This window comes from Methylocystis sp. (assembly GCF_051062815.1).
In the GTDB taxonomy this organism is placed as follows: Bacteria; Pseudomonadota; Alphaproteobacteria; order Rhizobiales; family Beijerinckiaceae; genus Methylocystis.
Window position 1 is genome coordinate 1 of record NZ_JBPFDU010000093.1, and the last position, 55,190, is coordinate 55,190.

Genomic DNA, 55,190 nt, shown 5'->3' on the forward strand with positions numbered 1-55,190 from the left:
TCGATGATGCTGGCGACGACGCCGGCGCCGACCGTTCGGCCGCCTTCGCGGATGGCGAAGCGCAGCTTCTCCTCCATGGCGATCGGCACGATCAGCGCGACCTCCATCGTCACATTGTCGCCCGGCATCACCATCTCCACGCCCTCCGGCAATGTGACGATGCCGGTCACGTCCGTCGTGCGGAAATAGAACTGCGGACGGTAGTTGGTGAAGAACGGCGTATGACGGCCGCCCTCTTCCTTGGTGAGGATATACGCCTCAGCCTTGAACTTGGTATGCGGCTTCACCGAACCCGGCTTACACAGCACCTGGCCGCGCTCGACGTCCTCGCGCTTCGTGCCGCGCAGCAGGCAGCCGACATTGTCGCCCGCCTCGCCCTGGTCGAGCAGCTTGCGGAACATCTCGACGCCCGTCACCGTCGACTTCGTCGTCGGACGGATGCCGACGATCTCGACTTCCTCGCCCACCTTGATCACGCCGCGCTCGATGCGCCCCGTCACCACCGTGCCGCGGCCCGAAATCGAGAACACGTCCTCGACCGGCATCAGGAACGGCTGATCCTTCGGCCGCTCCGGCTGCGGGATGTAGGCGTCGACCGTCTCCATCAGCTTCAGGATCGCGTCATGGCCGATCTCGGGATTCTTGCCCTCGAGCGCGCACAGCGCCGAACCCTTGGTGATCGGAATGTCGTCGCCGGGGAACTCATATTTGCTGAGCAGCTCGCGCACTTCGAGCTCGACGAGCTCGAGAAGCTCCGGATCGTCGACCATGTCGACCTTGTTGAGGAACACGACGAGCGCCGGCACGCCGACCTGACGGGCGAGCAGAATGTGCTCGCGGGTCTGCGGCATCGGGCCGTCGGCCGCCGAGACCACCAGGATCGCGCCGTCCATCTGCGCCGCGCCGGTGATCATGTTCTTCACATAGTCGGCGTGGCCGGGGCAGTCGACATGGGCGTAATGGCGGTTCTTCGTCTCATATTCGACATGCGCCGTCGAAATCGTGATGCCGCGCGCCTTCTCTTCCGGCGCCTTGTCGATCTGGTCATAGGCCGTAAAGGTCGCCCCGCCCGTCTCCGCCAGAACCTTGGTGATCGCCGCCGTCAAAGACGTTTTGCCATGGTCGACGTGCCCAATCGTCCCAATGTTGCAGTGCGGCTTCGTGCGTGAAAACTTTTCCTTGGCCATCGCCGTGCTCCTCTTAAAGAGTTCCGTTTGCCCGTAGTGATCGAGATCAGGCGTATTTCGCCTGCACCTTCTTCGACTCCGCCTCGGGCACTTGTTCGTAGTGATCGAATTGCATCGTGTAGCTCGCGCGTCCCTGGGTGAAGGAGCGCAGCTGATTGACGTAGCCGAACATGTTGGCGAGCGGCACCATGGCGTTGATCACCACGGCGTTGGCGCGCATGTCCTGACCCTGAATCTGTCCGCGACGGGAATTCAGATCGCCGATGACAGAACCGGTATATTCCTCCGGCGTCACCACCTCGACCTTCATGATCGGCTCGAGCAGCACCGAGCCGCCCTTCTGCAGCGCTTCGCGCGTCGCGGCGCGCGAGGCGATCTCGAAGGCGAGCACCGACGAGTCGACGTCGTGGAAGGCGCCGTCGATGAGCGTCGCTTTCAGATCGACGACAGGGAAGCCGGCGAGAATGCCGGACGTCGTCACCGAGGCGATGCCCTTGTCGACGCCGGGGATATATTCCTTCGGCACCGCGCCGCCGACGATCTTGCTCTCGAACTCATTGCCCTTGCCGGCTTCATTGGGTTCGAAAATGATCTTCACGCGCGCGAACTGGCCGGTGCCGCCGGTCTGTTTCTTATGCGTATAGTCGATTTCAAGCTTGCGCCCGAGGCGCTCGCGATAGGCGACCTGCGGCGCGCCGATATTGGCGTCGACCTTATAGGTGCGCTTCAAAATGTCGACCTTAATGTCGAGATGCAGTTCGCCCATGCCCTTGAGGATGGTCTGGCCGCTTTCCTGATCGGTCGAGACGCGGAACGAGGGATCCTCCGCCGCGAGCTTCTGCAGCGCGATGCCGAGCTTCTCCTGATCGGCCTTCGACTTCGGCTCGATGGCGATCTCGATGACCGGATCCGGGAACTCCATCCGCTCCAGAATCACAGGCTTCTGCATGTCGCAGAGCGTGTCGCCGGTGCGCGTGTCCTTGAGGCCCGCGAGCGCGACGATGTCGCCCGCAAAGGCTTCCTTGATGTCTTCGCGATTATTGGCGTGCATCAGCAGCATGCGGCCGATGCGCTCTTTCTTCTCTTTCGTCGAATTGAGCACTGTCGTGCCGGAGTCGATCTTGCCCGAATAGACGCGGGCGAAGGTGATCGTGCCGACGAAGGGATCGTCCATGATCTTGAAAGCGAGCATGGAGAAGGGCTCGGAATCGAGCGGCTTGCGATCCAGCTCCTCGCCCGTGTCCACATCGACGCCCTTGATCGCCTCGCGATCGACCGGCGACGGCAGATAATGCACGACCGCGTCGAGCAGCGGCTGCACGCCCTTGTTCTTGAAGGCCGAGCCGCAGAACACCGGGATGAAGGCGATCTTGCGCACGGCGGCGCGGATGAGCCTGTGCAGCGTCTCCTCGTCCGGCTCCTGGCCGTCGAGATAGGCCGCCATGGCCTCGTCGTCCATTTCGACGGCGGCTTCGATCAGCGCCAAACGATAGTCCTTGGCCTTGTCGAGCAGGTCCGCAGGAATCTCTTCGTCGTGATATTTCGCGCCGAGGCCTTCGTCTTCCCAGACCACGGCCTTCATGCGCACGAGATCGATAATGCCCTTGAAATTCGACTCGGAGCCGATCGGCAATTGCACGCAGACCGGGCGGCCGCCGACGCGCGTCTTGATTTCCTCGACGCAGCGGTCGAAGTCGGCGCCGATCTTGTCCATTTTATTGACGAAGACGATGCGCGGCACATTGTATTTGTCGGCCTGACGCCAGACCGTCTCGGTCTGCGGCTCGACGCCCTGGTTGCCGTCGAGAACGCATACGGCGCCGTCGAGCACGCGCAGGCTGCGCTCGACCTCGATGGTGAAGTCGACGTGGCCGGGCGTATCGATGATGTTGAGGCGCTTGCCGTTCCAGAACGTCGTCGTTGCGGCGGACGTGATGGTGATGCCGCGCTCCTGCTCCTGCTCCATCCAATCCATCGTCGCGGCGCCTTCATGCACCTCGCCGATTTTATGGCTCTTGCCGGAGTAATAGAGGATGCGCTCCGTCGTCGTCGTCTTGCCCGCATCGATGTGGGCCATGATGCCGAAGTTACGGTAGTCCTCGATCGGATGAGAGCGGGCCATGACGGTTGTCCTTACCAGCGGTAGTGCGAGAAGGCGCGGTTGGCCTCCGCCATGCGATGCGTGTCTTCGCGCTTCTTCACCGCGGCGCCGCGGTTGTTGGACGCGTCGAGCAGTTCGGCCGACAGACGGTCGACCATGGTCTTGTCGTTGCGGGCGCGGGCCGCAGTGATGATCCAGCGGATGGCGAGCGCCTGACGACGCTCGTTGCGCACTTCGACCGGCACCTGATAGGTGGCGCCGCCGACGCGGCGGGACCGAACCTCGATCGCCGGCGCGACATTCTCGAGCGCCTGCTTGAAGACGGCGAGCGGATCGCTCTTGGCCTTCGACTCGACCTGATCGAGCGCGCCATAGACAATCTGCTCGGCGACCGACTTCTTGCCGTCGTACATGATCGAGTTCATGAATTTCGTGAGAACGATGTCGCCAAACTTGGCGTCTTCGATCACTTCACGCTTTTCGGCCCGGTGGCGACGAGACATCGAATGGCTCCTTACTTCGGACGCTTCGCGCCGTATTTCGAACGGCGCTGCTTGCGGTCCTTGACGCCCTGCGTGTCCAGCACGCCGCGCAGAATGTGATAGCGAACGCCGGGAAGATCCTTCACGCGGCCGCCGCGGATCATCACGACCGAGTGCTCCTGAAGGTTATGGCCCTCGCCCGGGATGTAGCCGATGACCTCGAACCCGTTGGTCAGGCGTACCTTGGCGACCTTGCGAAGCGCCGAGTTCGGCTTCTTCGGCGTCGTCGTATAGACGCGGGTGCACACGCCGCGCTTCTGCGGGCAGGACTGCAGATGGCGCGCCTTCTCGCGATAGGTCGGCGCTTGGCGCGGCTTGCGGATCAACTGGCTGATCGTCGGCATTCAATAGGGTCCTTCGCGTGATTGCGAATGGCGGATGTCAAGGGATCCCGCCGCGCATGGCCTTAAAGGCACGCGCAAACGAGCGAAGCGCCGATGGCCGTAAGGGCCAAGGCGCTTCTAACGCAGAGGATCCCGTCGCCGGGATCGTGCCTTCCTGTCAGTCGCTTTCGCGACGTGCTGATTACCAATTACATTTGGCGGTCACAGGCAAGGCGACAGCGTTTAAGTTCGAAGGATCGAGAGCGAGGCGCTCGCCGACGGCATGAACTTACGGCCTGTCGAAAGTGGGCGGAACCTAATCGCGAAGATTAGGTGCGTCAAGCGAAGAGTGCGTCATGAGGGAGAAATTCGTTTCCCTTCGTCATTGCGAGCGAAGCGAAGCAATCCAGAGCCGCGCCCGCTGCCCTGGATTGCTTCGTCGCGATGCTCCTCGCAATGACGACGGCTGCATTTCAAGACCGTCTATAGAAAAGTCCGCTAAGCGTCATTTTTGTCATTGAGGAAGAAAATTCTTCAAGAACTCAATCACCGGCCCCGCGTGCTCGCCGAGCTTCTGCGCCGCCTCGTCCCAGCCTTTGATCGCCGCCGCCATGTCCTTGCCCTTGTAGAACGCTCGGTAAACCGCGTTGATCGTGCTGGTGATCGAAAACGCCTGCGCCTTTTCCGGGTTGGGCGCGTCTATCGGGTCCGGACGAGGCGCGAGAACGCCCGGCTCGAGCTGGAGCGCGGGCGCCGCGGGATGCGGCGCGAAGTCTTCCTCGACCTTGTCGATGCCGCGCGAAACGGCGGGCTCAAAAATATCGGGCGTATATTCGCGCACGATCTCGACAAAGCCGGCGATGGCGTCCCTCGGAAGCGGCGCGGACAAGGCGCCGCTTCGCACATCGTCATAGAAGCGGCCGACGCCCGGATAGAAGGGCCGCAGCGCGATGTGAAACTCCAGAACGCGATTGAGCCGTTCGGCGAGCGCCCGCGCCAGAATATTGGCGTCTTCGTCGAAAAGCCCGCGCAGAACCCGCGCCTCGGCGTCGGCGAGCAGGAGATTGCCGCTGCCCGGCGCCGCCGGCAGCTCCTCGAGATAAGTCTCCAGGGCTATCCGATAATCAGGCCGAGCGTTGAATCTTTGCGCGGCCAAATCAGAGATCAGTCGTTCAACTGTCTTACGGCAGCCGTCGAGCCGGTCGTGATGGTCCCGATCGCTGCCGGCAAAGGGGAAAACGGGCGTGTTCTGCGGTCCGGCGACGACAGTGACGCGATGCGCAGCGTTCCAGCCGAAGTCGAAAGGCGCCGATATGTTTTCGACAGGCTTTGGCAGCGGCTTTGGCGCCAGCGCCCGCAGAATCGCCTGCCCGCGCGCCTCGCCCGAAAGCTCGACAAGGTTGACGAAAACGATCTGACTCGCGAGCGAGTTGAGCTTTGTCTGTCGCAACAGCAGGGGGAGGATTTTTCGCCCGGCGCCGCCGGGGTCGCGGTTATAGGCGGCGGCCCATTCCGCCTGACAATGGTTTGACGCCTCATAGTCCGGCGACAGCAGGGCGACGAATTTTCGCGAGGACTCAAGTCCGTTCTGCATCTCTCGGACAAAATTATTGCCGGGCGCAATATCCTTGAACTGCGCGAAGGTTGAATGGCCGGCCCGTTCGAGAATGTCTGCAATCTCGCGGGCGTCGGCTTCGTCCTTGCTGCTGTAGCTGATGAAGAAATCCCACTGGTGGTCCGCATGCGGTGGTTTGTCGGCGTCCCACGCCTCTTGCAGCTCGGCGATCCGCCGGGCGAGTTCTGCGTTCTGTTCGGCGACGGCCTTTTCTGGCGGATCAACGGGAAGCGTTGCGAACAGCAGTTCGATTTCTTCGGTGTCCTCGCGCCCGTTGATACGGCGTTGATACCAGTCGAGCCAGGGCCGCCAATGCGGCTCCCCCAGGGCGGCTAATAGTTCGCTGTAATTCTCGTGCACCCAATTCGGAGGCGCTTTTCTGAGCCAAAGCTTTTCGCTCGCGAAAACGCTTGGCGCCACCGATTTAAGCCGATTGGCGTCGGCGCTCACCGCTTCCCAAACATCGGCGTCGGCGGCGGCGGCGGAGGCGGCGGCGTCGGCGGCGGAGGCGGCGGAGGCGGCGGAGGCGGCGGAGTCGGCGGCGGCGGCGGCGGCGGCGGCGGGGACGGTGGCATCAGCGGCGGAGGCGGGGACGCTGGCATCAGCGGCGTAGGCAGCGGCGTAGGCGGCGAGGTAGGCGGCGGCGTCGGCGACGGCGGTGGCGGAGGCGGCGGCGGCGGAGCCGGCGGCGGCGGCGTAGTTGGCGGCGGCGCGGGGTCGAAAGTCATTGGCGCGGGTAGGATATTTGGCGGCGACCCGCGCCAATGCGGTCGCCCAAAAGGACGCGAACGTCAGTGTCGCGAAATCGCGTGACTCGCGCTTTCCCCGGCGCAGCAATGGCAAGGCGCGTAGCGCCGCCCGCGCGGCGATGACGACGCTGACCTCGCGTGGCTGCGTCTCCAGCCACGCCTCAAGTTTTTCGCGATCGGTGAAGTTCCGTTCGCCGTCTGAAAAGTCGTTCATCGAAATCTCCGCGCCTCACAAGAATGAGCGGGTTGCGCGCGCGTCGCAAGGGCGCCGACATTCCGGGCGCGCGCCGCACGACCGGGAATCCATTTGCAACATCAATGATGTCCGGGCGTTGCTCTGGATGCCCGCTGTTGCGGGCATGACAGCGCGGTGCACGAATGCGGCGCAAATCGTCGCAGGCGGCGAAGGGGCTGTTCAACGGCGCCGCGAAAGCCGGTAAGTTCACGCTGAAAAAACAGGGAGGAACCGACCGTATGAGCCATGTTGCGCATGAGTTGCACGAAGAATTTCCGGAGCAGGCCGAGGCGATTCATGCGCTGAAGGCCGGAAACGCCCATTTCGCCCGCATCGCCGAGGATTATCACACGCTCAATCGCGCCATTCACCGCATGGAGACCAATGTCGAGCCGGCCGACGACGCGACGATCGAAGATTTGAAAAGGAAGCGGCTCGCGCTCAAGGACGAGATCGCCGGCTTCCTGGCGACGGTTTAAGACCCCCGGCCCTCCCCCGCTGCGCGGGAGAGGGAGCCAGGCGCCGCACTTCATTCCGGGCAGCCCTTGGAAAATTCAGCCGAGGCGCCGTTCCTCCCCTCTCCCGCGTAGCGGGGGAGGCGCCGAGCGCAGCGAGCCGGAGGGGGCGCAAATCTTATCGATATTGCGCAGGCGGCTGTGGATTGTTGGCGGGGTTGCTGTCGTGCTTGGTCAGGCGGGCGACCAGCGGGCCGCCGACGAGGGGTTGAAGGTCCGCCTCCAGCGCGTCGGCGACGTCCTTTCCATAGATTTCCTCACCGGCGACATGGATCGAGAAGGCTTTGCCGTGCTTCTCGATTTTCGCCGGGTCTTCGATCACCGCCTTGGTCCATTTGTACAGCGGGAAATTCTCCTCGCCGCGCTGTTCGGCCGCGGCGACATATTCGGAAAAGGCGTCGAGCTGGTTCCGAAGCTTCGCGTTATGTTTGGCGAGAATATCGCTGAGCGGTTTTAAAGCCGGATTTTCCGGATCCTTGCGCGCGAGCTTGGCCGCCGCGTCGACGAGATTGACCCGAACCTGATATGCCCAATCTTCGCTCATCGATCCACTCCCTGGGGCTGCCGCGCGCCGCGCCTTTTTTCATTTGCTCCTTATGAGCCGAACGGCGTCGGGGCTGAAAGAACCTTTAGCAGATTGGCGAAAACCCGAGATTTTCCAACCCCCGGCGCGTCGCCAGACTGGCGCTGCGGCCAAGCTATCCCATTGTCGCCATTATGTTTAATCGCGCATGCCCTGGCACAAGGTGATTTTTTCAGCAATACTGTGTATAAGCGGTCCAGCGGCATCGAGGCGGCGCCGCCCCTGGGAACGGACGTCGGCCACATTTCAGCCGCCTTGGCCTCGGAACTTGTCGGGTCGACGGCGCCTTTCGAACGTCCCGCTGTCGAGTCGATAAGAGTGTCGACTGTTGAGCATCGACGTCGCGCCTTTCGAGGAATCGGGGGCGGCCGTTTCGCGCGGAAAGCGCAGTCACGTCGCGCCGGCCCGGACGTTAAATTGCGGCCGCACATAGCAAAGGGTGAAGATGCCGACCATCGCTCTCGTCGACGACGATCGAAACATTCTCACCTCTGTCTCCATCGCTCTGGAGGGCGAGGGGTATCGCGTCCAGACCTATACCGACGGCGCGCAGGCGCTCGACGGGCTGCGCGCCAACCCGCCCGATCTGGCGATCTTCGACATTAAGATGCCGCGAATGGACGGCATGGAGCTTCTGCGTCGACTGCGGCAGAAGTCCGACCTCCCGGTGATTTTTCTTACCTCCAAGGACGAGGAAATCGACGAGCTGTTCGGCCTGAAAATGGGCGCGGACGACTTCATTCATAAGCCCTTCTCGCAACGGCTGCTCGTCGAGCGCGTGAAGGCGATCCTGCGGCGCGCCAATCCCAAGGAGGCCGCGGCTCAGAAGGAATCTGAGGCCAAGGTCCTGGAGCGCGGCGCGCTCGTGATGGACCCTGAGCGCCACACCTGCACCTGGCGAGGCGATCCGGTGGTGCTGACCGTGACCGAATTCCTGATTTTGCAGTCGCTGGCCCAGCGTCCCGGCGTCGTGAAGAGCCGCAATGCGCTCATGGACGCGGCCTATGACGACCAGGTCTATGTCGACGATCGAACGATCGACAGCCACATCAAGCGATTGCGCAAGAAATTCAAGGTTGTGGACAATGATTTCGAAATGATCGAGACGCTCTATGGCGTGGGCTATCGATTCAAGGAAGCCTGAGCTCTCGCGGAGGGGACGCGAGATGGACGCAAGCATCGAGGGTGACGGCGACGTGACCGCCGTCGGCGACCCGGTCGCGGAAGCGCCGCGCCAGACGGTCCCGGCCGCGGCCCCTGCGCGCAACGCCGCCGCAGTGCGAGCCCGTCTGTGGCGGATCATCTCGCTCCGCTTCGCGCGGGCGCTGCGAACGGTCCAGTCGCATCTTTCGTCCTCGCTCACCCGCCGCATCGTCGTTCTCAATCTTGGCGGGCTCGTCGCGCTGCTGGCGGGGTTCCTCTACCTCAACCAGTTTCGCGAAGGTCTGATCGACGCCCGCGTGCAAAGCCTGCAGACGCAGGGCGAGATCATCGCCGCGGCGGTGGCGGCCTCGGCGACGGTGGACACCGACGCCATCTCGATCGATCCGGAAAAGCTGTTGAAGCTCGCGCCGGGAGAGAGCGCGAGCGGCGCCGAAGGCGGGTCGCCGCTGGAGTTTTCGCTCAATCCCGAGCGCGTCGGGCCGCTGCTGCGGCGTCTGGTGTCGCCGACGCGGCTGCGGGCGCGCATCTACGACCGCGACGGCTTTCTGCTGCTCGACTCGCGCTCCGTCTCGGGTCGCTCGAACATTCTGCGCTTCGAGTTGCCGCCGGCGGCCGGCCAGCCCACGACCCTCGACGCATCCTCCTTCCTCGAAAAATCGCTGGAGTTTGTCCAGCGGCTGTCACATCGGCCGGAGCTGCCGCTTTACGAAGACATCGGCATGGGCAATGGCAAAGCCTATCCTGAGGTCGGCAGCGCGCTCGGCGGCCACATTCATTCGGTGGTGCGCGCCAACGCCAGGGGCGAAACCATCATTTCCGTCGCCGTCCCGGTTCAGCGCTTCCGGTCGGTGCGCGGCGCGTTGCTCCTCTCGACCATGGGCGGCGACATCGACGCCGTCATCGTCACGGAACGCTGGGGCATCATCCGTATCTTTCTGGTCTCGGCCGGCGTGATGCTGCTGATCTCGCTATTCTTCACCAATACGATCACCGAACCGATGCGCCGCCTCGCCGAGGCCGCCGAGCGTGTGCGACGCGGCGTGAAGTCCCGCCAGGAGATCCCGGACTTCTCGGACCGGCCGGACGAAATCGGCCATCTTTCCGGCGCGTTGCGCGACATGACGAAGGCGCTCTACAACCGCATCGACGCGATCGAACATTTCGCCGCGGATGTCGCGCATGAACTCAAGAATCCGTTGACGTCTCTGCGCAGCGCCGTCGAAACGCTGCCGATCGCCAAGACAGAGGAGTCGCGCGACAGGCTGCTCGCCATCATCAAACATGACGTCGGCCGGCTCGACCGTTTGATCAGCGATATTTCCGACGCGTCTCGTCTCGACGCCGAACTCGCGCGCGCCGACATGGACGTGGTCGATCTCGCGGCGGCGCTATCGACCGTCGTCGACTTGGCGCGCGCCGTGGATCGCGGCGACGGCGTCAACATTCAACTGACCGTGCGCTCCTCTCCATACGACGCGCCGCGCAGCCGCTGGCGCGTTCTCGGCAATGACTCGCGTCTCGGCCAGGTGTTCAACAATCTGATCGACAATGGCCGGTCGTTTTCAAAGCCCGGCGGCGGCGTGCGCGTGCTGCTGTGGCCGGAGCGGGCCAAGGGGCCGGGCGGCCAGCAGATCGAGGGCTACGAGATCATCGTCGACGACGACGGCCCCGGAATTCCCGACGGCGCGTTCGATCGCATCTTCGAGCGTTTCTACACCGACCGCCCGGAACAGGGGTTTGGCCAGAATTCCGGGCTCGGGCTCTCGATCTCCCGCCAGATCATCGAGGCGCATGGCGGACGCATCCGCGCCCTCAACCGCACCCGCGCGCATCCGCAGGGCACTGACGAGCCTCTTCCCGGCGACGCCGTGCTCGGCGCGCGCTTTGTCGTCTGGTTGCCTTCGGCGCGATGACGCCGCCGCAAGCGTCAGAGTATGTTCACGCCACTGCGCTGGTTCTCGGCGAATTCGGCCTGCTGCTGCGCGGACCGTCCGGCGCCGGCAAGAGCGCGCTCAGCTTACAGCTTGTCGCCGACTGGCGGGCGCGCGGCGCTTTCGCGGCGCTTGTCGGCGACGACCGAGTCGCGCTCGAAGCGCGTCACGGCCGCCTGATCGCAAGGCCGCATCCGTCGATCCGCGGCATGATCGAGGCGCGTGGTCTCGGGCTGTTACGCGTCGCCTATGAGCCGGCCTGCGTCCTGCGGGCCGTCATCGACCTCCTCGCGTCCGGAGAGTCGCCGAAACGATATCCGGACGAGGACGACGCAACGACTCGGTTGAGCGGCGTGACGCTGCCGCGTATGTTCGAAAACGCCGCAAACGTCGGGGCGGCGGCGCGGATTGCGGCTTACATTCAGAACGTTGTGACAAATTGACGGAGTTCTGCTGTTTTCGCTTGCCTATTTCGCCGCGTTGCACAAAATGTCGCCCCTGTTGAGCGGGGCGATCACGGCGGGCGCAACGGCTCCTCCTACGATGCAATTTGGCTCCGTTCGCCCTTGCGGGCCGACGCATTTTACGAGACATCGGCGCGCAAGAGACGTCTTCATGAGTGGTAGGGTCGTATGATCGGAATGGTCTTGGTGACCCATGGCCACCTTGCCACTGAGTTTCGCGCGGCGCTCGAACACGTCGTCGGACCTCAAAAGCAGATTGCGGCGATCTCGATAGGGCCCGAGGACGATATGGAGCGCCGGCGCGGGGATATCATCGAGGCGATCCGCGAGGCCGACAGCGGCGACGGCGTGGTGCTGCTCACCGATATGTTCGGCGGCACGCCCTCCAATCTTGCAATATCCGTAATGGATGGCGGAAAGGTGGAGGTTCTCGCGGGGGTCAACCTGCCGATGCTGATCAAACTCGCTTCGGTCCGCGATACGCAACCTTTGGAGCAGGCGGTGCTGCAGGCGCAGGACGCCGGCCGCAAATATGTTTACATCGCCAGCAAAGTGCTTAACGCGAAATGAATGACCTCGTGACCGATAAATTGCCTCAGGCTGCGGCCGAAGACTCCATGTCGCGGGAACTCGCGATCGTCAACAAGAAGGGGCTGCACGCCCGCGCGACCGCCAAATTCGTGCAGTGCTGCGAGAAATTCGACGCCGTCATCACTGTTTCGAGAGGCGACGAAACCGTCGGCGGCAGCTCGATCATGGGCATTCTGACGCTGGGCGCAAGCCAAGGCGCGACCATCACCGTCACCGCGACGGGCCCCCAGGCGAAGGCGGCCCTCGACGCGCTGGAGACGCTCGTCGCCCATCGCTTCGGCGAGGACGAATAGCGCGGCGCATGACGCCGTCGGAAGCGGCCGCAAGCGCGCGCGCCAAACCTTTGCGCGCAAACGGCCAGCCCTGTAGAGCGCCGCGTTATTTGAAGGCGACGCGAAAGTCGCGATCCCTCGCACGTTGCTGAACCTTCCCCTGCTGGCAGGCGTCGTCAAATGTCCGTCTTTAAAGTTTACGTGCGGGTGCTGGGGCTGTTGCGACCTCAGGCGCGGCTTGCGCTCATACTGGTCGCGGCCAATCTGGCGCTCGCCGTCTCCGCCTTCGCCGAGCCTATGCTCTTTGGGCGCATCATCGACCGTATGACGCGCGCACAAGCGCCCGGCGCGACTTTGACATGGAGCGATCTGCTGCCGCTGGTGTCCGCCTGGGCCGCCTTCGGCCTGTTTTCGATCGGCGGCGCCATTCTCGTCGGCCTCAACGCCGATCGTCTGGCGCATCGCCGCCGGCTTGCGATCATGTCGGATTATTTCGACCATGTTCTCAGCCTGCCGCTGAGTTTTCACACCAACGTCCACTCCGGACGTCTCTTAAAGATCATGCTCGATGGGGCGAACGCCATGTCGGGGCTTTGGCTGTCGTTCTTTCGCGAGAACTGCGCATCTTTCGTCGCGCTCTTCGTGCTCTTGCCGGCGACGCTGTTCGTCAATTGGCGGCTCGGCTCGCTGCTCATGGCGCTTGTCGCGCTCTTTTATTTCGTGACGAGCTTCGTCCTGCGACGCACGGAAGATCTGCAGGGCCAGGTCGAGCGCTACAATTCGACGCTCGCCGAACATGCGTCCGACGCGCTTGGCAACATCCCCGTGGTGCAGAGCTTTACGCGCATCGAAAGCGAGTCGCATGCGCTGAACCGCATCATCGATGACGTCATCGCGGCGCAGATGCCCGTTCTCTCTTGGTGGGCCTTCGTCGCCGTCGCCAGCCGCGCCTCGGCGACGCTGACGATTCTAGCGATTTTCCTGCTTGGCGTCTGGCTGCATTTGCGCGGACAGGCGACGATCGGCGAGATCGTCGCCTTCATGAGCTTTGCAACGATGCTGATCGCCCGCCTCGAACAGGCGGTCGGCTTCGTCAATGTCCTGTTCCAGCAGTCTGCGAAGATTGCGGAATTCTTCGGCGTGCTCGACACGCCGGCGAGCGTCGCTGATCGCCCGCATGCCCGCGACGCGGAGCGGCTTGTGGGCGCGGTCGAATTCGACAGCGTCACCTTCGCCTACGACGGGCGACGGCCGGCGGTGCGCGACGTGTCGTTTGTGGCCAATCCTGGAGAAACGATTGCGCTCGTCGGCTCCACAGGCTCAGGAAAATCAACGACGCTCGGGCTCTTGCATCGGGCTTTCGATCCAGACAGCGGCTCCGTGAAAATCGACGGCGTCGACATCCGCGAATTCACCTTGAGCTCGCTTCGCCGCAACATCGGCGTCGTCTTTCAGGAGCCGATGCTGTTTGCGCGATCGATCGAGGAAAATCTGCGAATCGGCAATCCGGACGCGACGGACGAGGAGATCGCACATGCGCTCGAACTGGCGCAGGCGACGGAATTCGTCGCGCATCAGAGCGACGGGCGAGCGACGCGCGTCGGCGAACGCGGCCGCTCGCTCTCGGGCGGCGAGCGCCAGCGGCTCTCGATCGCAAGGGCGCTGTTGAAAAACCCGCCGATCATGGTCTTCGACGAGGCGACCTCGGCGCTCGACGCGACGACCGAGCGGATGATCCAAAAGGCGCTGGAGGCGGCGATGAAGGGCCGCACGACCTTCGTCATCGCCCATCGGCTGGCCACCGTGCGCAACGCCGACCGCATCCTCGTCTTCGATCAGGGCGAGATCGTCGAGCGCGGCGGCTTCGACGAATTGGTCGCCAAGGGCGGTCGCTTCGCCATGCTGGCCGCGGCGCAGTTCATGACCGAGCCGACCGTTTCGACGACGCCGCTCGACGGGGTTTACGAAGCCGGCGCGCAGCAGCCGGCGGGGTGAGGCGGCAAGCGCGGCGCGGAGAAGCAAGCCAGCGACGAATACCGATCAATCGAAATAAAAAAGCCGCGCCCCTTTCAGGGCGCGGCCGCAGGCTTCAAAAACGCGATCTTCTTAGCGGATCACGTAAGGCAGCAGGCCCAAGAATCGGGCGCGCTTGATCGCCTGGGCGAGTTCGCGCTGCTTCTTGGCCGAAACGGCGGTGATGCGCGAGGGCACGATCTTGCCGCGCTCGCTGATGTAGCGGGACAGCAGGCGCGTGTCCTTGTAGTCGATCTTCGGCGCGTTGGCGCCGGTGAACGGGCAGGACTTGCGGCGGCGGAAGAAGGGGCGGCGCGGGGCGGTGCTCATTCGACCTCTCCTTCAACCTTGCCTTCTTCGCGGCGCGGGCGACGCTCGGGACGATCTCCCCGGTCGCCTCGATCCCCGCGGTCGCCTCTGTCGCCGCGCGGGCCGCGGCGATCGCCGCGGTCGTCGTCTTCACGTTTGCGAAGCTGCGCCGAAGGACCCTCCTCCAGCTCGTCGACGCGCAGCGTCAGCACGCGCAAAATATCTTCGTTGATGCTCTGCTGGCGCTGCATCTCCGCGAGCGCCGCCGGCGGCGCGTCGATGTTCATCAGGGTGAAATGCGCCTTGCGGTTCTTGTTGATCCGATAGGCGAGCGACTTGACGCCCCAATATTCGGTCTTGCCGACCGTGCCGCCAAGCGACGTGATGACATTTTTGAACTGCCCGGTCAGAGCCTCCACCTGCTGGGGAGAAACATCCTGACGGGCGAGATAGACATGCTCGTACAGAGGCATGGATTTTCGCCTTTCCGTTGCCGCGAGCCGCTCCGGCGCCAAGCCCTTCGAGCGCTTCTTGGGGACCTGCCCCGGAAAGGCTCGAGAAGGAAAGTTCGAAGGCGGAGGCACGGGAAGACGGGATTTAAAACCCTCGCTCGATTTAGCGCATATCCTTGCCCAAAAACCGCTATGCACTTTTCGGGGATATGCGCTCGAGCGCTTCCGTTCAGCCCCCGGCCGGGAACGTCGCGATCGGCGGTTTATACGCGGCTTTAAGCAGGATGCAAGAGCGCAAGGCCTCGCGGCTTGCCGCAGGGCGGCTCGGCCAGTATGGTCGCGCCGTCAAGCCGCCGCCAGGAGAGACGAGATGACGCGGAAAATCCGAGTGTTCGCGCTGCTGGCGGCCCTCTCCGCGCTGCTCTCCGCCTGCGACAAATGCGGCGGCTTCCAGGAAATCCGCGTTCCCGGCCAGCCGCACGCCTGCCGGGATGGCGTGGCGCGCTGACGCCTTCAAAGCCAGCGCCAGCCATCTGATATTAGAGTGCCATCCTGACGATTAGGCGCGCCGGAGCCGCATTTGTCCAACGCCAGCACCTTCCTCGACATGAAGCGCCGAGGCGAGAAGATCGTGGTCGTCACCGCCTATGACGCCCCGACCGCGCGCATCGAGGCGGAGGCCGGCGTCGACATCATCCTCGTCGGCGACAGCGTCGGGGTGAATGTTCTGGGCTATGCGCATGAGCGGCAGGTGACGCTCGCCGATATGGCGCATCACATCGCGGCGGTGCGGCGCGGCGCGCCCGAGATCTACATCATCGGCGATTTGCCCTATGCGACCTACGACACGCCCCAGCAGGCGATCGAAAGTTCGCGCCTGCTGCGCGAGGCCGGCGCCGATTGCGTGAAATTCGAAGGCGCGCAGCCCGATATCATGCGCGCCTTGACGGCGGCGGGGTTCGACGTGTGCGCTCATCTCGGCCTTGAATCGCAGCATCACGACGTGAAGCGGCGCCAGGGCAAGACCGCGCAGGCCGCCGCGAAACTCTATGACGACGCGTTGGCGCTCGACGCCGCCGGACAGAAATTTGTGGTGCTGGAGCTCGTGCCGCAGGAGCTCGCGGCGCGGATCACGCAAGCGATCGGCGCGCCGACGATCGGCATCGGCGCCGGCGCGGCGACAGACGGACAGGTGCTCGTCGTCAACGATCTCGCAGGGATCACCGCGCGTGAATTCAAGCACAACCGCCGCTATGGCGCCGTTGGCGCGGTGCTGCGCGAGGCCGTCGAGGCCTATGCGCGCGACGTTCGCGCCGGGCTCTTTCCGGCGGAGGAGCACGCCTTTCACATGGTCGACGACGAACGCTCCGCCTTCGAGCTCGCGGCGCGCGATGACTCTTAAGCCGCTCCGATGACGACGGGCGGCGCGCCGGCGAGACGCCGGCGCCACATGTCTTCGAACAGCGATTCCAGCGCGCGGGTGTAGGCGTAAACGTCGAAAAGCGCCGTCGTCAGGCGATTGGCGGCGAGCTTCGCCCGCAGTTCGGCGCAACGAACGGGATCGCCCGCCAAGACCAGCGCGATCTCCAAATATTCGTCGAAATCCGCCGCGATCAACTCCGGCAATCCGATCGCATGCAAGAGGCTGCCGGCCACGCGCGAGGGAAAGGTCTCGCCTGCGCAGGTCACGATCGGGACGCCCGCCCAAAGCGCGTCGCTCGCCGTCGTATGTGATCCGAAGGGCGCCGTGTCGAGCGCGAGATCGGCGAGTTGCAGGCGCGCCAGATGTTCGGCCTGCGGCAAATGCGGCGCGAAGATCATCCGCGCGGCGTCAATTCCGCGTCTGCGCATTTCATTGCGCAGATTGCCTTCCGCCAGCATCGCCGCCGAAAGCCACAGCACCGCGCCCGGCGTCGCCTCGAGCAGTCGCGCCCAAAGATCGAAGATAAAGGGCGTGAGCTTATAGGCCTGATTGAAGCAGCAATAGACGAAGCCTTCCGCCGGCAGACCGGCGGCGGCCCGGGACGGAGGCGCGCGCAGCGGCGTCCCGCGCCCATGCGGCTGATAGGCGTGCGGCAGATAGGCGAAGGCCTCCGAATAGGCCGACGCCGACGAGGGCGGCGTGACATAGCGATCGGTCACGATGTAATCGCACACGCCTGTTCCGAGCGTGCCGGGATAGCCGAGATAATTGACCTGGACGGGCGCCGGCCGCAGCATCATCACGCTGGTGCGCGCGCCCTGGGTGAAGCCTTTGAGGTCGATCAGAATATCGACGCCGTCCGCATTGATGAGGCGCGCGGCCTCAGCGTCGGTCAGCTGCGAAATGTCGGCGAACGCGTCGAAGGCGGCCCGCAGCCGCGTCCGCATCGCCCCCTCGACGCCGCAATAGCTGTATGCGCGAATCTCGAAGCGGGCGCGATCATGCGCCTCGAGCGTCTCGACGAGAAGATGCGCGGTCGCGTGCTCGTGGAAGTCGTTTGACAGATAGCCGACGCGGATCCTGCTGCGGGTGGAAAGGTCGAAGCGCATGGCGAGGCTCGCGCGCAGCGGCCCCGCCGCCAAAAGCCGCGCGGCGGTCCAGCTCTCGGAACAGGCGCGCTGTTCGCCGGCGGTGATGCCAGGCTCCGACAGCAGGAGGAAGGGGGGCGTCGCTGGCCCATCCGACAGGGCCAGCGCCGCGCGAATTTGCGGCGCGGCGGTGTCGAAATCGTCCCATTCGCACATGGCGCGGCTGCGAGATATGGATTTCATGGCGCCCTTTCGCGAGGGGCCAATCCGCATATCAGCCGGCCTTTGTGCGCGAAGCGATTTCCATGCCGCGCGACGATCGTCATCTGGCGAGTTGCCAGGACCGCCGCCTCTAGAAGATATTCTTTTGCCGCGCCGCGATCTGGGCGGGCGGTCCGCAACAAGGCTCCTCATGACGCCCGCCACGATCTCGAGAGAAGCGCCGGTCGGACTCCTGCTCGTCAATCTCGGCACGCCTGATGCGCCCGATGTCGCGGCGGTGCGGCGCTATCTGGCGGAATTTCTGTCCGACCGCAGGGTCGTCGACCTCCCGCGCGCGCTATGGCTGCCGATCCTCTACGGCGTCGTGCTCAACACCCGCCCGGCGCGCTCGGCGAAGCTCTATGAGTCGATCTGGAACGCCGACACGGGCGAAGGTCCGCTGAAGACCTTTACCCGCCTGCAAGCCGAGAAGCTGCAGGCGCGGATTGGCGCTCCGAACCTCATCATCGACTACGCGCTGCGCTACGGCGCGCCGTCGATCGCGACGCGGATCGACGCTCTGATTGCGCAAGGCTGCGCGCGGATCGCGCTGTTGCCGCTCTATCCGCAATATGCCTCGTCGACCACGGGCTCCGCCGCCGACGCCGCCTTCAACGCGCTGCATAACATGCGCAAGCAGCCGGCGCTCCGCATCGGCGCGCCCTATTACGACGACCCCGCCTATATCGACGCGCTCGCGACGAATATTACGCGCGCGCGCGCCGCGCTCGATTTCGAACCAGAGGTCATCATCGCCTCGTTCCATGGCCTTCCGCAGGCGCAGATCGATCGCGGCGATCCTTATCGCGCGCACTGCGAAGCGACGTGGCGACTGCTCTGCGAACGGCTCGGCATGAACGCCCAAAGCCTGCGTCTCGCCTTTCAGTCGCGCTTTGGCCGCGCGCGGTGGATCGAGCCCTATACGGCGGATGTGGTGACCGAGCTTGCCGGCGCCGGCGTCAAGCGCATCGCCGTCGTCGCGCCGGGATTTTCCGCCGATTGCCTGGAGACGATCGAAGAGCTTGGCGTCGAAATTCGCGATCTCTTTCTCAAGAAAGGCGGCGAGAAATTCGCCCGCCTGCCATGTCTCAACGACAGCGACGAAGGCATGGCGCTGATCGAGACTTTGGCGAAGCGCGAGACTGCGGGCTGGATCTGACGCGCGATTAACAGGACCCGCGCTTCGCTATCTTCGCGAGAGTTCCGTCAGCAATCCGCGCAGCGGCTGAAAGTGGAACCGCACCTCATGGCGCCCTTCCGGAATCGCGACGGCGCGGAACATGACGTTCGCGCGCAGAATCGGCGCTTCCACACCGTCGAGGTTCGCGAACCACCACGGATGCCAGACGTCGTGCAAAACAAGCCAGCCTCCGCCCGGAGGCGCGCTGGCCTCGGCGACGATGCGATCGTTCTCATAAGAGAGGATTTTCGCCGTCGCCGGCGGCGCATCTTTGCGCGTATGGCAGATCGGCGGCGTCTCCAGGAGCACCGTCTCGCGATAGTCCGCCTCCGGCCACTCGCCGCTCTTCATCATCGCTGCGAAATCGACATGGATGGCGCAGGTTGCGAGTAGGACGCGCGGCATGGCGCGGGGATTTTCGTAAATGTGAACGTCGCCGATGCGCGTGAGCTCAACGAAGTCGCCATGCTTGTAATTCCCGTCGATCTTTTCGATGGGCACGCCGGTCGCGATAAACCGCAGGCCGAGCATGTCCGAAAGGACCGAGCGATAGGAAGGATAGAGCTTGGAAAACTGGCGCTGCTCGGGAAGCGCCAGATGGTCTCCGGCGCCGGTTACGTCTTCGAAGAGCCGAAGCCGGATGGGATTGTAACCCAGATCATGATCGAAGCCATGGACGAGCGACGCGTTCGGCCAATGAAAATCAATCGCCGCAAGTTCGACGCGGTCGCGACGATCCGGCGCCGTCGTCTCCTTGAGCTTGCCGCGCAGATAGGCGATCACCGGATCCTTGCCGTCGACCCGCAAGGCCTCGAACTGTTCGGGCGGCAAGGCCGTCGATTCATTTGGTCCATTGCCGATCGTCAGATCGACGCTCATCAGCGTGGCGACCGCCGCGAGCAGATACGGGCCGCGCAACAATCTGTCGCGAGTCGCGAGGATAAGCGCGACGGCGAGCGCGGCCAACATCGCGCTCGTCGCGAGCGGCCAGAAGGCTTGGTTAAGATGGCCCTTCACGCCCACGACAAGCAGCGCGACCGCGAACAGCGCGGCGACGGCGCCGACAAGCCAAGCCGTGCGTGGCGTGGCCTCGCCCCGCTCAACGAGATTGAAGCCATAGCCCGCGAGGATCGCGAGCGTCGCGCCGAGCAAGAATGTAGCGTCCGCCGGCCGCCGCCAAAGGTCGACGCCCGGCAGATGATAGAAGAAGGCGAAGACCGGCGTGTAGCGGCCCAGGGCGTAGAGCGCGAAAAACAGCGCGGCGGCGGCGAAGAACCGGATTTCCTTATTCGAAAGGAAGCGCCTGCCCAGCGCCGCGATCAACGATACGAGCGTCAGTTCGCCCAAGTAAACATTGGCCATGTTGCGCGCGAGGAATAGGTCGCGCTCGCCGGCGGGGGGCCCCCAGAAGTTTTTAAGCGGGCCGTCCGTTCCGAACATATTGGCCGAGATCAGCGTCCAGAAGGAGCCCGGCGGCAGCGAGCCCTTGAATGCGCCGTCGAGATCGATCTCAGGTCGGTTTGAATGCGCGGCGAACTCCAGCGTGAAGGCGAGCGGCACGGCGATGATTGTCAAACCGACGAGCGCGCCCGCCGCGAGCGGCGTCACCGCGCTGAGTTTGGGCGAGTCATCCGTGGCGACGCGATAGGCGGCATAGGCGGACAGCATCAGCACGCCTAGGAACGCGACCTGGTCCCGTCCCAGCACCAGCAGCGCGGCGGCGGCGCCCGCCGCGGCGCCATAGAGCGCCGAGCGCCGATCGAGCCCCCGCGCCAGCAGCCACAGCGTGACCGGGAGCCAGGCGAGACTCATGATCTGCCCGACATGCTGAATTCGCCACGCCGCCGAGCCGCCAAAAGCGAACGCGAGAGCAGCGAGCAATCCTCCCGCGGCGCTCCAGCCGCGATCGCGAAAATAGGCGATGAGCGCAAGGCCGCCCATGCCCAGCATCGCGAAGACGATTGCGTCGGCCAGGACAAAGGACGGCTCGGGAACGAGCGCCGCCGCCAGCAGGAAAAACGGAGCGAAGATCAGCGATTGCGGATCGGCGATCTGCGGCATCCCCGCAAAGACGTGCGGCGTCCAGAACGGCGACTGGCCGCTGTGTAGCGCATGGGCGAGAAAGGCGAATTGCGGAAAAAAATGCGCTTTCGCGTCCCAAGGAATGGTGACGCGCCCGGAAAGCCAGGGAAAGGCGAGCGCCAGCGCGCAGACGAGGAAGAACGCCGCCGCGAGGGCGTAGGGCTGACCTTCCGGGCGGCCGGCGTTTTTACCGATTCGTTGCATGGCCACAGTTCTAGCGGCTCCAGGCCATGGCTCAAAGCCGCGCTTCAGGCGCCCGCCTGAGGCCGAAGCGCGCAGCGAGCGCGTCGATATCAACAGTCGGACGGCGCTTGTCATCCGATTCCAGCAGAAGGCGCAACCCCATGCCGCGCAGCATGTCAATAAAGGCGATAATATCGGGGTCGTCGGCGGTCCGTCCGAAGAGCGGCGCGAGCTGCTCGGCCACGCCTCGGGCGTGCGCGGCCAGCGTTGCGCGAATTTCCGATTGGTCGCTCGCCTGAGCCACGACGCTCAAGAAGAAGCGCATCCTGTTGCGCTCGAACATGAGCGCGCGCACCGCTTCGACAGGATCGACGTCGCTTCCGATCGAACCGCGTTTGGGCTTATGCGCCTGCGCATGCGACGCTTCGAGCGTCGCGGCGAGCAAATCCGTCTTACGCGGAAAATAATAGGTCAAATGCGACTGCCGCAATCCGGCCGCGGCGGCGACGCGCGTTTGGGTCAGCGCCGAGACGCCTTCCTTCCTTAGGATTTTGAGCGCGGCGTCCAGAATGCGCTGACGCGCGCTTTTTTCCACCATCGCCATTCGCGTTCATTCAACCTTCGCCGCGCCAGCGTCGTATCAAAAAAAACGCGCCGCGGAAACGCCTCTGAGCTTGCGCTGCATTTTGTTGGTAATATACCAACCTAGCGCGCCACGCTAACGTTGGAGAGGATTGATGAGATTATTTCTTATTGGGACGATCAGTGCAGCCGCGTGCCTGAGCGCGCGGGCCGACGAAGGATCTGAGGCGGCGCGCCGCGTGCTCTTCGAAACATTCGACAAGCCCGAAACGCGCCTGTTTGTCGACGCAATCGTCGTCGAAGGCGACGCCGCCGTCGCCGACTGGCGCCAGGGTGAACTCGGCGGCCGGGCGTTTCTTACGCGTAAGGGCGATGCGTGGAGCATCTCGCTTTGCGCCGGCGACGCCTTGAAAGACAGCGCCACGCTCGAAAAGCTCGGCGTTTCGAAAGCGAATGCTGAGGCGCTTTCAAGGCGGCTGGCGGCCGAAGAGACGCGGCTCTCCCCCGACATCGTCGAGCGTTTCTCCCGATTTGATGGCATGGCCTCCGTCGAGGCGGATGGAAGCCATTCGCCGCTCGACCCCCATCACAAGCCCATTCCCTGACTGTCGCTCACTGTTGCGCCGGAGCAACAGCGGCTGAAAAATCGCCCGTCAGGCCAGCCGAAGCGTTGCCCCGCGTAATTTGGTATATTACCAACATTCAGGTTCGGCGCTGTCGCCGCCCCTCGTCTCGCGCCTTGAGCGGCGAGACGCAGCCGAGGAATCCGAGACAAGATGGCGGCCCTTGCGAGAACGCCTCGCTCGATGATTTTGCGGCGCATCGGGGCCCTTTGTATCGCGCTGCTCTTCGCGCTCGCGGCCATTTCGTCTTCGGCGTCGGCGCATCCCGCGCATGCGTCGCAGGGAACGGCCGTGCACTGTATGGACACCTCCCAACCTGCGCCAGCCGAGCATCCTTGTGGCGGCGAGCAATGCTGTTCGCTCTGTGGTCACAGCCAGAAAGACCTGGTTTCTCCCTTTATTGAGTCAGCATCAGGCGCCATCGCCTATGCGCCTCCGCGCGCCGCAAGCCGCGCGTTCTGCGCCCTTCAGGCGCCGCCCACAAAAAACGTCCGCGCACATTCACGCGCCGCCCCGCGCGCGCCGCCCCGCTTCTCCTGATCGCGACAGTCTTCCCCTAACGATCGCGCGGCGAGACGCCGCTCAGGAGATTTCCATGTTCCGGACCGGCTTGCTGCGCGGCGCCTGCGCCGTCGCTCTCGTTCTTTCTTTCGCGGACTCGATCGCACTGGCGCAGCAGAGTCTGCCGACCATCGACATTGGCGGCGCCAAGCCGCGCGTCGTCGGACGCGGCGGCGGTCGCGCCCCGTCTACGGCGACGGCGCCAGTCCCCGCCACATGGACGCAAACCGGCGGCGGCGGCGGCTCGCTCACAGTGCCGTCGGTCGCCCAGCAACGCCGCGAACTCGAGCGCACCGTCGGGTCGGTCGCCTTCGTCGATGCCAATACACCCGAGATTCAAACCCGCTACGTTCACGACCTGCGCGACGCGCTCAAGGACGTTCCGGGCGTCTATGTCGAAAGCCGCTATGGACAGGAACTGCGTCTTTCGATCCGCGGCTCAAATCTAACGCGCGACTTCCATCTGCGCGGATTGGAGCTGCTGCAGGACGGCATTCCGATGAATTACGCTGACGGCAGCGGCGACATGTATCAGATCGATCCCAAATATTTCCGCGCGATCGAAGTTATGAAAGGCGGCAACGCCCTCGCCTATGGCTCCTCGACGCTCGGCGGCGCGATCAATTTCATCTCGCCCACCGCCTATACGGCGCTCGCGCCGAACATGCTGTCGCTTGAAGGCGGCAGTTATGGAACCGTGCGCGGGCAAGCGCAGATGTCGCGCATCATCGGCAATTTCGATTTCCTCATCAACGGCACGTTCACCCATGCCGACAACTACAGAAAACATTCGACCACGGACTACACGCAGCTCAACGGCAATCTCGGCTATCGCTTCTCCAACGATCTCGAAACGCGGTTCTATTTCGGCGTCTATGACACCTGGCAATTGCTACCGGGACAACTCAATCAGTCCGACGCGCGCAACGATCCGCGACTGTCGCTGCCGCCGTTTCCGCCAGGGTTCGGACCCGACGGCTTTGGCGCCAATCAGGCGCGCAACGTCAAGAACTGGCGCATTTCGAACAAGACCACGATCCTGAGCGAAATCGGCCGCATCGACCTCAACAGCTGGTACACGCATAATTATCTCTATCATCCGATTTTCGTGGTCATCGAACAGGAAGGCGGGACCTGGGGATTCACGCCGCGACTTACTTCGAATTTCCTCGTCGACGGCCACCCCAATGAACTCATCCTCGGCGGCCGCGTCTGGGGCGGATCGTCGAGCGACAATTGGTCCGACAATTACAATGGCATGCAGCTCAATCCCTATGGCGGGATCCCCGCGAATTTCGCCAATGCGCAGTTCTCCTTTCCGCCCTATTCGTTTAACGGACTCGCGCAATTTGGCGCGGCGAGTTCGTGCTTCGGCTTCTGCGGCCTGTTCATCAATCCGGGCTTGGATCCGCGTCTTCGTAACAACCGCGCGACGGCGCTCAATCTCGAAGCCTATTTCGAGAATCGCCTGCACATCGCGCCGCAGCTCATCTTCATGTTCGGCGCCAAGCTTTTCGCCGATACGCGCCGCTATGCAGTTCTCGGCGGCATTCCCTTCGAGCCCGTTCCCGGCGTGTCGGACCAAGTCTACCGCGGCATCGTGCCCAAGGTCGGCCTGATGTTCGAGCCGACGCCGGACATTCAATTCTTCGCCGACATGACCGGAAGCCGCGACGTGCCGGACTTCATCGACCTGACGCAAGGCGTGTTTCCGCCGCCGCGCGACGGCACGACCTTCACGCCGCTCGCGGCGCAGAAGGCCTGGACGGGAGAACTGGGGGCGCGCGGCAGATGGGACCGCTACACCTGGGATGTCACCTTCTACCATTCGGAACTGCAGGACGAACTCTTGAAATTCACTGCCAATCCCGGCCTCGGCATTCCGGCGACGACCTTCAACGCCAAACGCACCATGCACCAGGGCGTCGAATTCGCTGCGAGCGCCGAACTCTTGCGCGATATTTTCGCGCCGGATGCGGGCGACGCGTTGAAGCTGTCGCAGGTTTGGACCTGGAACGATTTCCGCTTCGTCGGCGATCGCGACTTCGGCGACAAGACGCTGGCCGGCATTCCGCGCCACGTCTTGCGCACCACACTGTCCTATTGGCGGCCCGACGGCCTCTATCTCGCGCCGCAGATGGATTGGGTTCCGGCGGGCGCTTACGTCGACTACGCCAATACGCTGCAGGCGCCGGGCTATGTCTTGCTGGGCGTCCAGGCGGGCATGAAGCTGCCCTATGGTCTTTCGTTCTTTGTCGAGGCGCGCAATCTGACCAATCGCCACTACATCAGCGACGTGACCACGATCGTCGACGCCCGCGGTCTCGATCCGCGGGTCTTCTATCCGGGCACGGGGCGCGTGATCTACGGAGGCTTGCGCCTCGCGTTCTAGCTCGGCGACGTTTGGGCGATCGGCGCGGCGGGCCATATATAGGGCTGGCGCGCCGGCCGCCTTCGCCGGTCCGATCAGGGCGCACTGCTTGTCGATTCACGCGACGCCGGAAAATCTCGCCGCTACACGGACAAGCGCGCCAATGCTGCGCGTCGAGCGGCTTAAGAAATCCTATCCGACGCCGCAGGGCCGCATTCCCGTGCTGCGCGGCGTGGACTTCATGCTCGCCGCAGGCGCCAGTCTGGCGCTGACCGGCGAATCCGGCAGCGGCAAGAGCACGCTCCTGCATCTGGTCGGCGCGCTCGACGACGCCGATTTTGGCGAAATCGTTCTCGATGGCGTCGCGCTGACGCGGCTGTCGGAAAATGCGCGGGCCGCCGTTCGGCGCGAAAGGATCGGCGTCGTCTTTCAGCAGTTCAATCTGATCCCGAGCCTGACCGTCGGCGAAAACATGGGCTTCCAGGCGCGACTCGCCGGGCGCTACGATCCGGCGTGGCAGGAAGAGCTCACTGCGCGTCTTGGCCTTGCGACGCTCGCCGCCCGCTATCCTGAGGAGCTGTCCGGCGGACAGCAGCAGCGCGTCGCCATCGGCCGCGCCCTCGCCGTGCGCCCCAGGCTTCTGCTCGCTGACGAACCGACCGGCAATCTCGACGAAGCGACCGGCGACGCCGTCATGGCGCTCGCGCTCGACCTCGTCGCCGCGACCGGCTGCGCCTTTCTGATGGCGACGCACAGCGAACGACTGGCGGCGCGGCTGCAACGCCGCGTGCGGCTCGAATCAGGCCTTCTGGCGACTCAATGAGAGAGACGCTCTGGACGCTCGCCGCGCTGATCAGCCACTGGCGCCGACGGCCGGCGAACCTCGCGACGCTCGTGCTCGGCCTCGCCATCGCCACGGCGCTGTGGAGCGGCGTGCAGGCGTTGAACGCTCAAGCGCGCAACAGCTACGACGCCGCGGCGAACGCGATTTCGGGCGGCGGCGCGAGAACGCTCGTCGCCTCTCGCGGGGGCCTGTTTGACCAGGAGCATTTCGTGAGACTGCGGCGCGCCGGCGTCGAAGTCTCGCCGGTGCTGGAAGGCGTAGTCCGAATTGGCGAAAAGAATATTCGGATCATCGGCGTCGAACCGCTGTCGCTGCCGCGCCGCTCGCCGATCGCCGACAGGCGGACGCGAACGGATGTGATCGAAGATTTCTTTTCCGGCGCAGGCCGTAGCTTCGCGGCGACGCAGACCTTGCGCCGGCTCGATCTCGCCGAGGGCGCCCAGCCGCAAACCGAACGCGGTCAGCAGCTCCCGCCGCTTGCGGCGCTCCCCGAAGCGCCGCCCGGCGCAATCATCGTCGACATCGGCGTCGCGCAGCGCCTGCTCGATCGACCCGGAAAGCTCTCGCGTCTCGTCATCGCCGACGAGGAGACGTTCGACGAGGCGCGACTTAAGCGAACCGCCAGCGATGCTTTGCGGCTCGTCGCGCCGGACGATGATAGCGATCTGGCCCGCCTGACCGACAGTTTTCACCTCAATCTCACCGCCTTCGGCTTTCTTGCGTTCCTGGTCGGACTGTTCATCGTACATGCCGCCTACGGCCTCGCGTTCGAACAGCGACTGCCGACCCTGCGCACTTTACGCGCGCTCGGAGTCGGCCCCCCTCATCTCGTCGCGGCGATGGCCTGCGAAATCGCCGTCCTGACGCTCATCGCGGGAGGCGCGGGCGTCCTCGGCGGTCACGCGATCGCGCAGGCGCTTCTGCCGGATGTCGCAAAAAGTCTTGAGAGCCTCTACGGCGCACAAATCTCCGATCGCCTTGCGCTCGATGCGCGCTGGTGGCTGTCCGGCCTCGCCATGGCCGGAGGCGGCGCGGCTCTGGCGGCGGCGAGCGGCCTGACGAAAGCACTGCGGCTGCCGGCGCTGTCATTCGCGCGTCCAATGGCCTGGCGCGGCGCGCATCACCGCTATTTGCGACGGCAGGCGGCGCTCGCGGCGCTTGCCCTTGTCGCGGCGGCCGGCGCATACGGCTTTGGCGAAGGTCTTGCGTCCGGCTTCGCGATCATCGGCTTGGCGCTTCTTGCCGCCGCTCTCATTCTGCCGGTCGGCCTCGCCGGAGCCCTGGCGCTCGGCGAGCATTTCGCGCGCCGCCCGCTCGCCCGCTGGTTCTTCGCCGATGGGCGCCAGGAAATTTCCGGTCTTTCGCTTGCGCTGATGGCGCTGCTGATTGCGCTTGCGACCAACATTGGCGTTGGCGGCATGGTCGAGGGCTTTCGCCAGACGTTCGTGCGTTGGCTCGATGCGCGCCTCGTCGCCGAGATCTATTTCGAGGCGGCGACGCCCGCCGATGCAGGCGACATCGAGGCGTGGGCGCGCACGCAGCCCGACATCGCCGCGATCCTTCCTATCTGGCGCGCGAAGACGCGCATCGGCGGATGGCCCGTCGACGTCGTCGGCATGACGCCTCACGAAACCTATACGGCGCATTTTCCCTTGATCGACGCCCCGACGGACGTATGGACGGCGCTGCACGCGCAGGACGCCGTTCTCGTCAGCGAGCAATTGGCGCGCCGGCTTGGTCTCGCCCTCGGCGCGACGCTCGACATTCCGACGTCAGGGCAAGACTGGCGCGCGCGCATCGTCGGCGTCTTTCCGGATTACGGCAATCCGAAGGGCCAGCTGCGCATCGATCACGAAGAGCTGAAGCGCTATTTTGATGACGCCTCCGGCGTGCATTACAGCCTGCGCGTCGATCCGGCCGCCACGGCGCGCGTCATCGAAATCATGCAGCAGCGCTTTGGCGGAAAGATCGCGCGCATCGTCGATCAGGCCGAAGTCAAAATGCTGTCGACGGACATCTTCGAGCGCACATTCGCGATCACGACGGCGTTGAACACGCTCACGCTGATCGTGTCCGGCGTCGCGCTTTTCGCCAGTCTGCTGACGCTCAGCGACATGCGGCGCGCCCGCATCGCGCCAGTCTGGGCGTTGGGCGCGACGCGGCGAAAGCTTGCGGCGCTGGAAATGGCGCGGGTCATGGCGTTTGCCGCCGGCGCCGCGGCTTTCGCTATCCCTCTTGGGCTGTTCATGACCTGGTGCCTCGTCGCGATCGTCAATGTCGCCGCTTTCGGATGGCGACTCCCATTCCATATGTTTCCGGCGCAATGGCTTGTGGTTTCCTGCATCGCGCTCGGCGCCGCGTTCTTTGCGGCGCTTATTCCCTTCGCCAGGCTCGCGCGCGTTTCGCCGACGGAACTGCTTAAAGTCTTCTCCAATGAACGCTAGGTCCCCGAACGGTTCTCCCGAACGACGCTCGGCAATTTCGAGGCGATCCGCGCTTCTTCTCGCGCTATCGTCGAGCGGCGCGCTGGCGCAAGGCTTTGGCGGATTTGGCGCGACGGCGCCCGGCTTCGCGATTCCCCGGCCCGGAACGCAGCTCGCGTTTCCAAGAGACCACGGCGCGCATCCCGATTTTCGCACCGAATGGTGGTACGTCACCGCAAATCTAACGGGCGCGGACGGCGCCTCGTACGGCGTCCAATGGACGCTCTTTCGCTTTGCAATGGAGCCGAACGCGGCGCGGGCCGGCTGGGACGACCGCAATGTCTGGATGGGCCATGCTGCGGCGACGAGCGCCAGCGAACATCGCTTCGCGCAAAAATTCGCGCGCGGCGGCATTGGACAGGCAGGCGTCGAGGCGGCGCCCTTTCGCGCCTTTGTCGACGACTGGGCTCTCGAAGCCCGCAACGATTCCGCGGACGCCGGAATCGAGCGTCTGCGCGTTTCTGCGGGGGACAGAAATTTCGCCTATGCGCTCGACCTGACAGCGTCGGGGCCGGTCGTATTGCAAGGCGAGGGCGGCTACAGCCGCAAATCCGAGGCTGGACAGGCGTCCTATTACTACAGCCAGCCGTTCTTCACGGCGGAAGGCTCATTGTCGATGAACGGACGCAAAATCCAGGTCTCCGGCCGCGCCTGGATGGATCGCGAATGGTCGAGTCAGCCGCTGGGCCCCGACCAAAAAGGCTGGGACTGGTTTTCGCTGCATCTTGAGGCCGGCGCCAAGCTGATGCTGTATCGCATGCGCAGCGTCGAGGCGCCGTCGTTTCTCTTTGGAAATTGGATCGACGCCGACGGCGCGACATCGATGCTCGCGCGGGAAGACATCGTGCTCGAGCCGTTGGAGATGACGCGCATCGCTGATCGTGACGTGCCGACCCGCTGGCGCGTGAAGATCAAAAGCCGCGCCGTCGACGTCATCACCCAGCCTCTAAACCCGAGAAGCTGGATGGGAACCGATTTCGCCTATTGGGAAGGTCCGATTCGGTTCAAGGGTTCGCACAGCGGCGAAGGCTATCTCGAAATGACGGGCTATTGAGACTCGGCGGCCGTGCGAAAGAAGTTCGTAAAAACGCCTCGCGCGTCGCGAAGCTTCTTCAAATGCACGGCGGCGAGCTCCGACAGCCGCCGTTCGCCCGCCCGCGTGATGACGACGAGCGACCGACGACGGTCGGTCGGGTCGGTCTTCCGCCTGACAAGCTTCGCCTGCGCCAGGCGCGACACCAGCTCCGCCGCGCTGTGGTCGCGGATCATCAGCTGCTCGGCGAGTTCGCCGACGCTGATGTGCTTTGCGCCGCGATAGGTGCGCACCACTAGAAGCGCCTGATACCATTGCAGGGTCACGCCATGGTCTGCGGCGACCTGTTCGCTGAATGCCAAGAACCTTCGCAAGGCGGAGCGAAATTGCGCGAGCGCGACTAGGTCGTCTTCACTTGGCGCCTTGCGTGGGATCCCTTGCGGCTGATCGCAGAGAGTCAAATGAAACCCCTTACTTCCCGAGTCGTTCTCGCGCTGGGCGACTCATTTGGAGTGAAGAAATAATGCGCGCGCCGCGCCGGCGGGTCAATTCTGTTCCGCGTCGAAACGCGCTTTATAATTCGCGCGATGAAGTCGTCAATCGTTGCAAAAAAAGCATTGGAGTCGGCGGTGTCTCCTCTGCCGAGGCGCGCAAGCGCCGCGCGACGGCCTGCGATCCGACGACAGCGCCTGCGCCATAGCGGCGGATTTTGTTCATGCGTCTGGAATGCAGCATCGCTTCTCTCGCGCGAAAGAATTCCGGCGCCTCGAATGGAATGAGGTCATGGACGAAGTAGACAGGCTTTATATCCGGCCGCGCTGTGAGCCAGCGCATATACCAGCTTCCATCAACAAGAAATTGCGTGACGTTGAAATAGATCGCGCCACGCGGCGCCTCCAAGATAAGGCCCAGCGCCGCATCGCCTGCCAGCTTCGCTCGAGGAAAGAAAGATTCTTCTGACGCGCGTCATCGAGGCCAAAGCGGAGCCGTTGGAGAGAAGCGCCGCGACCACGGCGCGATAGCCCCGTCCTGTCCGGCGTCGCCATCTTCGCGCCAGAGATTTTCGACGCCTTCGATCGTCTCAAGCGCGCTGTCGGGATCGGCGAGACGCGGGCTGCCCCTGCTGCTACGGGGTCGGGAAACGGCGCCCCAGCCGTTGACGATCTCAACTCGCTGAAATCTACGCGCTTGCGGCGCTGCTGCAAGTCGCCGATGATCCACGGCCCTGGCGCCCGCATTAAATCTATCTCAGGAAATTCCCTCAAAACTTTGGCGAAACTCGCCGCAGCGAGCCGATCCGGAGATCCTTATGTCGGAAAAGATCATCGTTTCGAGGGATCGCGGGGTGCTGCGCCTGCTGATGAACCGCCCCGAAAAGAAGAATGCCCTTGATCGCGAGATGTATCGCGCATTGATCGCCGCGCTCGATGAGGCGGACCGGGACGAGACGGTGCATGCCGTCGTCTTCGCCGGCGCGGGCGGCAATTTCACCGCGGGCAATGATCTCGCCGACTTTCGCGATTTTGCTCCTGGCCGAGATATTGCTCCTGGCGCAGAGATTTTTCCGGCGCTGACCTTCGTTCGCGCGGCGGCGGCGTTCGAGAAGCCGCTCGTCGCCGCCGTGACCGGGGACGCCGTCGGCGTGGGGACCACCCTGCTCTTCCACTGCGACCTCGTCTACGCCAGTTCGGAGGCGCGGTTCACAATGCCGTTCATCGACCTCGCCCTGCCGCCTGAAGGGGGCGCAAGCCTGCTGGTTCCGCAGCGCTTCGGTATGGCGAAGGCGTCCCAATATCTGCTGCTTGGCGAGAGCTTCGACGGCGCCGAGGCGCTGCGTCTGGGCCTGGTTAACGCGCTGGCGCCATCGGAAGGCGTGCTCGATCTTGCAATGGACGCCGCGCGGCGTCTCGCGGCAAAGCCCAGCCAGGCGCTTTTCGCGGCGCGGCGGCTGATGCGCGGCGAACCGAACGACATATTGTCGCGCATCGACGCGGAAGCGGCGCTTTTCGCCAAGGCGCTGACGTCGCCCGAAGCGCGCGAGCGCTTCGCCGCCTTTTTCGCGTCCCGGGCGCGCTAGGCTTCAGCGCGACGCGACCTTCGCCGCTTGCGTTGCGAACGCGCTTCTCCCAAATAATAGGGCGGACATACGCGCCCGCGCCGCTAAGGGCGGGCGCTCACATGGGCTGATTGGAAAATTATGCGCGATCCTTACGACGTTCTCGGCGTGCCCAAATCGGCGAGTCACGCCGAAATCAAGAAGGCGTATCGCCAGCTCGCCAAGAAATTCCACCCTGACCGCAACAAGGATGACCTGAAAGCCAAGGAGCGATTTTCGGAAATCAACTCCGCCTATGAAATCGTCGGCGACGAGACGAAGAAGGCGCAATTCGATAAGGGCGAAATCGGTCCGGACGGGAAACCCCGCTTCACCGGCTTCGAAGGCGGAGGCGGTGGCCCCGGCGGCTTTACGCGCAGTTGGCGCCCGGGCGGCGGCGCGCCCGGCGGCGATCAGCATTTCGAGTATCACTTCGGCGAGGCGCCCGGCGGCGGGCGCGCGGGCTTTGACCCTTCCGACCTCTTCGCGGATCTCTTCGGCGGCGGCGGCGGGCGCCGTCGGGCAGGACCCCAGCCGACCCGGGGCGACGACGTCGTCGCCACCGCCACCGTGCCGCTGGAAACGGTCGCGCACGGCGGCGCGGCCCGCGTCATCCTGCCCAGCGGCCGCACGCTGGAAGTCAAAATTCCGGCGGGAATCGAAGACGGCAAGCAGATTCGGCTGCGCGGCCAGGGCCAGCCCGGCTCCATGGGCGGCGAGCCCGGCGACGCGCTGATCACCGTGAAGGTCGCGCCGCATCCTTACTTCAAGCTGGATGGCCGCGACTTGCGGCTGGAGTTGCCGGTGACGGTTTATGAAGCCGCGCTCGGCGGACGGGTTCCGACCCTGACTCTGGACGGCAAGGTGGAGCTGACCATTCCGCCGCACTCCAACAGCGGGCGCGTGCTGCGGCTGCGCGGCAAAGGGCTTCCGGCGAGCGACGGCAAAATAGCCGGCGACCTCTATGTCTCGCTGAAGATCATGCTGCCGGAAACGGCGTCGAGCGATCTCGACGCGCGGATGCGGGAGTGGCGCGACGCGCATCCCTATGATCCGCGCGCCAAAATGTCGTGAGGTCCTCGGTTATTTAGCCTCGGCAGGCGTCGCCGCGACCGCGGCGGCGGCCGCCTCCGCCGCGGCCTGCATCGCGTCGGGCGCCAAGGCGCCAACGAGCACGAAGGCGAAGCCGCCAGCCCGCCATTCTATGGCTGAAACGCCTTGGCCACGCTGGCCCGCCGGCGCGGCGAGGGCCTCCGCCCGCTCGAAATAAAGACCAACTCGCCCACCGTCGTCGCGCTCATAGACGAGAAACGCCGCCGGCGCCGCGACGCCGGGCGCGACGCGTCCGCCAAGCAGCCGCAAGCCAACGCCGCTCAAATCCGGCGCGCGTGAAAATCCCACGCGCTCCTGAAGCCACGCGAGCAGTTCGCCGCGCCGGCTGGCCTCGACCTCCACGGGCCGCGCATCCAAAATATAGGTCGCGTAGGTCAAGCCCGCCCGCGCGGCATAGCTGGTGGCGGCGATCGCGCGCGTCGTCGGGCTCTGCGCCGGGGGACGGTTTGCCAGAAACAGCAGCGCCGCCGCGGCGACGGCCGCGCCGGCGATGAGCGTCAGCAGCGTCGAAGCGAGCGCCTGGCGCCGCCGGCTGGCGCGGATTTCGTCGAGCTTGCGCGTCGGACGCGGCGCCGCGCCGGGTCGCCCCCAATGGATGGCGCCGGTTTCGATCGGCCCCTGACCGGCGGGCGGTGCCGGCGGGCGCGCCGCCGCCTCCCGCAGCGACAGCGGCGGCGGCTCGAGCGCCACCGGCTCGAAAGCGGCGCGCAGCGCCGCGTTCTGGCGCCGCCAGCCTTCAACGAGCGCGGCGTCCTCGGGATGCTGCAGGAGATGGTCTTCGACCTTGCGCCGCTGCTCGGGGTCGAGTTCGCCATCCACGAGGGCGTGCAGATCGGCTTCTTCGATCAGCGCCGAGGGCGTCATCCTTACTTCACGACCCGCAGATGCGAGGCGGCGCGGCGGCCGCCCTCCAAGGGCGCGACGGGCCGCAAGCCTTCGGCGCCGAGCGCTGCCCGCGCGCGCATCAGCCGCGCCAGCGCCGTTTCTCGAGTGGCGCCGACGATGCGCGCCGAGGCGTCATAGCCGAAGCCCTCGAGCGAGACGAGCAACAGCATGGCGCGCTCGTCGAAACAAAGACTTGCAAGCCCATGCACGACCGGCGGGTGGCGCGACGCCGGACCTGGGGCATTGGCGAGCTTTTTCTGAGCGAGCCCGACAAGCGCCGCATAGGCTTCGATTCGCGCTTCGGCGAGATCGGCGGGGCGCAGCTCGCGCGCCCGGATCCGCGCGCCGACCGATTGCAACGCGCTTTGCACGAGATCGTCGGCGATGGCCGGGCCCGCGCCGGCGCAAAGCGCGCGCGCATAGCGTCTCAGGGCCGGAGTCGCTCCGCCCAGACCCGCTATGATGTCGGCTCTTCTGCCCATGCGGCCCGCTCCGCTCGGTCTTCTCGCCAGTCTGCGAAGCCAATGACGTTTCCTATCGAATGATAGGGCATCGCCGCGCGATTGGCTATGCTTGGCCGTGCTGGCCGCGTGCGATTTCACATCCGCCGCCGCCTGTGGCGCGAGGGTTTCCTTTGCGCCCAAAGCAGGCTAAACGGCGCGAGCCGCCGAGCGCTTTTCTCGCCCAGGACATAGACACGCATGACACAGCAAGCTGCGCCTGCCGCCCTTTTCGCCGGACTGCTCAAGGGCAAGAAGGGGCTCATCCTGGGCGTCGCCAATAATCGCTCGATCGCCTGGGGCATCGCCAAGGCCTGCGCCGACGCGGGCGCCGAACTCGCGCTCACCTATCAGATCGAGGCGCTGGAAAAGCGCGTGCGTCCGCTGGCGGCGGACATCGGCGCAACCGTCGTCGGGCGCTGCGACGTCTCCGAGCCGGAGACGATGGACGCCGTCTTCGCCGAGATCGAAAAGCTTTGGGGCCGACTCGATTTCGTCGTGCACTGCCTCGCCTATTCCGACAAGGACCAGCTCGACGGGCGCTATGTCGAGACGACGCTGGAAAACTTCCAGATGTCGCTGAACATCTCCTGCTACTCCTTCACGGCGATCGCGCAGCGCGCCGAGAAGCTGATGACGGACGGCGGCTCGCTGTTGACGCTGACCTATTACGGCGCCGAGAAATGGATGCCGCATTATAATGTGATGGGCGTAGCGAAGGCGGCTTTGGAGGCGTCGGTGCGCTATCTCGCCGCCGATCTCGGCGTCAAAAACATTCGCGTCAACGCGATTTCGGCCGGGCCGATCAAGACCATGGCGGCGTCCGGCATCGGCGACTTCCGCTACATTTTGCGCTGGAACGAATATAATTCGCCGCTGCGCCGCGTCGTCACGATCGAGGAAGTCGGCGAGACGGCGGTCTATCTCTTGTCGCCGATGGCGCGCGGCGTCTCCGGCGAAGTGCTGCATGTCGACGCCGGCTATCATGTCGTGGGCATGATGAATCCGAGCGCGGCGCCCAAAATGGCGGATTTGCTGGCGCTGCTGCCCCAGCAGAAGTGAGGCGGCGGCGAAGTCGTCGCCACTTCTATTTTTTCAATGAGTTGGCTTTATACCGCCATCTTTGACGAGCGGCTCTTGATCCATTCCCACGCATCTTCCGGGAGCCATCCGGAATAGTCCCGCGTAATGCCAACGATCAAAAACCGATCGTTCTTGTCGGTGTGGGGGCTGATTCTATCCCAGACTTACGTGACGTTCAGGGAGGTATCCACCAGCCAAGTCGAGCCGAGGTAGTGCCACCAAGCGCCGAGCCCCTTGATAGCATTGAACAGCTCATCATATTTCTGACCTGGCTGCCTAAGGTCATAGTTGATTGCGTAGATCACTGCTTTTCTCCTCGACGTTCCGGCGAATTCCGGCGGCGTCCATACCTACCTATGCGGACGAAAGCGTCGCCGCGGACATGTGCGGCAAAATTGTCCGCGTGCGCTATTCCTTCCGCATAGGTCCTCGAAGGGGAACGGGCTGAATTGAACGCGAGTGAGAATCCCGTCGTTCGGACTCGAGACGAGATCGCGGACGCGATCCGTTCCTTGACGCCTGCTCAATCAGCGCGCTTGCGTGCCGTTGCCGACCATTACGCCTACGCCATGCCGGCCGACGACTTGCTACAGGAAGCGTTCGTTCGGGCGCTCGCCGATGATCGCCGCTGCCCAACTCATATCGCCGTCGTTCGTTTCCTCGCTGGGGTTATGAGCAGCATCGCGAATGGAGAATATGAGAAGGTGAAGGGCCGCCCTTCATTGGTCCCCCTAGCTTGTCACGGCGACCCGCAAGACGGCGCCGTCGATCCGCTAGACCCTGGTATCGGCCCGGAGGATTGGCTTGCGCGGGAACAACACGCAGCCGAACGCCGCAAAGAAATCCTCGCCTTGTTTGATGATGATCCGCAGACGCGTGACATCATTGAAGGGCGAATGGCTGGAATGAATGCCGACGAACTTCGAGAACTCACAGGACTCGATGCAGTTGGCTATGACAGTAAGTTGAGACTGATCCGCAGGAGGATCGTTAAAAAGTTCCCAAAGGGGTGGAGGTCATGACCGGAGACAAGAGAAAGGAGCGTAGCGCCCTCGACCGGCTATCAGACCTCTTGGTCGAAGATATCCTCAATGCTTCGGATGAGGACATTCTCACGGAGCTAAGGGAAAGGAATATCGACGCGGCCCAGAACGCCGCCGCCATTCGCACCCTCTTCGAAACGAGCGTCATTGCCATGAATAAGCAGCGTCTTGCTGCAGCACGTGCTGGCGTTGGTGCCGACCGTCGCGCGCGTGAACAAGCGTCGTCCCGGCCTGTCGACATAGAGGAAGCACGCCGCTTGCTTCGTGGCGTCCTTGATGCTTCCTCTAAGGGTAAGCCATTGACGTTGGCTGCTCGGAAGGAGGCCGAGCTTTCGGACGCTGATGTCCTTACAATGCTTGATAATTTGCGTGAGCTCGGAGTTCTGCCGCCAATTGACGAAGGCAAGGACGCATAACCGTGGCTCATCTTTCCCTAGCCGAGCGTCTCCTCCAAGAGCTAGGGATAACCGAGCCCAACGAGATCGACCTTGAGGCGATTGCGTATCACGTCGGCGCGCACGTCCGGTACCAATCGCTCGACGGGTGCGAGGCCCGGATTATCGGCCACGGCGATCAAGCCATTATTACGGTAAACTCGCGAAGCTCATACCGTCGTAACCGATTTTCGATTGCCCATGAGCTTGGTCATTGGCGTCATCATCGTGGACGGTGCCTGGTTTGTCGAGCGACTGAAGTCGGGGGCCGCGAGGCGATGTCTCCCGAGCGAGTGGCGGACGATTACGCCGCCGATCTCCTTCTGCCTAATTATCTCTTCAAACCTATCGCCCGACAGCATCCAAAGCTGGATTTTGCCAGTGTGAAAGCGATTGCAGATTTATTTGAGGCTAGCCAGACAAGCACGGCTATTCGATTGGTCGAAGCCGACCACGCTGCAGCCCTCCTCATTTGCCACGGGTTCCGCGGCAGAAAATGGTTTGTTCGCTCTCCGAGCGTTCCGAGCCGCTGGTTCCCGCGCGATAATCTAGACCCCGATGGTTTTGCATTTGGCATCCTTCACGGCGGGAAGTCAGATGATGCTTTTCCTCGCCGGATAGGCGCGTCAGCGTGGTTCGACCACTGGGAGGCCTCACGCTACGACGTGTTCGAGCAGAGCTTTCGAACGGCAGAGGATGAGGTCTTAACGCTTGTGCTCATCCGCGATGATAGAATGCTTGAGGAAAAAGAGACGAGGCGAGGCTGGCGATAGAAATCGCGCGGCGCTATGGCGAGCGCAAGCCATCCCAACTGCGCACCCCATCAGACGGCCGCCGGCTTGCCCACCAACGGTCACCAGCAGATCGCCGGCGCCAAGAGCCGCTTCGCGCCGCGCTGACAATCCTCCATCGTCACCGCGGCGATGCGGCCGTTGTGCTCCTCGGGGAAGCTCGGCGCGAATCCATCGAGCTGCAGATTGGCGAGCCGGCTCGCGATCTTCGTCTAGGTGTCGAAGCGCAGCGCATAGGAGCCGTTAAGTAACTGTCGGTCCTCTATTGTCTCTAAGGTCCGAAAAGGGCGGTCGCTGCCGTGGGATTGGAGAAGGGCTTCCTCATCCTGAGGAGCGTGCGCAGCACGCGTCTCGAAGGACGGGAAGCCCGTTTTCGCGTATTTTTCCTCACCCTCGCCCTTCGAGACGCCGCCTGCGGCGGCTCCTCAGGATGAGGGTGAGGAAAACAATTCTCTCGACGGCTCGTCTACCCCGCCGGCTCTGCAAATCCTCGCTGCCGTAGCAGCGGCTCCACCGTCGGCATGCGTCCGCGGAAGGCCACATAGGCGTCCGCCGCGTCCTGCTTGCCGCCGGCCGCGTAGATATGATCGCGCAGGCGCTGCGCGACCTCGGGCGCGAAGGGGTCGCCCGTCTCCTTGAAGGCCTCGAAAGCGTCGGCGTCGAGCACTTCGGCCCAGAGATAGCTGTAATAGCCCGCCGAATAACCGTCGCCGGAGAAGATATGCGAGAAATGCGGCAGGCGGTGCCGCATGATGATTTCCGGCGGCATGGAAATCCGCGCGAGGCTGTCCGTCTCGAAGGCGCCGGCGTCGAAATCCGGCGCGACGCTTTGCGCGTGAATGTCGAGATCGACATGGGCCGAGGCGCAGAACTCGACCGTCGCGAAGCCCTGATTGAAATGGCGCGCGGCGGTGATGCGCGCGACGAGATCGTCGGGAATGGGCGCGCCCGTCTCGGCATGAAGCGCGAATTTCTTCAGCACCGCCGGCTCCAGCAGCCAGTGCTCGTAAAGCTGCGAAGGCAGTTCGACGAAATCGCGCGCGACATTGGTGCCCGCGACCGAAGGATAGGTCACGTCCGACAACATGCCATGCAAGCCATGGCCGAACTCGTGGAACAGCGTGCGGGCGTCGTCGAGGCTGAGCAGCGTCGGCGCGCCATCGGCGCCTTTGGTGAAATTCATCACATTGACGATGATCGGCCGGGTTTCCCCAAAGAGCTTGTGCTGCGCGCGGAAGTCCGACATCCAAGCGCCGCCGCGCTTCGACGGCCGCGAAAAATAATCGGCAAGGAACAGCGCGACATGCTTGCCGTCGCTGTCCAGCACATCAAAGGCGCGCACATCCGGATGGTAAAGCGGCAGCCCCTTCTGCGCGACGAAGCGGAGGCCGAAGAGTTTTTGCGCGACGTCGAACGCCGCGGCGATCATGTTGTCGAGCTGGAAATAGGGACGCAGCGCGGCCTGATCGAGATCGTAGCGCTTCGCGCGCACGCGCTCGGCGTAATAGCGCCTGTCATGCGCCGCGACGGTGAAATTCGCGCCCTCTTCTTCGACCATCGCCTGGATCTGCGCGCGCTCCTCGGCGGCGCGCGTCAGCGCCGGCGCCCAGACGCGACCGATCAATTCGCGCACGGCGGCCGGCGTCTTCGCCATGGAGTCGTCGAGTTTGAAGGCGGCGAAACTGTCGAAGCCGAGCAGCTTCGCGCGCTCTTCGCGCAAGTGCAGGATTTCGCGGATGAGCGGGCGGTTGTCGGTCGCGCCCGCATTCTCGCCGCGGCTCGCCCAGGCGCGAAACACCGTCTCACGCAGATCGCGCCGCGTCGAGCTTTGCAGAAAGACTTCAGCGCTGGAGCGCGACAGCGTCACGCCATATTTGCCGGGCGATCCACGCTCCGCCGCGATGCGCGCGGCGCCGGCGCGAAAGTCCGGCGAGAGGCCGTCGAGATCGCTTTCGTCGAGCAGCAGCAGCCATGATGATTCATCGGCCAGCACATTCTGCGAAAACTGCGTCGAGAGGCCCGCCAGCCGCTCGAGGATCGTCTTGAGACGCGCCTTGTCGGCGTCGTTCAGCTTCGCGCCGGCGCGCACGAAGTTCTTATAGGTCAGCTCGAGAACGCGCCGCTGCTCCGGCGTCAAATCAATCGCCCCGCGCGTCTCGTAAAGCGCCTCGATCCGGCGAAACAGCGCGGGATTCATGGAGATGTCGCTGGAGTGACGCGAAAACGCGCCCGCCATATCGCGCTCGATTTCCTGCAACTCGGGCGTCGTGTCGGTGGCGGCGAGATTCCAGAAGACCGCCCCGACGTCGGTGAGAAGTCGCCCCGCCCGCTCCAGCGCGCCGATGACATTGTCGAAGGTCGGCGGCGACGGGTCGTTGGCGATGCCGTCGATTTCCGCCTTGTGCTCGGCGAAGGCCGTTTCAAACGCCTCGCGGAAATGCGCGGGCTGGATCGTGTTGAAAGGCGGCAGGCGGAACGGGCCGCTCCAGGCCATAAGGAGAGGGTTATCCATGACAGTCTCTTAGCAAAATGCCGACCAGCGGCGGCGTGGCCGGCCGCTACACCCCCGCCGGCTTCCCCGCCACCGTCACCAGCAGATCGCCGTCGCCGAGCAGCCGCTTCGCGCCGCGCTGACAATCCTCCATTGTCACCGCAATGATCTTGCCATTGCGCTCGTCAAGGAAACTCGGCTCGAAACCATCGAGCTGCAGATTGACGAGCTGGCTCGCGATCTTCGTCGAGGTGTCGAAGCGCAGCGCATAGGAGCCGGTGAGGAATTTCTTCGCCTTGTCCAATTCATCCTCGGTCGGACCCTCGGCGACGAAATTTCTGAACTCTTCCTGGATGACGCCGATCGCTTCGCCGGCGCGTTCGTTCTTGGTCGCGGCGGCGCCGATCAGCATCGGGCAATGGTCATATTCATTGAGATGCGAATAGACCGAATAGGCCATGCCGCGCTTCTCGCGCACCTCGCGGAACAGCCGCGACGTGAAAGTGCCGCCGCCCAGAATGTGATTGGCGACGACGACGGCGTAATAGTCGGGATCGTGCTTGGTGATCGACGGGCGCCCGAAGCGGATCGTCGATTGCGGCACGTCAAGTTCGACGATCTGGCGCATGCCGACATTGGCGACTGCGATCTCCGGGACGGGCGCGAGATCATTTTGCAGCGCCAGCCCGCCGAACGTCGCGTCGAGGAGTTCCGAGAGCCGCGTCGCGTCGATCGCGCCAACGACGCCGATCTTGAGATCGCGTCTCGCGAAGAGCCGCTCGCGCAGAGCGATGAGGTCTTCGCGCGAGAGCGTATCGATCGACGCGAGATCGCCGCGCACCGGGCGCCCATAGGGATGGTTCGGGAAGGCCGCTTCGCGGAAGGCTTTCGACGCCATCGAGTCCGGGTCATTGGCTTCGCGCTTCAATTCCGCGGCGAGCTGGCTGCGCACGCGCGCAACGTCGCCGGCCTCGAGCCGCGCGTCGTTGAGCGCAAGTTTTAAGAGGCCGAAGGCCTTGTCGACATTGCGCGAGAGCGTCTGCAGATGGCCCGAGATCGCGTCGCGATCGGCGCCGAAGCCGACGTGGATCGCGAGATCGTCGATGGCGCGATGGAAGCCGCGCGCGTCATAGGGGCCGGCGCCTTCGTCGAGCGTCGACGCGAGCAGCGTCGCCAGTCCGGGCTTTTCGCAAGGGTCCTGCGACGCGCCGCCGCGGATCGCGAATTCGAGCGCGACGAGCGGCACGGCGTGGCTCTCCACGAGCCAGGCCTCAAGGCCGGCCGGCGTCGTGATCCGCTGCACATGTTCGGCGCGGGAGGCGATGGTGACGATGGGCGCGTGAGCGGTCATTTCAGTTCCTAACGGAGGTCGGCGGTAGGTCTTGGGCGGTCGAGTCAGGCGTCGGCTTTACGCCGACAACCTGACGCGATCTCCGTCTCAGGCCGGAAGCAGAAAGCCCGTAACGGCCCTGCGCTTGTCGAGCCATTTGCGCGCGGCGTTTTGCACGTCCTCGGCCGTCACCTTCTCCATGCGCTCGGGCCAGGCGACGACGTCGTCGATGGTGAGGCCGGTGGCCAGCGCCTCGCCATACCAGCGGGCAAGCGAGACCTGGCTATCCTGCGCGTAGACGGCGTCGGCGATCAGCCGGGTCTTGGCGCGCTGCAAATGCTCCGCGTCGATCGGCTCTTCTGCGAAGCGTCGCAGCACGCGATCGATCGCGACGTCGAGGTCCTGGAGCGAAACGTCCGGCGCGGGCGTCGCATAGACCCAAAGCCGCGTGTCGTCGACGGCGGAGCCCATGTAATACGCGCCGGCGCCGACCGCGACCTGCTCCTCGACGACCAGCGCGTCATAGAGCGCGCTCGTTGGTCCGCCGCCGAGCATATAAGCGAGCGTCTCCAGCGCCTCGGCTTCGCCGGGCTGCGCCGTGCTGTAGGACGGCACGAGATAGACCTGCTCATGCGCCGGCTGCTCGACCTTCTCATCGCGCAGCGTCACCAGACGATGGGCGCGGTGCGGCGGCTCCTGGGCGCGGGCGCGCCGCGGCGGCGCGGCCTGCGCGGGAACTTTGCCGTAGGTGTCCTTGGCGAGACGCTCGACCTCGTCAGCCTCGACGTCGCCGGCGACGATCAGGATGGCGTTTTCCGGCGTATAGAAGCGTTGATAATAGGCGAGCGCGTGCTGCCGATCGAGCCCCTCGATCTCGTGATTCCAGCCGATGATCGGGATGCCGTAGGGATGATGGGCGAAGAGCGCCGCCTGTACGGCTTCGTCGAGCTGCGCCGAGGGATCGCTGTCGGTGCGCATGCGGCGCTCCTCAAGCACCACGTCGCGTTCCGGATCGACGACCTCGTCGGTCAGAACCAGATTGCGCATGCGATCGGCCTCGAACGCCATCAGCGTGGCGAGATGCTCCTTGCCGATGCGCTGGAAATAGGCCGTGTAATCGTAGCTGGTGAAGGCGTTCTCCTGGCCGCCGAGTTCCGCGACAAGATTCGAGAACTCGCCCTGCGGATGATCCGCCGTGCCTTTGAACATCAGATGTTCAAGAAAATGCGCGATGCCGGACTGGCCGAGCGGATCGTCGGCGGCGCCGTTTTTGTACCAGACCATATGCGTGACGACAGGCGTTCGCGCGTCGGGGATGACGACGACTTCCATGCCGTTGTCGAGCGTGAAGCTCGTAATGCTCGCGCGCGCAGGCCCCGGCGCGGCTGCCCCAGGCGCAAGCGAAACGGCTGACGCCTTCGTCTCAAATGACATGAACGGCCTTTCCCGCGGCGGCTGCCGCGTCTCGGAGAGTGTCTCTCCTATATAGGCCGGAATTTAATTCTTGTCGTTGTCCGAGCTACCGCGCAGGAATTGTGGCATCACGGCCCTGAAGTTGGAGAGCATATCGCCGCCTCGCGTGTCCGGGGCGGCGGAGCTGTAGGAGCCGGTTGTTTTGGCCCCGCCGCCTCGCATGTCCGGGGCGGCGGGGTTGGCGCCCGAGGCGTTGGCGGCGGAATTGTGCGCGCCGCCGCGTCCCCAGGTCAATGGATTCCACCAGGAGCTCTTCTTGGCGGCTTCGGTCTCGCGGAGATTGTTGAGGTCCTGCGTCGGCCGGCGGTAGCCAGGCGGCGGCTCCGTCAGCATGATGCGGCTCGGCTCCTCGATGGCGGGCGCGGGCGGTGGACCGCCTGATCCAAAGGAAAGCACCCGCGCAAACACCCCCGGGCGCGGCGTCTCCGGCGGCGCGTTCGGCACCCGGGCGTAGCGGTTGACGTTACGGCGCCGCTCGGCGGAGAGTTCGGTTGGCCAATCGCCCGACCGGGCGCCCCGCTCGCGCGGCGGCGGGAGGTCGCCGGCGCTCGGCGGCAAAACGAGCTTGGGCCGTTCGCTATAATCGATTTTGCCGACGCCCTCGTCCGAAGACGCGCCGACCATCTCCATCATCGCCGACCATGTCGATTTGTCATCGCCGGCCAGAGCTGGCGCGGCCTGGACCGCCGCGAGCCCGGCGAGAGCGTAGAGGGCGCAGCGCTGCGACTGAGCAAGCTTCATCTGTCGGACTCCGTTCCGGCTCCGGTTGTATGCGGCTACATGGACGCGACTTATTGGCGATTTAGTGGCGAAGACCGGGCCTCAGCTCAACCAGAGCGCGTTCAGGTCTCGGCGCGCCGCTCCTGCGGCAGGAAGAACCCCTCAATGACCAGCAGCGCCACGCCCGCCGTAATGAAGACATCGGCGAGATTAAACACGTAGTTCGCGAGAGGTCCGACGGGCAGGCTGGTGTGCAGATAGAAGAAGTCGGCGACCGCCCCCCGTGTGATGCGGTCGGCGGCGTTGCCGAGCGCGCCGCCGATGATCAGCCCGAGCGCCACGGCCGTCGCGCGGCTTTCCGTGCGCACCATCCAGATCGCCAGTCCAGCGATGATCGCGCCCTGCATCGTCAACAGCGCGAGGCGGGTCAAGGTTTCGTGGGCGGGAAACAGCGAATAGGAGACGCCGTAGTTCCAGGACAGAACGATGTCGAGGAACGGCGCAAGGCTCATCGGCGGCCGAGCGGCGACGTCAAATATATGCAACATCCAGAATTTATGCGCCTGATCGAACGCCAGAGCGGCGAGCGCCGCGGCAAGGCCCAGTGCGCGGGGGGAAAGTCTGTCAGACAAGCGTAATCTCCATGACGCCATCGCAGCATTAAGCCGGATCAATGCGAAAAAGAAGCCGCTCCCCACTCATGCGTCGATCAGGCGATCACTGGGCGACGATCATCGGTCCGGCCGGCTCGGGCCAGTTGATCCGGTAATTGAGGCCGGAGCGGATAAGATGGGTCGCGCTGGCGCTTGACGCGGCGAAATTCGCGGGAAACCCATCCAGAACGGAGCCGCCGAAGGCGTTGATCCGATAGCTCTCTGCACCGAATTCGATTGCCCGGGCAAACGGACGGTTCGACGCGGCGCCCGACCCGTCGTTCATCTAATGGCTAAGATCAATCTTTAGGCTGCGCTGTAGCTGCGCCGCAGCAGAACCGAAAATTCTACGCCTGTCCCCAACTTGACAGCGATTGGCCTCGCCCATATCTGTGTGGCGCCTGCTGGCACTCATCTGACGCGAGTGCCAGCGGGCCTTCGCATATCCCTTTTTGACGGGGTCGAACCCCGTCAGGTCAGAAAAGGAAAGATTCACAATGACGTTCCGTCCCCTCCACGACCGCGTCGTGGTCAAGCGACTCGAAGGCGAGGAAAAAACCAAAGGCGGCATCATCATTCCGGACACCGCGAAAGAGAAGCCGCAAGAGGGCAAGGTGGTTTCCGTCGGCCCCGGCGCTCGCGACGAAAACGGCAAGCTGAACCCGCTGGACGTCAAGTCCGGCGACCGCGTGCTCTTCGGCAAATGGTCCGGCACCGAAGTCAAGATCGACGGCGACGACCTGCTCATCATGAAGGAAAGCGACATCCTCGGCATCGTCGACTGACTCGACGCCGTTCGCTTCCAACCCCCAGGAGAATTGTAAATGGCTGCAAAAGACGTCCGTTTCTCCACTGACGCCCGTGACCGCATTCTGCGCGGCGTCGAAATCCTCAACAACGCCGTCAAGGTGACGCTCGGTCCCAAGGGCCGCAACGTCGTCATTGAAAAGTCCTTCGGCGCGCCGCGCATTAGCAAGGACGGCGTCACCGTCGCCAAGGAAATCGAACTTGCCGACAGGTTCGAAAATCTCGGCGCCCAGCTCGTCCGCGAAGTCGCCTCCAAACAGAACGACATCGCTGGCGACGGCACGACGACGGCGACGGTTCTCGCCGCTTCGATCGCCCGCGAAGGCTCCAAGGCGGTCGCCGCTGGACTCAACCCGATGGATCTGAAGCGCGGCGTCGATCTCGCCGTGGAAGCCATCGTCGCCGATCTCAAGCTGCATTCGAAGAAAGTCACCTCCAACGACGAGATCGCGCAGGTCGGCACGATTTCGGCGAATGGCGACAGCTTCATCGGCGAAGAAATCGCCAAGGCGATGCAGAAGGTCGGCAATGAAGGCGTGATCACGGTCGAGGAGGCGAAGAGCCTCGAGACCGAGACCGACATCGTCGAAGGCATGCAGTTCGATCGCGGCTATCTCTCGCCCTATTTCATCACCAACGCCGAGAAGATGATCGCCGAGCTCGACGATCCCTACATCCTCATCCACGAGAAGAAGCTGTCGACGCTGCAGCCGCTGCTGCCGATCCTCGAAGCGGTGGTGCAGACCGGCAAGCCGCTGCTCATCGTCGCCGAGGACATCGAAGGCGAAGCGCTGGCGACCCTCGTCGTCAACAAGCTGCGCGGCGGCCTGAAGATCGCCGCCGTCAAGGCGCCCGGGTTCGGCGATCGCCGCAAGGCGATGCTCGAAGACATCGCCATTCTCACCGGCGGCGAGTTGATCGCCGAGGACCTCGGCATCAAGCTCGAGAACGTCACGCTCGCCATGCTCGGCCGCGCCAAGCGCGTGCGCATCGAGAAGGAGAACACGACGATCATCGACGGCGCCGGCGAGAAGAAGGACATCGAGGCGCGCATCTCCCAGATCAAGGGACAGATCGAGGAGACCACCTCGGACTATGACCGCGAAAAGCTGCAGGAACGTCTGGCGAAGCTCGCCGGCGGCGTCGCGGTGATCCGCGTCGGCGGCGCGACCGAGGTCGAAGTGAAGGAAAAGAAGGATCGCGTTGATGACGCCCTCAACGCCACCCGCGCGGCGGTCGAGGAAGGCGTGTCGCCCGGCGGCGGCGTGGCGCTGCTGCGCGCCATCAAGGCGCTCGACGGCGTCAAGGTCGGCAATCCCGACCAGCAGACCGGCGTCGATATCGTCCGCAAGGCGATTCAAGCGCCGGCGCGCCAGATCGTCGACAACGCCGGCGGCGACGGCGCCGTGGTCGTCGGCAAGCTGCTCGAAGCGACCGAATATGGCTACGGCTTCGACGCGCAGAAGGGCGAGTATGGCGATCTGATGAAGCTCGGCATCATCGACCCGACCAAGGTCGTGCGCACCGCGCTGCAGGACGCCGCTTCGATCGCCGGTCTGATCATCACCACCGAGGCGACGATCACCGAAGCGCCGAAGAAGGAAGGCCCGCCGGCCATGCCGGGCGGCGGCGGCATGGGCGGCATGGACTTCTAAAGTCCGCGCGCTCCGCAACCAAAACAAAGCCCCGGACCAACGTCCGGGGCTTTTTTTTGCGGCGCGTCGTGTGGACTGCGTCAGTCCCCTCAGGCGGCCTTGCGGTTGATCCGCCCTTCGGCGAGCGACGAGAGTTTTTTATCGGCGTTCTTTTCTTCGGCGAGCGTCTCCGACAGAAGCTGCGCGCAGTCCTCGCGGCCAAGTTCCTTCGCCCAGGCGATCAGCGTGCCATAGCGCGTGATTTCATAATGCTCGACGGCCTGAGCGCTCGCGATCAGCGCGGCGTCCAGCACTTCATTGTCGGCGGTTTCGCCGGAGATTTCGTCGGCCTCTTCGAGGATGCCGTCGATCGCCGGGCAGTTGACGCCCTTGGGCGCCACGCCCTGCAGCTCAAACACTTTCTCGAGCCGGCGCACCTGCCTTTCCGTCTCGCCGAGGTGCTGCTCGAAGGCTTCCCTCAGCTGCGGATCGGAGGCCTTTTCGACCATGTCGGGCAGCGCTTTCAGGATCTGGTTTTCAGCATAGTAGACGTCGCGCAGCGTGTGCACGAACAGATCGTCGATCGTCTTGATGTCTTTGGAAAAGAGACCCATCGTCCCGCTCCGGTTTTGCGATGTGGGGGGAAGCCCGCCGGCCGCAGGCGTGCATTGGAACGCCGCCGAGGCGCGAATGTTCCTCCATGCGCGCGCAGAAGCGCGCCTGAGCTCCCGAAGGGGCCGCGTTCGGGTTCGCTTGCCCTGCGCGTCGGGGCGCCGCAGCCTTCCGGAGCTTCAGGCCGTTGCCCTATCGCTTCCGCTCGTTTAGCATCAGCTCCGCACGCGGGGTCTCGCGCGCGTCAGCAAGAATCGGGAGGAACGAAATGGCGAGCTTGCGCACGCCGGCGGAGTCGAACGGCGACTGGGCCGAGCATGTAAGGACCTACAACACGTTCTTGTTGCTGCTGAAGATCGGCGCGGCAAGCACAGCGATCCTGCTGCTCCTGCTGTATTTCTTCGTCGCGCGCTAGGTTCAGAGCCTCCGCTTCTTACCGCTGTCGGCGACGCTGGCGGCGACGGTTTTTCCACAACCGGAGTTCGTTATGCGCATCGCCGTATTGGCTGAAACGGATAAATCCGAGCCGCGCGTCGCGGCCACGCCCGAGACCGTCAAGAAATTCATCGGGCTGGGCGCCGACGTCGTGGTCGAGGCCCGCGCGGGCGCCGCCGCTGGCTTCTCCGACAGCGACTACGCCGCCGCCGGCGCGACGATCGCCGATAACGCGGCGGCGGCGCTGACGGGAGCCGACGTCGCGCTGCGCGTGCGCCGTCCCTCGGCGGCGGAGCTTCCCGGCGCAAAATCCAATCTCGCGGTGATCGCGATCATGGATCCATTTGGCGCGGGAGCTGCGCTTGCCGATCTCGCCAAGAGCGGCGCGATCGCCTTCGCCATGGAGCTCATGCCGCGCATCACGCGGGCGCAAACCATGGACGTGCTGTCGTCCCAGGCCAATCTCGCCGGCTATCGCGCCGTCATTGACGCGATGGCCGAATATGGCCGCTCGTTTCCGATGATGATGACCGCCGCCGGCACCGTTCCGGCGGCGAGAGTTTTTATCATGGGCGTCGGCGTCGCCGGTCTGCAGGCGATCGCCACGGCGCGGCGCATGGGCGCGATCGTCACCGCCACCGACGTGCGGCCGGCGACGAAGGAGCAGGTCGAATCGCTTGGCGCCAAATTCCTCGCCGTCGAGAACGAGGAATTCCAGCAGGCGCAGACGGCGGGCGGCTACGCCAAGGAGATGTCGCCTGAATATCAAAAGGCGCAGGCCGAACTCGTCGCTTCGCACATCGCCAAGCAGGACATCGTCATCACCACGGCGCTGATTCCCGGCCGACCCGCGCCCAAGCTCATCTCGGCGGAGATGGTGCGCTCCATGCGGCCCGGTTCGGTCATCGTCGATCTTGCGGCCGAGCGCGGCGGCAACTGCGAATTGACCAAGCCGGGCGAAACCGCGGTCGTCGATGGCGTGAAGATCTTAGGGGCGCTCAACCTCGCCGGCCGCATGGCGTCGACGGCGTCGAGCCTCTACGCCAAAAATCTGCTGGCCTTTGTCGAAACGCTCGTCTCGAAGGACACCAAGCAGCTCGCCATCAATTGGGAAGACGAACTGGTGAAGGCGACCGCGCTGACCCGCGACGGCGCCGTCGTCGACGAGCGTTTTAAATAGCCGCCTGCGCGCGTATCAAACTAAGGGGCGTTAAGCGATGACCGACTCTACGCAACAATTGCTCGAGAAGGCGCAGGCGGCGGCGGAGGCCGCCCGCCATCTGGCCGAACAGGCGCAACACTATTCGGACGAACTCGCGCATACCGCCGCCGCGGCGGCGGCGCACGGACTCGCCGGCGGCGCGATTGATCCTTTCGTCTTCCGCGTGGCGATCTTCGCCATGGCGGTCTTCGTCGGCTATTACGTCGTCTGGTCGGTGACGCCGGCGCTGCATACGCCACTGATGTCGGTGACCAACGCGATTTCCTCCGTCATCATCGTCGGCGCGCTGCTCGCGGCGGGCGTCGAAGGCATGACCGCCGCCGAGGCTTCGGGCTCCTGGTGGGCGAACGCGTTCGGCTTCGTCGCGGTCATTCTCGCCAGCGTGAACATCTTCGGCGGCTTCCTCGTCACCGAACGCATGCTCTCCATGTACAAGAAGAAGGGCTGACGCCATGAGCGCCAATATCGCAGCCCTTCTCTATCTCGTCGCCGGCGTGCTGTTCATCTTCGCGCTGCGCGGCCTCTCTTCGCCCGCCACCTCTCGCGAGGGCAATCGCTACGGCATGATCGGCATGGCGATCGCCGTGGCGACGACGCTGCTGACGCATTTCCCCTCATTCGGCGGCCTGCTGATGATCGTGATCGGCGTCGCCATCGGCGGCGGCGCGGGCGCTTTCATCGCCCAGCGCGTTCCAATGACGAAGATGCCCGAACTTGTCGCGGGCTTCCACGCGCTGGTCGGCCTGGCGGCGGTGCTTGTCGCGGCCGGCGCTTTTTTCGCGCCGCGCGCCTTCGGCATCGGCGACGCGAATGAGATTCACGCCGGCAGCCTCGTCGAAATGTCGCTGGGCGCGGCCATCGGCGCGATCACCTTCACTGGATCGATCATCGCCTTCCTGAAGCTGTCCGAGCGCATGACCGGCAAGCCGATCCTGCTGCCGGAACGCCATACCATCAACATCATGCTTGGCGTCTCCCTGCTGGCGTTGACGGCGCTCTTCGTCGGCACGCAGAGCGGCGTATGGCTGTTTCTGCTGATTCTCGCCTCCTTCGCGCTGGGCGTGACGCTGATCATTCCGATCGGCGGCGCCGACATGCCGGTGGTCGTCTCCATGCTCAACTCCTATTCGGGCTGGGCGGCGGCGGGCATCGGCTTCACGCTGGGCAATCTCGCGCTGATCATCACCGGCGCGCTTGTCGGCTCGTCGGGCGCGATCCTCTCCTACATCATGTGCAAGGGGATGAACCGCAGCTTCATCTCCGTCATTCTCGGCGGCTTCGGCGGCGAGGTGGCGGGGCCTGCCGGCGGCAAGGAGACGCGCAACGTCAAGCAGGGTTCGGCGGAAGACGCCGCCTACATCATGCAGAACGCCGGCAAGATCATCATCGTGCCGGGCTATGGCATGGCGGTCGCGCAGGCGCAGCATGCGCTCCGCGAGATGGCCGACATACTCAAGAAAGAAGGCGTCGACATCAAATACGCCATCCATCCGGTCGCCGGCCGCATGCCGGGCCATATGAATGTGCTGCTCGCCGAGGCCAACGTGCCCTATGACGAAGTGTTCGAGCTCGAGGACATCAACTCCGAATTCGGACAGGCGGACGTCGCCTTCGTCATCGGCGCCAACGACGTGACCAACCCCGCCGCCAAGACCGACAAGACCTCGGCGATCTACGGCATGCCGATTCTCGATGTCGAGAAGGCGAAGACGGTTCTGTTCCTGAAACGCGGCATGGGTTCGGGCTACGCCGGCGTCGAGAACGAATTGTTCTTCCGGCCCAATACGATGATGCTGTTTGGCGACGCCAAGAAGACCGTCGAATCGATCGTCAAGTCGCTGGCGCATTAAGCTTCTTCATCATCGCCAAAACAAAACGCCCGGGAGTTTGCTCCCGGGCGTTTTTGCATGGTCGCCGCACGTGAAGGCGCGCGCGGATCATTCCGCTCGATCGCGCACCCTATTCAAAATTCCACGCGACCGGCTGGAACCAAGAGCCGAAGTCCGGCCAGCCGCCTTCGTTGCCGGTGTAGAACAAGCCCGGCTCGCCCTTGGTCTCGCCGAACTGATAGCGGCCGGCGACATAGAAGGTTCTTTGCGGGAACGGATGGAACAGGAAGTATCTATAGTTGCCGATGTTATCGACGCCGAAATCGGCGGAGAATCGATCGTTCCATTTGTAATGGATCTTGGTGTCGACGACGAAGAACGGATCAAAGGCGAAATAGATCCCATAGGCGCGGTCATTGTTCGCCAAGGTGCGCCACAGCTTGCTCTGATAGCGGCCGGCGAGCGTGAACGCCCAGTGATCGTCGGGCCGATAGGTGAAAGCGAGCGTTCCGCGCCATTCGGGAACGTTCGGGACATTCTTGCCGGCGACGGACGTCGCCCAGGGGAACTCGAAATTCGACCTGTTCGGCGCCCAGGTCGGGTCGGAGATGACCCGCGCATTGAGCCAGGTGGCGCTGCCGAGCACCTCGAGCCCCCTGAAGCCGAAGTTGTCCTTCTGAAACGCCACTTCGATGCCGCTGTTGCGAATGCGCTGGACGTTCGTCGGCGTTTGCACCAGCTGCGCGGCTGACCCAGGCACGGAGACCAGCTGGTTGATGATGGCGTCGCGCACTTCTTCGTCGAAGAATGAGATGCGCGCGGCTCCGTCCCGTCCGAGCTTGCGCTCGATCATCAGCTCTTTGCTGAGCGCCGACTCGGGACGCAGATTCGGATTTGGGTTGGTCGCGACGCCATTAACGCCGACGGTCGCGAGGTTGTAGAGCTCGCGCACAGTGGGGAAGCGGTTCGCCATGCCGATCGAACCGACGGCGCGCCAATCGTCGTCGAACTTGTATTCGAGCGATCCTTTTGGCGAGAAACGGGTGCTGTAGAGATTGGGCTGGTAGATCGGCAGCCATGAGAGTGTCGAGCCCGTCAGCGCGGTCCCGAAATTGTTGACGCCCGCCGCCTGATTGTAGCCGTTCGACGCTGTCCAATGCTCGCCGCGAAGACCGGCCGTGAACTTCAGATCAGGCGTGATGAAGAAGGCGTCCTGGAACCAGAGCGCCTGCGTGCGCGTCGTGCCCTGAGCAATCGTGATCGCCGCGCCTGTGCTTGCATCGGTCCCGGCGGTCCAATTTGTCGTCAGCCAGACCGGGTTGTTCAGGTGAAACTGATCGCCATGCATGCCGAAGGAGATGTCGTGGCCCTGCAGGAGTCCTTCTGGCGGCCGCACGATGCCTTTGGCGTCGAAGAGCGTCCAATAAGTGCCTGTGAAGACCGTATCGCGGCCGGTCTGCGTGTAGCCGCCGAAGGGGACCGCCGCGGACCAGGGCGAGATCTGATCCGACTGCAAATAAGTGAAATTGGAGGCCGAAACTTCGAAGTCGAACGGACCGCCGCTATTGGAGCGCACCGCAGCGGCGTTGACCATGATCTTTTCCTGGACCCGATAACGACCATTTGTCGCGAAGCTCTGCAGGTTGGCGTTGCTGAGGGCGCGCCCCCCTGTCGTCACGCCCCAGAAGGGGCTATTGCCCGCAGTAAGGTAGTTCTCGGGATAAGACTGGCCGTCGTTGGACCAGAAGCCGAAGGTGTAAGTTCCGCGGATCGTGTTGGTGAAGTCATAGGCGAATTTGAGTTTCGCATTGACCTGATCGTTGGCGAGATTGCCGGTCGAGCCGATGACATTGGCGAAGGTGGTGCCATAGACGTTCGTCGCCAGATAGCCCCCGGGGTAAAAATTCGGCGTCGTGACATAGGTGAGCGGCTGCTGCGATCCGCGCTGCCAATTGCCGGAGACCGTCCAGAGAAAGTCGCCGATCTTATCGCCGATAAAGAAGCTCGAGACATTATTGACGAAGCCTCGCGACGTTCCCCACTGGGAGAAATCCTGGATCGTGGTGGTGTTCCTGACCGAGACTTCGAGCTTTTCGGGCATGCGCGTCGTGATCTTCAACACGCCGCCCATCGAGTTGCCGGGGTATTGCGCCGCGAAAGGTCCGTAAAGGAAATCGACGCGTTCGATTTCCTCAGGCGCGACGAGGCCCCAGCGCGGGGCGCCGATCGTATTGTCATTGCCGATGAGCGCCGTCAGCAGCAGATCGTCGGCATAAACGAGACTGCGCGCCGAGGAGGAGACGCCCCAGGTACGCGTCTGCAAAACCGCCTGCGTGTCGCCGCTGTTGCGTTTGCGCACGAAAAGGCTCGGCATGTATCTGACCGCGTCTTCCGTATCGACGATGTTGATCTGGCGATTGATCTGCTGGCGCGTCACGCTCGCGACCGTATTGGGCAATTGCCATTTTTGAACGAAGGCGGGCTTGCCGTCGGGAAGCGTCGCCGCCCAGATCGATGGGGGCGATGGCGCTGGGCCCGGGCTCGGAGCGACATTTGTGCCGGTCGCAGGGCCTGCAACGCGTTGAGTTCCACGCTGAACGCCGCGGCGCTGGCCGCCGACGTCGATGGTCGGCAGCGATTGCTGCGCGGCGGCAGGGGCGGCCCAAAATTCGGAAAGCGCAAGGACGGTGAGAGCGCCGACCGAAACGCCGCGCAAGAGCGAGTAACGAGACATGAGATGCTTCCTTCTGGCGCCGAGCAAGGCGGCGCAACTGACCTGAACGGCTTTCGCCGTGGCGTTCGGCAGATCAGGTGAAGGAAGGAGGTCCGCGGGTCGGGGCGCTACGTTTTGGCCGTGACAGGACCAGCGCCTCGGCTGGCGGCGCCCGCGGCGCGAGATTGTATTCCACGCCACGGATCGCAAAAACGGCGTCCGCCGGCGGCAATGTGCTCCAGCCGATTTGGCAGAGCGCGCAAGAGCACCCGTCGCGATCCGTGTTGTCGAGAGGCGCTTGATCCGAATCGCCCTGCGCCGCAGGCGACGTGTTCGCCAGCAAATGGCACTTGGCGATCGGCGCGTTCGGCGCGTCAACGGATCTCGACGCCAGCGCATCGCAAGGCGAAGCGAGCCTCGCGATGAGCGCAAAGAAAATAAGGAGCGACGCGAGTCGGCGGATGCGCATGAGATCTCTGCAAGTCCGGCGCACATTAACTGTAGCGGCGCGGCGCATGCAGATGAACCGGTAAACCGAGACTTTCCAAGCCTGCGCGCGTTGTCAAAGGTTAAAAAATCAACTAAGAGACATTTATGTCACAGTTGCGCGCCATGCGTCGGGAATTCCGTGCGACACTCGCCGTCGCGGCCGTTTGCGCGCTGATGCTCTCGCTTCTTCTGTCAGGCGCGACGCGGCCCGCGCACGCATTCGCGGACCTAGGCGGAATCGCCTGCGATCATGCCGCTTATGTCGCAGGCCTGCACGGAACCGCCGCGCAGAAGGGAAGTTCGACGCAACGCGACGGCTCGCCAACGCATTCTACGCGCAGCTGTCCGGACTGTTGCCTGAACGCCCATGCAGGCCACGCCGTTCTTCCAGAGCGCCTGATTTCTGTCGCACGGCCCAACGCCGAACGAGCGGCTCCGATCCAGCCGAGCGCGGTCGCCGCGCAGCCGCCCGAGAGTTTCGCCGCGAACGGCGCGAATGGCGCGCGCGCTCCACCCTCGATTCATATTTCCTGAATTGCGTTAGGCTCCAGGGCGCGCCGCGCCGGAGTCTGATTGCGGGCTTTCGCCGCTTTGTGGCCTCTCGTCTCGCGAAGACATAACAAACAAAAACTGACGCTTCGCCTGCGCGGTCGCCGCAAGCGCGTCCTAAAAACGAGTGAGTGAAAATGGATTACAACACGCTTTCCCCTCTCGCCATGTTCCTCAACGCCGGTCCTGTCGGAAAGGCCGTCATGGCGCTGCTGCTGGTCGCGTCGATCTGGACGTGGGTTCTCATCGTCGAAGGCGTGGTGGCCGTCACCCGCATCACCAAATCCGCGCGCTCGGCGCGTCGGGGCGGAGACGTTGGCGTTCTCGCGCCCGTCGCCGAAGCGGGCCGGGAAGCTTTTGCGCTCGATCTGCCGGATGAAACGATCGGCGACAAGCGCGCCCGCATCGCCGACCATATGAGCCGCGCGGCGCGCGAGTTCCTGACCAAGGCGGAAGGCGGCCTACCGAATCTCGCCGTCATCTCGTCGGTCGCGCCCTTCGTCGGCCTGTTCGGCACGGTGTGGGGCAT

Annotated in this window: 54 protein-coding genes (1 of these 54 running past the window's edge); 30 read left to right on the forward strand and 24 right to left on the reverse strand. The window is 64.1% G+C overall.

The window, feature by feature from the left end; genetic code table 11:
• From tuf to ACR65W_RS19255, 5 genes are all read right to left on the reverse strand, one after another.
• Window positions 1-1,187, reverse strand: a 1,187-nt coding sequence (tuf, locus tag ACR65W_RS19235) for an elongation factor Tu (RefSeq protein ID WP_434503024.1), incomplete at its 3' end; no start/stop codon positions are given.
• A gap of 46 nt (window positions 1,188-1,233) precedes the next feature.
• Window positions 1,234-3,309 (reverse strand): elongation factor G, encoded by a 2,076-nt coding sequence (gene fusA / locus ACR65W_RS19240; RefSeq protein WP_434499162.1) that lies wholly within the window; start codon window positions 3,307-3,309, stop codon window positions 1,234-1,236.
• 11 nt (window positions 3,310-3,320) lie between these two features.
• Window positions 3,321-3,791: a 30S ribosomal protein S7 gene (gene rpsG, locus ACR65W_RS19245; RefSeq protein WP_018406024.1), complete on the reverse strand. Its 471-nt coding sequence runs from the start codon at window positions 3,789-3,791 to the stop codon at window positions 3,321-3,323.
• An 11-nt stretch (window positions 3,792-3,802) separates the two neighbouring features.
• Window positions 3,803-4,174, reverse strand: a complete 372-nt coding sequence (gene rpsL / locus ACR65W_RS19250; RefSeq protein WP_014890767.1) for a 30S ribosomal protein S12 — start codon at window positions 4,172-4,174, stop codon at window positions 3,803-3,805.
• A gap of 493 nt (window positions 4,175-4,667) precedes the next feature.
• Window positions 4,668-6,731 carry a toll/interleukin-1 receptor domain-containing protein gene (locus ACR65W_RS19255; RefSeq protein WP_434499163.1) on the reverse strand — a complete coding sequence of 688 codons (2,064 nt, stop codon included), beginning with the start codon at window positions 6,729-6,731 and terminating at the stop codon, window positions 4,668-4,670.
• A gap of 260 nt (window positions 6,732-6,991) precedes the next feature.
• Here ACR65W_RS19255 and ACR65W_RS19260 point away from each other — a divergent pair, with 260 nt between their 5' ends.
• Complete coding sequence (locus tag ACR65W_RS19260; protein WP_175095884.1) at window positions 6,992-7,231, forward strand: YdcH family protein; 240 nt, start codon at window positions 6,992-6,994, stop codon at window positions 7,229-7,231.
• Window positions 7,232-7,385: 154 nt separating this feature from the next.
• Here ACR65W_RS19260 and ACR65W_RS19265 read toward each other — a convergent pair whose 3' ends face one another.
• A complete protein-coding gene (locus ACR65W_RS19265) occupies window positions 7,386-7,811 on the reverse strand; it encodes a hypothetical protein (RefSeq protein ID WP_434499164.1) in 426 nt (141 codons plus the stop codon).
• A gap of 484 nt (window positions 7,812-8,295) precedes the next feature.
• Between ACR65W_RS19265 and ACR65W_RS19270 the strand changes: the two genes are divergently transcribed.
• The 6 genes from ACR65W_RS19270 (at window position 8,296) to ACR65W_RS19295 (ending at window position 14,267) form a co-directional block, all read left to right on the forward strand.
• Window positions 8,296-8,994, forward strand: coding sequence for a response regulator transcription factor (locus ACR65W_RS19270; protein ID WP_014890774.1), 699 nt, complete (start codon window positions 8,296-8,298; stop codon window positions 8,992-8,994).
• Window positions 8,995-9,016: 22 nt separating this feature from the next.
• Entirely contained in the window at window positions 9,017-10,927 is a 1,911-nt protein-coding gene (locus ACR65W_RS19275; RefSeq protein ID WP_434499165.1) for a stimulus-sensing domain-containing protein, read from the forward strand.
• Window positions 10,924-11,388, forward strand: coding sequence for an HPr kinase/phosphorylase (locus ACR65W_RS19280; protein WP_434499166.1), 465 nt, complete (start codon window positions 10,924-10,926; stop codon window positions 11,386-11,388). The genes ACR65W_RS19275 and ACR65W_RS19280 overlap by 4 nt, the downstream gene beginning before the upstream one ends.
• 189 nt (window positions 11,389-11,577) lie before the next feature.
• A complete protein-coding gene (locus ACR65W_RS19285) occupies window positions 11,578-11,979 on the forward strand; it encodes a PTS sugar transporter subunit IIA (RefSeq protein WP_014890777.1) in 402 nt (133 codons plus the stop codon).
• Window positions 11,976-12,293 carry an HPr family phosphocarrier protein gene (locus tag ACR65W_RS19290; protein ID WP_434497312.1) on the forward strand — a complete coding sequence of 106 codons (318 nt, stop codon included), beginning with the start codon at window positions 11,976-11,978 and terminating at the stop codon, window positions 12,291-12,293. Before ACR65W_RS19285 ends, ACR65W_RS19290 begins: the two co-directional genes overlap by 4 nt.
• A gap of 159 nt (window positions 12,294-12,452) precedes the next feature.
• On the forward strand, window positions 12,453-14,267 hold the full coding sequence (locus ACR65W_RS19295) for a glucan ABC transporter ATP-binding protein/ permease (protein WP_434499167.1): 1,815 nt from the start codon (window positions 12,453-12,455) through the stop codon (window positions 14,265-14,267).
• 111 nt (window positions 14,268-14,378) lie between these two features.
• On the opposite strand, the gene rpsR is transcribed toward ACR65W_RS19295, so the two are convergent.
• The gene (gene rpsR / locus ACR65W_RS19300) at window positions 14,379-14,615 is read right to left on the reverse strand and encodes a 30S ribosomal protein S18 (RefSeq protein ID WP_014890780.1); all 237 of its coding nucleotides are present in this window, start codon (window positions 14,613-14,615) and stop codon (window positions 14,379-14,381) included.
• Entirely contained in the window at window positions 14,612-15,067 is a 456-nt protein-coding gene (gene rpsF, locus ACR65W_RS19305) for a 30S ribosomal protein S6 (protein WP_434499168.1), read from the reverse strand. Before rpsF ends, rpsR begins: the two co-directional genes overlap by 4 nt.
• A 349-nt stretch (window positions 15,068-15,416) precedes the next feature.
• On the opposite strand from rpsF, the gene ACR65W_RS19310 reads away from it, so the two are divergent.
• Together ACR65W_RS19310 and panB are read left to right on the forward strand one after the other, a co-directional pair.
• Complete coding sequence (locus ACR65W_RS19310; RefSeq protein WP_196404481.1) at window positions 15,417-15,554, forward strand: hypothetical protein; 138 nt, start codon at window positions 15,417-15,419, stop codon at window positions 15,552-15,554.
• Between the two features lie 72 nt (window positions 15,555-15,626).
• Entirely contained in the window at window positions 15,627-16,448 is an 822-nt protein-coding gene (panB, locus tag ACR65W_RS19315; protein WP_434499169.1) for a 3-methyl-2-oxobutanoate hydroxymethyltransferase, read from the forward strand.
• Here the strand turns inward: panB and ACR65W_RS19320 are convergent.
• Window positions 16,445-17,800 carry a UDP-N-acetylglucosamine-peptide N-acetylglucosaminyltransferase gene (locus ACR65W_RS19320; protein WP_434499170.1) on the reverse strand — a complete coding sequence of 452 codons (1,356 nt, stop codon included), beginning with the start codon at window positions 17,798-17,800 and terminating at the stop codon, window positions 16,445-16,447. The two genes, panB and ACR65W_RS19320, sit on opposite strands and share 4 nt — an antisense overlap.
• A gap of 169 nt (window positions 17,801-17,969) precedes the next feature.
• On the opposite strand from ACR65W_RS19320, the gene hemH reads away from it, so the two are divergent.
• Complete coding sequence (gene hemH, locus ACR65W_RS19325) at window positions 17,970-18,977, forward strand: ferrochelatase (protein WP_434499171.1); 1,008 nt, start codon at window positions 17,970-17,972, stop codon at window positions 18,975-18,977.
• 27 nt (window positions 18,978-19,004) lie between these two features.
• Here the strand turns inward: hemH and ACR65W_RS19330 are convergent, their stop codons facing one another.
• On the reverse strand, window positions 19,005-21,284 hold the full coding sequence (locus ACR65W_RS19330) for a hypothetical protein (RefSeq protein WP_434499172.1): 2,280 nt from the start codon (window positions 21,282-21,284) through the stop codon (window positions 19,005-19,007).
• Between the two features lie 31 nt (window positions 21,285-21,315).
• The gene (locus ACR65W_RS19335) at window positions 21,316-21,861 is read right to left on the reverse strand and encodes a TetR family transcriptional regulator (protein WP_196399533.1); all 546 of its coding nucleotides are present in this window, start codon (window positions 21,859-21,861) and stop codon (window positions 21,316-21,318) included.
• A 139-nt stretch (window positions 21,862-22,000) separates the two neighbouring features.
• Here ACR65W_RS19335 and ACR65W_RS19340 point away from each other — a divergent pair, with 139 nt between their 5' ends.
• The 5 genes from ACR65W_RS19340 to ACR65W_RS19360 all read left to right on the forward strand — a co-directional run bounded on the left by ACR65W_RS19340 (window position 22,001) and on the right by ACR65W_RS19360 (window position 29,781).
• On the forward strand, window positions 22,001-22,450 hold the full coding sequence (locus tag ACR65W_RS19340) for a copper uptake system-associated protein (RefSeq protein ID WP_434499173.1): 450 nt from the start codon (window positions 22,001-22,003) through the stop codon (window positions 22,448-22,450).
• Between the two features lie 613 nt (window positions 22,451-23,063).
• The gene (locus ACR65W_RS19345; RefSeq protein WP_434499174.1) at window positions 23,064-25,421 is read left to right on the forward strand and encodes a TonB-dependent receptor family protein; all 2,358 of its coding nucleotides are present in this window, start codon (window positions 23,064-23,066) and stop codon (window positions 25,419-25,421) included.
• 88 nt (window positions 25,422-25,509) lie between these two features.
• On the forward strand, window positions 25,510-26,223 hold the full coding sequence (locus ACR65W_RS19350; RefSeq protein ID WP_434499175.1) for an ABC transporter ATP-binding protein: 714 nt from the start codon (window positions 25,510-25,512) through the stop codon (window positions 26,221-26,223).
• On the forward strand, window positions 26,220-28,688 hold the full coding sequence (locus ACR65W_RS19355) for an FtsX-like permease family protein (RefSeq protein WP_434499176.1): 2,469 nt from the start codon (window positions 26,220-26,222) through the stop codon (window positions 28,686-28,688). Before ACR65W_RS19350 ends, ACR65W_RS19355 begins: the two co-directional genes overlap by 4 nt.
• Window positions 28,678-29,781 (forward strand): lipocalin-like domain-containing protein, encoded by a 1,104-nt coding sequence (locus ACR65W_RS19360; protein WP_434499177.1) that lies wholly within the window; start codon window positions 28,678-28,680, stop codon window positions 29,779-29,781. Before ACR65W_RS19355 ends, ACR65W_RS19360 begins: the two co-directional genes overlap by 11 nt.
• Here the strand turns inward: ACR65W_RS19360 and ACR65W_RS19365 are convergent.
• A complete protein-coding gene (locus tag ACR65W_RS19365) occupies window positions 29,775-30,122 on the reverse strand; it encodes a MarR family winged helix-turn-helix transcriptional regulator (protein ID WP_434499178.1) in 348 nt (115 codons plus the stop codon). The genes ACR65W_RS19360 and ACR65W_RS19365 overlap by 7 nt on opposite strands.
• A gap of 421 nt (window positions 30,123-30,543) precedes the next feature.
• On the opposite strand from ACR65W_RS19365, the gene ACR65W_RS19370 reads away from it, so the two are divergent.
• The 3 genes from ACR65W_RS19370 (at window position 30,544) to ACR65W_RS19380 (ending at window position 32,929) form a co-directional block, all read left to right on the forward strand.
• On the forward strand, window positions 30,544-30,720 hold the full coding sequence (locus ACR65W_RS19370) for a hypothetical protein (protein ID WP_434503026.1): 177 nt from the start codon (window positions 30,544-30,546) through the stop codon (window positions 30,718-30,720).
• Window positions 30,721-31,069: 349 nt separating this feature from the next.
• The gene (locus tag ACR65W_RS19375) at window positions 31,070-31,837 is read left to right on the forward strand and encodes an enoyl-CoA hydratase-related protein (protein WP_434499179.1); all 768 of its coding nucleotides are present in this window, start codon (window positions 31,070-31,072) and stop codon (window positions 31,835-31,837) included.
• Window positions 31,838-31,957: 120 nt separating this feature from the next.
• A complete protein-coding gene (locus ACR65W_RS19380) occupies window positions 31,958-32,929 on the forward strand; it encodes a DnaJ C-terminal domain-containing protein (protein ID WP_434499180.1) in 972 nt (323 codons plus the stop codon).
• A gap of 9 nt (window positions 32,930-32,938) precedes the next feature.
• Here the strand turns inward: ACR65W_RS19380 and ACR65W_RS19385 are convergent, their stop codons facing one another.
• The gene (locus ACR65W_RS19385) at window positions 32,939-33,832 is read right to left on the reverse strand and encodes an anti-sigma factor family protein (protein ID WP_434499181.1); all 894 of its coding nucleotides are present in this window, start codon (window positions 33,830-33,832) and stop codon (window positions 32,939-32,941) included.
• 2 nt (window positions 33,833-33,834) lie between these two features.
• Window positions 33,835-34,335 carry an RNA polymerase subunit sigma-70 gene (locus ACR65W_RS19390; RefSeq protein ID WP_434499182.1) on the reverse strand — a complete coding sequence of 167 codons (501 nt, stop codon included), beginning with the start codon at window positions 34,333-34,335 and terminating at the stop codon, window positions 33,835-33,837.
• A gap of 219 nt (window positions 34,336-34,554) precedes the next feature.
• On the opposite strand from ACR65W_RS19390, the gene fabI reads away from it, so the two are divergent.
• Entirely contained in the window at window positions 34,555-35,415 is an 861-nt protein-coding gene (gene fabI / locus ACR65W_RS19395; protein WP_434494248.1) for an enoyl-ACP reductase FabI, read from the forward strand.
• A gap of 185 nt (window positions 35,416-35,600) precedes the next feature.
• On the opposite strand, the gene ACR65W_RS19400 is transcribed toward fabI, so the two are convergent.
• Complete coding sequence (locus tag ACR65W_RS19400; RefSeq protein WP_434499183.1) at window positions 35,601-35,741, reverse strand: hypothetical protein; 141 nt, start codon at window positions 35,739-35,741, stop codon at window positions 35,601-35,603.
• A gap of 264 nt (window positions 35,742-36,005) precedes the next feature.
• Here ACR65W_RS19400 and ACR65W_RS19405 point away from each other — a divergent pair, with 264 nt between their 5' ends.
• The 3 genes from ACR65W_RS19405 to ACR65W_RS19415 are packed head-to-tail and all read left to right on the forward strand — an operon-like array spanning window position 36,006 to window position 37,686.
• On the forward strand, window positions 36,006-36,458 hold the full coding sequence (locus tag ACR65W_RS19405; protein ID WP_434499184.1) for an RNA polymerase subunit sigma-24: 453 nt from the start codon (window positions 36,006-36,008) through the stop codon (window positions 36,456-36,458).
• Entirely contained in the window at window positions 36,455-36,895 is a 441-nt protein-coding gene (locus ACR65W_RS19410; protein ID WP_434499185.1) for a hypothetical protein, read from the forward strand. The genes ACR65W_RS19405 and ACR65W_RS19410 overlap by 4 nt, the downstream gene beginning before the upstream one ends.
• 2 nt (window positions 36,896-36,897) lie before the next feature.
• A complete protein-coding gene (locus ACR65W_RS19415; protein ID WP_434499186.1) occupies window positions 36,898-37,686 on the forward strand; it encodes an ImmA/IrrE family metallo-endopeptidase in 789 nt (262 codons plus the stop codon).
• A 484-nt stretch (window positions 37,687-38,170) separates the two neighbouring features.
• Here the strand turns inward: ACR65W_RS19415 and ACR65W_RS19420 are convergent, their stop codons facing one another.
• From ACR65W_RS19420 to ACR65W_RS19445, 6 genes are all read right to left on the reverse strand, one after another.
• Entirely contained in the window at window positions 38,171-40,216 is a 2,046-nt protein-coding gene (locus tag ACR65W_RS19420; protein WP_434499187.1) for a M3 family metallopeptidase, read from the reverse strand.
• Window positions 40,217-40,262: 46 nt separating this feature from the next.
• Window positions 40,263-41,546, reverse strand: a complete 1,284-nt coding sequence (locus ACR65W_RS19425; protein WP_434499188.1) for a M16 family metallopeptidase — start codon at window positions 41,544-41,546, stop codon at window positions 40,263-40,265.
• A gap of 87 nt (window positions 41,547-41,633) precedes the next feature.
• Complete coding sequence (locus ACR65W_RS19430; protein WP_434499189.1) at window positions 41,634-42,959, reverse strand: M16 family metallopeptidase; 1,326 nt, start codon at window positions 42,957-42,959, stop codon at window positions 41,634-41,636.
• Window positions 42,960-43,022: 63 nt separating this feature from the next.
• Complete coding sequence (locus ACR65W_RS19435; protein WP_434499190.1) at window positions 43,023-43,739, reverse strand: hypothetical protein; 717 nt, start codon at window positions 43,737-43,739, stop codon at window positions 43,023-43,025.
• A 101-nt stretch (window positions 43,740-43,840) separates the two neighbouring features.
• Complete coding sequence (gene lspA / locus ACR65W_RS19440; RefSeq protein WP_434499191.1) at window positions 43,841-44,350, reverse strand: signal peptidase II; 510 nt, start codon at window positions 44,348-44,350, stop codon at window positions 43,841-43,843.
• 85 nt (window positions 44,351-44,435) lie between these two features.
• Window positions 44,436-44,657 (reverse strand): hypothetical protein, encoded by a 222-nt coding sequence (locus tag ACR65W_RS19445; protein WP_434499192.1) that lies wholly within the window; start codon window positions 44,655-44,657, stop codon window positions 44,436-44,438.
• A 211-nt stretch (window positions 44,658-44,868) separates the two neighbouring features.
• Between ACR65W_RS19445 and groES the strand changes: the two genes are divergently transcribed.
• Window positions 44,869-45,156 (forward strand): co-chaperone GroES, encoded by a 288-nt coding sequence (gene groES, locus ACR65W_RS19450; protein WP_148043098.1) that lies wholly within the window; start codon window positions 44,869-44,871, stop codon window positions 45,154-45,156.
• Between the two features lie 39 nt (window positions 45,157-45,195).
• Entirely contained in the window at window positions 45,196-46,833 is a 1,638-nt protein-coding gene (groL, locus tag ACR65W_RS19455; protein WP_434499193.1) for a chaperonin GroEL, read from the forward strand.
• A gap of 89 nt (window positions 46,834-46,922) precedes the next feature.
• Here the strand turns inward: groL and ACR65W_RS19460 are convergent, their stop codons facing one another.
• Entirely contained in the window at window positions 46,923-47,426 is a 504-nt protein-coding gene (locus ACR65W_RS19460; protein WP_434499194.1) for a ferritin-like domain-containing protein, read from the reverse strand.
• 266 nt (window positions 47,427-47,692) lie between these two features.
• Here ACR65W_RS19460 and ACR65W_RS19465 point away from each other — a divergent pair, with 266 nt between their 5' ends.
• The 4 genes from ACR65W_RS19465 (at window position 47,693) to ACR65W_RS19480 (ending at window position 50,931) form a co-directional block, all read left to right on the forward strand.
• Window positions 47,693-47,839 carry an aa3-type cytochrome c oxidase subunit IV gene (locus ACR65W_RS19465; protein WP_123176927.1) on the forward strand — a complete coding sequence of 49 codons (147 nt, stop codon included), beginning with the start codon at window positions 47,693-47,695 and terminating at the stop codon, window positions 47,837-47,839.
• A gap of 72 nt (window positions 47,840-47,911) precedes the next feature.
• On the forward strand, window positions 47,912-49,039 hold the full coding sequence (locus ACR65W_RS19470) for a Re/Si-specific NAD(P)(+) transhydrogenase subunit alpha (RefSeq protein WP_434499195.1): 1,128 nt from the start codon (window positions 47,912-47,914) through the stop codon (window positions 49,037-49,039).
• Window positions 49,040-49,076: 37 nt separating this feature from the next.
• Window positions 49,077-49,529: an NAD(P) transhydrogenase subunit alpha gene (locus ACR65W_RS19475; protein ID WP_123176929.1), complete on the forward strand. Its 453-nt coding sequence runs from the start codon at window positions 49,077-49,079 to the stop codon at window positions 49,527-49,529.
• A 4-nt stretch (window positions 49,530-49,533) separates the two neighbouring features.
• Window positions 49,534-50,931 carry an NAD(P)(+) transhydrogenase (Re/Si-specific) subunit beta gene (locus tag ACR65W_RS19480; protein ID WP_196399460.1) on the forward strand — a complete coding sequence of 466 codons (1,398 nt, stop codon included), beginning with the start codon at window positions 49,534-49,536 and terminating at the stop codon, window positions 50,929-50,931.
• A gap of 109 nt (window positions 50,932-51,040) precedes the next feature.
• Here the strand turns inward: ACR65W_RS19480 and ACR65W_RS19485 are convergent, their stop codons facing one another.
• On the reverse strand, window positions 51,041-53,644 hold the full coding sequence (locus tag ACR65W_RS19485) for a TonB-dependent receptor (RefSeq protein WP_434499196.1): 2,604 nt from the start codon (window positions 53,642-53,644) through the stop codon (window positions 51,041-51,043).
• A gap of 73 nt (window positions 53,645-53,717) precedes the next feature.
• A complete protein-coding gene (locus ACR65W_RS19490) occupies window positions 53,718-54,092 on the reverse strand; it encodes a hypothetical protein (protein ID WP_434499197.1) in 375 nt (124 codons plus the stop codon).
• A 125-nt stretch (window positions 54,093-54,217) separates the two neighbouring features.
• On the opposite strand from ACR65W_RS19490, the gene ACR65W_RS19495 reads away from it, so the two are divergent.
• Window positions 54,218-54,646, forward strand: coding sequence for a DUF2946 family protein (locus ACR65W_RS19495; protein ID WP_434499198.1), 429 nt, complete (start codon window positions 54,218-54,220; stop codon window positions 54,644-54,646).
• Between the two features lie 152 nt (window positions 54,647-54,798).
• Window positions 54,799-55,190, forward strand: partial view of a MotA/TolQ/ExbB proton channel family protein gene (locus ACR65W_RS19500; protein WP_434499199.1) — the 5' portion only. 253 nt of this gene lie beyond the right edge of the window; the window shows 392 of its 645 coding nt (coding positions 1-392); the start codon lies at window positions 54,799-54,801; the stop codon falls past the right edge of the window.

Excerpts from the sequence above, each read along its gene's own strand:
- ACR65W_RS19390 (WP_434499182.1), bottom strand. The coding sequence starts at position 34,335 with ATGGGCAGAAGAGCCGACATCATAGCGGGTCTGGGCGGAGCGACTCCG.
- ACR65W_RS19265 (WP_434499164.1), bottom strand. The coding sequence starts at position 7,811 with ATGAGCGAAGATTGGGCATATCAGGTTCGGGTCAATCTCGTCGACGCG.
- ACR65W_RS19290 (WP_434497312.1), top strand. The coding sequence starts at position 11,976 with ATGAATGACCTCGTGACCGATAAATTGCCTCAGGCTGCGGCCGAAGAC.
- ACR65W_RS19380 (WP_434499180.1), top strand. The coding sequence starts at position 31,958 with ATGCGCGATCCTTACGACGTTCTCGGCGTGCCCAAATCGGCGAGTCAC.
- ACR65W_RS19410 (WP_434499185.1), top strand. The coding sequence starts at position 36,455 with ATGACCGGAGACAAGAGAAAGGAGCGTAGCGCCCTCGACCGGCTATCA.
- fusA (WP_434499162.1), bottom strand. The coding sequence starts at position 3,309 with ATGGCCCGCTCTCATCCGATCGAGGACTACCGTAACTTCGGCATCATG.
- ACR65W_RS19275 (WP_434499165.1), top strand. The coding sequence starts at position 9,017 with ATGGACGCAAGCATCGAGGGTGACGGCGACGTGACCGCCGTCGGCGAC.
- ACR65W_RS19425 (WP_434499188.1), bottom strand. The coding sequence starts at position 41,546 with ATGACCGCTCACGCGCCCATCGTCACCATCGCCTCCCGCGCCGAACAT.
- ACR65W_RS19260 (WP_175095884.1), top strand. The coding sequence starts at position 6,992 with ATGAGCCATGTTGCGCATGAGTTGCACGAAGAATTTCCGGAGCAGGCC.
- rpsL (WP_014890767.1), bottom strand. The coding sequence starts at position 4,174 with ATGCCGACGATCAGCCAGTTGATCCGCAAGCCGCGCCAAGCGCCGACC.
- ACR65W_RS19285 (WP_014890777.1), top strand. The coding sequence starts at position 11,578 with ATGATCGGAATGGTCTTGGTGACCCATGGCCACCTTGCCACTGAGTTT.
- rpsR (WP_014890780.1), bottom strand. The coding sequence starts at position 14,615 with ATGAGCACCGCCCCGCGCCGCCCCTTCTTCCGCCGCCGCAAGTCCTGC.
- ACR65W_RS19280 (WP_434499166.1), top strand. The coding sequence starts at position 10,924 with ATGACGCCGCCGCAAGCGTCAGAGTATGTTCACGCCACTGCGCTGGTT.
- ACR65W_RS19475 (WP_123176929.1), top strand. The coding sequence starts at position 49,077 with ATGACCGACTCTACGCAACAATTGCTCGAGAAGGCGCAGGCGGCGGCG.
- ACR65W_RS19465 (WP_123176927.1), top strand. The coding sequence starts at position 47,693 with ATGGCGAGCTTGCGCACGCCGGCGGAGTCGAACGGCGACTGGGCCGAG.
- ACR65W_RS19405 (WP_434499184.1), top strand. The coding sequence starts at position 36,006 with ATGCCGGCCGACGACTTGCTACAGGAAGCGTTCGTTCGGGCGCTCGCC.
- ACR65W_RS19345 (WP_434499174.1), top strand. The coding sequence starts at position 23,064 with ATGTTCCGGACCGGCTTGCTGCGCGGCGCCTGCGCCGTCGCTCTCGTT.
- rpsF (WP_434499168.1), bottom strand. The coding sequence starts at position 15,067 with ATGCCTCTGTACGAGCATGTCTATCTCGCCCGTCAGGATGTTTCTCCC.
- ACR65W_RS19330 (WP_434499172.1), bottom strand. The coding sequence starts at position 21,284 with ATGCAACGAATCGGTAAAAACGCCGGCCGCCCGGAAGGTCAGCCCTAC.
- ACR65W_RS19485 (WP_434499196.1), bottom strand. The coding sequence starts at position 53,644 with ATGTCTCGTTACTCGCTCTTGCGCGGCGTTTCGGTCGGCGCTCTCACC.
- ACR65W_RS19375 (WP_434499179.1), top strand. The coding sequence starts at position 31,070 with ATGTCGGAAAAGATCATCGTTTCGAGGGATCGCGGGGTGCTGCGCCTG.
- ACR65W_RS19295 (WP_434499167.1), top strand. The coding sequence starts at position 12,453 with ATGTCCGTCTTTAAAGTTTACGTGCGGGTGCTGGGGCTGTTGCGACCT.
- ACR65W_RS19460 (WP_434499194.1), bottom strand. The coding sequence starts at position 47,426 with ATGGGTCTCTTTTCCAAAGACATCAAGACGATCGACGATCTGTTCGTG.
- ACR65W_RS19445 (WP_434499192.1), bottom strand. The coding sequence starts at position 44,657 with ATGAACGACGGGTCGGGCGCCGCGTCGAACCGTCCGTTTGCCCGGGCA.
- ACR65W_RS19420 (WP_434499187.1), bottom strand. The coding sequence starts at position 40,216 with ATGGATAACCCTCTCCTTATGGCCTGGAGCGGCCCGTTCCGCCTGCCG.
- ACR65W_RS19255 (WP_434499163.1), bottom strand. The coding sequence starts at position 6,731 with ATGAACGACTTTTCAGACGGCGAACGGAACTTCACCGATCGCGAAAAA.
- ACR65W_RS19320 (WP_434499170.1), bottom strand. The coding sequence starts at position 17,800 with ATGAAATCCATATCTCGCAGCCGCGCCATGTGCGAATGGGACGATTTC.
- ACR65W_RS19370 (WP_434503026.1), top strand. The coding sequence starts at position 30,544 with ATGGACGAAGTAGACAGGCTTTATATCCGGCCGCGCTGTGAGCCAGCG.
- fabI (WP_434494248.1), top strand. The coding sequence starts at position 34,555 with ATGACACAGCAAGCTGCGCCTGCCGCCCTTTTCGCCGGACTGCTCAAG.
- ACR65W_RS19360 (WP_434499177.1), top strand. The coding sequence starts at position 28,678 with ATGAACGCTAGGTCCCCGAACGGTTCTCCCGAACGACGCTCGGCAATT.
- ACR65W_RS19335 (WP_196399533.1), bottom strand. The coding sequence starts at position 21,861 with ATGGTGGAAAAAAGCGCGCGTCAGCGCATTCTGGACGCCGCGCTCAAA.
- ACR65W_RS19435 (WP_434499190.1), bottom strand. The coding sequence starts at position 43,739 with ATGAAGCTTGCTCAGTCGCAGCGCTGCGCCCTCTACGCTCTCGCCGGG.
- ACR65W_RS19310 (WP_196404481.1), top strand. The coding sequence starts at position 15,417 with ATGACGCGGAAAATCCGAGTGTTCGCGCTGCTGGCGGCCCTCTCCGCG.
- ACR65W_RS19470 (WP_434499195.1), top strand. The coding sequence starts at position 47,912 with ATGCGCATCGCCGTATTGGCTGAAACGGATAAATCCGAGCCGCGCGTC.
- ACR65W_RS19495 (WP_434499198.1), top strand. The coding sequence starts at position 54,218 with ATGTCACAGTTGCGCGCCATGCGTCGGGAATTCCGTGCGACACTCGCC.
- rpsG (WP_018406024.1), bottom strand. The coding sequence starts at position 3,791 with ATGTCTCGTCGCCACCGGGCCGAAAAGCGTGAAGTGATCGAAGACGCC.
- ACR65W_RS19270 (WP_014890774.1), top strand. The coding sequence starts at position 8,296 with ATGCCGACCATCGCTCTCGTCGACGACGATCGAAACATTCTCACCTCT.
- ACR65W_RS19490 (WP_434499197.1), bottom strand. The coding sequence starts at position 54,092 with ATGCGCATCCGCCGACTCGCGTCGCTCCTTATTTTCTTTGCGCTCATC.
- ACR65W_RS19430 (WP_434499189.1), bottom strand. The coding sequence starts at position 42,959 with ATGTCATTTGAGACGAAGGCGTCAGCCGTTTCGCTTGCGCCTGGGGCA.
- groL (WP_434499193.1), top strand. The coding sequence starts at position 45,196 with ATGGCTGCAAAAGACGTCCGTTTCTCCACTGACGCCCGTGACCGCATT.
- ACR65W_RS19355 (WP_434499176.1), top strand. The coding sequence starts at position 26,220 with ATGAGAGAGACGCTCTGGACGCTCGCCGCGCTGATCAGCCACTGGCGC.
- ACR65W_RS19340 (WP_434499173.1), top strand. The coding sequence starts at position 22,001 with ATGAGATTATTTCTTATTGGGACGATCAGTGCAGCCGCGTGCCTGAGC.
- ACR65W_RS19480 (WP_196399460.1), top strand. The coding sequence starts at position 49,534 with ATGAGCGCCAATATCGCAGCCCTTCTCTATCTCGTCGCCGGCGTGCTG.
- groES (WP_148043098.1), top strand. The coding sequence starts at position 44,869 with ATGACGTTCCGTCCCCTCCACGACCGCGTCGTGGTCAAGCGACTCGAA.
- ACR65W_RS19385 (WP_434499181.1), bottom strand. The coding sequence starts at position 33,832 with ATGACGCCCTCGGCGCTGATCGAAGAAGCCGATCTGCACGCCCTCGTG.
- hemH (WP_434499171.1), top strand. The coding sequence starts at position 17,970 with ATGACGCCCGCCACGATCTCGAGAGAAGCGCCGGTCGGACTCCTGCTC.